Raw genomic sequence first — 47,629 nt, forward strand, 5'->3', positions numbered from 1 at the left:
GCCCCCAGGCGCCGCCCGCCCCGATCACCCATCACCAGTTCACGCCCGCGCGAAGGCCAGGTGGCCCCCGTCGGCATCCACCTTGACGGTGTCGCCGTTGCCGAACTCGCCGGACAGGATCTTCTGCGCCAGCGGGTTCTCCACCTGGGCCTGGATCGCGCGCTTGAGCGGACGGGCGCCGTAAACCGGGTCGAAGCCGACGTTGCCCAGCACTTCCAGGGCCGCGTCCGACAGCTCCAGCTTCAGGCCGCGCTCGTGCAGGCGCTTCTCCAGGCCGTGCAGCTGGATCCGGGCGATGGACTTGATCTGCGCCTTGTCCAGCGGGTGGAACACCACGATCTCGTCCAGCCGGTTGATGAACTCCGGGCGGAAGTGCGCCTGCACCACGCCCATCACCGCCGCCTTCATCTGCACGTAGGCCTCCGGCGAACCGTCGCCGGACAGTTCCTGGATCTGGTGCGAGCCGAGGTTGGAGGTCATCACGATGACCGTGTTGCGGAAGTCCACCGTGCGGCCCTGGCCGTCGGTCAGGCGGCCGTCGTCCAGCACCTGCAGCAGGATGTTGAACACGTCCGGATGCGCCTTCTCCACCTCGTCCAGCAGGATCAGCGAGTACGGCCGGCGGCGCACGGCCTCGGTCAGGTAGCCGCCCTCCTCGTAGCCGACGTAACCCGGGGGCGCGCCGATCAGGCGGGCCACCGAGTGCTTCTCCATGAACTCGCTCATGTCGATGCGGACCATGGCCTCGGGGCTGTCGAACAGGAACTCGGCCAGGCCCTTGCACAGCTCGGTCTTGCCCACGCCGGTCGGGCCCAGGAACAGGAACGAGCCGATCGGGCGGTTCGGATCGGACAGGCCGGCACGCGAGCGACGCACCGCGTCGGACACCGCGCGGATCGCCTCGTCCTGGCCGACCACGCGCTTGTGCAGCTCCTCCTCCATGCGCAGCAGCTTGTCGCGCTCGCCCTCCAGCATCTTGCTGACCGGGATGCCGGTCCAGCGGCTGACCACCTCGGCGATCTCCTCGGCGGTCACCTTGTCCTGGACCAGGCGGAACTCCTTCTTCTCGGCCTCGTCGGCCGCGGCCAGCTGCTTCTCCAGCGCCGGCAGCACGCCGTACTGGATCTCGCTCATCTTCGCGTAGTCCTGGCGGCGCTGGGCGGCCTCCAGCTCCAGCCGGGCCTGCTCGATCTGCTCCTTGATCTTCGTGGCGCCCTGCAGGGCAGCCTTCTCCGACTTCCACACCTCGTCGAGATCGGCGAACTCGCGCTCGAGCTTTCCGATGTCGCTCTCCAGGTCGGCCAGGCGCTGCTTCGAGGCCTCGTCGGTCTCCTTCTTCAGCATCTCGCGCTGGATCTTCAGCTGGATCAGGCGGCGCTCGAGGCGGTCCAGCTCCTCGGGCTTGGAGTCGATCTCCATGCGGATGCGGCTGGCGGCCTCGTCCATCAGGTCGATGGCCTTGTCCGGCAGCTGGCGGTCGGCGATGTAGCGGTTGGACAGGGTCGCCGCCGCCACGATCGCCGGGTCGGTGATCTCCACCCCGTGGTGGACCGCGTAGCGCTCCTTGAGGCCGCGCAGGATGGCGATGGTGTCCTCCACGCTCGGCTCGCCCACGAACACCTTCTGGAAGCGGCGCTCCAGCGCGGCGTCCTTCTCCACGTACTGGCGGTACTCGTCCAGGGTGGTGGCGCCGATGCAGTGCAGCTCGCCGCGGGCCAGCGCCGGCTTGAGCATGTTGCCGGCGTCCATGGCGCCCTCGGCCTTGCCGGCGCCGACCATGGTGTGCAGCTCGTCGATGAACAGGATGATCTGGCCCTCGTTCTTGGCCAGGTCGTTGAGCACGGCCTTCAGCCGCTCCTCGAATTCGCCACGGAACTTGGCACCGGCGATCAGCGCGCCCATGTCCAGGCTCAGCACGCGCTTGCCCTTGAGCTGCTCGGGCACCTCGCCCTTGACGATGCGCTGGGCCAGGCCTTCCACGATCGCGGTCTTGCCCACGCCCGGCTCGCCGATCAGCACCGGGTTGTTCTTGGTGCGGCGCTGCAGGACCTGGATGGTGCGGCGGATTTCCTCGTCGCGGCCGATCACCGGGTCCAGCTTGCCGGACTCGGCGCGCGCGGTGAGGTCGATGGTGTACTTCTCCAGCGCCTGGCGCTGGTCCTCGGCGTTCTCCGACTGCACGGTCTCGCCGCCACGCACCTTGTCGATCGCCGCCTGCAGGCGCGCCTTGTCAGCGCCGGCGGCCTTGAGCGCCTGGCCGACGGCGCCGGTGTCCTCCAGCGCGGCCAGCACGAACCACTCGCTGGCGATGAACTGGTCGCCCTTCTGCTGGGCCAGCTTGTCGGTCAGGTTGAGCAGCCGGCCCAGGTCGTTGCCGACCGACAGGCTGCCGGCCTGGCCGGCGACCTTCGGCAGCTTCTCCAGGGCCTCGCCCAGACGCTCGCGCAGCAGCGGCACGTTGACCCCGGCCTGGGCCAGCAGCGGCCGGGTGCTGCCGCCGGCCTGGTCCAGCAGGGCAACCATCACGTGCACCGGCTCGAGCAGGTTGTGGTCGCGGCCCACGGCCAGCGACTGCGCGTCCGCCAGCGCCTGCTGGAAACGCGAGGTGAGCTTGTCCATCCGCATCGGATATTCCTCGAAGAGGGGGCCGGCGAGGCCGGCGATGTCCACCAGATGCGGCTGGCCTGGCCGGTTTCAAGCCCCGGCGATACGCAGGGCCGGCCTCCGTTCGGGATAATCCGGCCATGCCCGCCCCGGCCCGCCCCTGGCTCCTGTACCTGATCGAATGCCGCAACGGCGCCTGGTACGCCGGCATCAGCCCGGACGTGGAGGCGCGCTACCAGGCCCATCTGGCCGGCAAGGGCGCGCGCTATACCCGGGCCAACCCGCCGCTGCGCCTGCTTGGCAGCCGCCCGTTCCCGGACCGCGCCAGTGCCTCGCGCGCCGAGTGGCAGATCAAGCGCCTGCCGCGTGAACGCAAGCTGGCCTTCCTGCTGCAGACCGGCCCGGCCGACCTGCCCGCCTGAGCGCGCCGCCTCAGCCGGCTTCGTCCGCAGCCGGTTCCAGCCAGCCGTGGTAGGCGATCACCGGCCCGGCCAGCGGCAGGGCGGCCTCCACGTGGAAGTGGTAGCGCCCGTCCTGCTCCCATTCGCGGCAGCGCACGCGCTGGAACAGCCGCGCCGGCAGCGGCAGCACCCCCAGCAGGCGCACGCGGGCCACGTTCCAGTAGATCGTGCCCTCGGCCGCGTGCACCGCGAAACGGAACTGCAGCGGGCCCAGGCGCTCGGCCAGCAGGCCCTTGCGGCAGCGCAGGCGGGTGGCCAGGCGGTGGCTGCCGAACTGGCGGCGCCAGGTCTCGGACCGCGGATCGGCGCTGAACTCCACCCGCAGCGGCGCCGCCTGCATCGCCGGAGGCAGGCCCGCCAGGCGGCCGCACAGGCGCGCCAGCAGGCCGCGGCCGCGCTCGATGTCCACTTCGCCGGCGAACGCATCCTGGCCGCGGATCGAATGCAGGCGGCGCAGGCTCGGCGGGAGGTTGAAGAACGGCGCGCCCAGCAGCTGCTGGAACACGGTGGGCTCGGCGGCCGTGGACAGGGAGAACGGGCGTGGGGCGGCGCCGGACATCGGGGCGAAACGGCACGGGCGGGCGGGCAGGATACTCCCGCGCCGCCCGCCCGTGGCCCTCAGGGCCGCGCCAGTGCCCGGCGCAGCGCGCGCAGCTGGGCCTTGACCTCGGCCTGCTGCGCGGCGGAAAGCCGCATCAGCGCCTTGTGCCCGACCGAGGCCGATTCCAGCGCCGGGTCGGCGTAGCGCCAGCGCCCGCGTTCGTCGCGCACCAGCTCCGCGCCGGCCGGCGGCACCGGCGCCTGCAGCAGGTGGTCGATCACCTGCACCAGGCGGTCGTTGAAGTACGCGTCCGGGCCGGCGATCTCGGCATAGGCCTGCTGGAACAGCGGATAGAAGCGGCGGTACAGCGCGGCCACGCGCTGCGCGTCGGCCGCGGCGAAGGCGGCCACGTAAGGCGCATAGCGCGCGGCATTGGCCTCGCCATCGGCCACCGTGCCGCCCTCGCCTTCCACCACCGCGTAGCCGCCGGGCACCTGGCGCAAGGCCAGCGCCGTGGCCGGCACATGCGGCTGGGTGAGGTTGTCGACCATCACCACCAGGCGCTGCACCACGTGCTCGCGCACCAGGATCGACAGGAGCGGGGCGTCGCCGGCCAGTGCCTCCAGTTCCTGCAGCACCACCGCATCGCTGTCGGCCAGGGCGGGGATGGCCGCGTCGGCGGCCTCGGCGGGCGGCTCCACCGGATGCTGGATGCCAGGCGGCCCGTCCTCGCCGGCCATGGGCGGCGGCGGCAGTTCGTCGCCGGTCGCCGGTGCGGAGGCCGCCGCCGGTGCCTGCGGTTGCGCCGGCGGCGCGGGCCGCAACAGCCACCAGGCGGCCGCGGCCACCGCGATGGCCACCAGCAGCCAGGGCCAACGGGCCGGCCGCGTGCGTGCTTGCTGCATGTCGTCTCCTTCTGTTGCGGACATGCAGGTGTGACCGGCGCCGGCGCGCGGGGTTCCCGCCGCCGGTCGGATTCAGTGCGCGCCGGGCGCCTGCGCCGGGCGCGGCGCCTGCAACGACAGCAGGCCCAGCAGCAGCGCCAGCACCGCGTAGGCCGCGGCGAACTGCCAGGCGATGGTGGCGCGCACGCCCTGCAGCGACCACGGCAGATAGATCCCGCCGCGCGGATCCACCGAGTGGACCACCCCGACCAGGGTCAGCAGCGCGGCCAGCAGCAGCACCGCTGCGGCACGGCGCGGCTGCTGCTCCACCAGCGCCACCAGCGCCGTGCCCCACAGCATCGCGGTGATGATGAAGCCGTTGCCCAGGGTCACGATTGCGGCCAGGTCGGCCAGGCCGTGGCCGTCGCCGCCCTCGTACAGCGCGGCGAAGGTCGCCGTCGGGATCCAGGCCGGATTGCCCAGCTTGATCACCAGCAGGTAGGCGATCGCCGGGAGGAACGCCAGCGCCACCGCCGGCGCGTGCCGGCGCGGGCTTTCGTGGAAGGCCTGCAGGGTGATGTCCAGGCCGACGTAGACGATGATCGGCGCCAGCACCGCCACCGGCAGCCACTGCACCAGCATCGACACGTAGCCGAACACGCCGCCCAGGCCGATGAACAGGCCGGTCAGCAGGGTGTAGCCGTGGCGCGCGCCCATGTGCTTGTACGCCGGCTGGCCGATGTAGGGCGTGGTCTGGGCCACGCCGCCGCAGAAACCGGCGACCAGGGTGGACACCGCCTCGGCCAGCAACACGTCGCGGGTGCGGTAGTCGTCGCCGGCCGCGCGCGCGCTTTCGGCCACGTTGATGCCGCCGACCACCATCAGCAGACCGAACGGCAGCAGCAGCGGCAGGTAGGGCACGGTATACGGCAGTCCGGCGATGAAGCCGGCATTGGGCAGCGGCAGCACGAAGGCCAGCGGCTGCAGCGGCGGCAGTTCGAAACCCGGCAGGCCCAGGCCGGCCAGGCCCAGCCCGTAGTACAGCGCGGTGCCGGCGACGAACGCGGCGAACACGCCCGGCACCCGCCATGGCAGCCGCCCCTTGCCGACCAGCACGTACAGCAGCAGGCCGAGGGTGGCGATGCCGACCACCGGATTGCGCAGGGTTTCGATCAGCGGCAGGAAACCCAGCAGCGCCAGCGCGGCGCCGCCGATGGAACCCAGCAGTGCCGCGCGCGGCAGCACCCGCGTGACCCAGTCGCCGGCGAAGGACAGCACCAGCTTGAGCACGCCCATCACCACCAGCGAGGCCATGCCCAGCTGCCAGGTCGCCATTGCCGCCGCATCGGTGGCCATGCCCTGCCCCGTGAAGCCGGCATAGGCAGGACCCAGCACCAGCAGGGCCATGCCGATGCTGGTCGGCGCATCCAGGCCAAGTGGCATGGCAGTGACGTCGTCGCGCCCGCTGCGCAGTGCCAGGCGCCGCGCCATCACCGTGTAGACCAGGTTGCCCACCAGCACGCCCAGCGCGGTGCCGGGAAACATGCGCCCGAACACGACCTCCGCCGGGAACTGGAAGATCCCGACCAGGGCCGCGGCGATGAAGCCGAGGATGGACAGGTTGTCGACCACCAGGCCGAAGAAGCCGTTGAGGTCGCCGGCGACGATCCAGGGCAGGGGGCGGGGCTGGGCGGGGGCATTGGACATCGGGATGGTCTTCGCTCGGGTCGCGTGGAAGCGGGGCGGCGCCGGCCGGCCCGTGAGGCTGGGAAGGCGCGACGGGGCCGGCGGCGGCGCCGGCCCCGTCCGCGGTCAGAACCGGGTGCGGAACTCCACGCCCCAGGTACGCGGCTCGTTGAGGAAGCCGGTGAGGTTGTTGAAGTCGATCGCGCCGACGATGCGCTCCTGGTCGGTGATGTTGCGGCCGAACAGTGCCACTTCCCGGTCGCCCTGGTTCCACAGGTAGCCGATGCGCAGGCCGCCTTCCAGCGAGGACTTGCCGCGGAACTCGCGCGACTCGTACAGGAAGAAGTTGACCTCGCTGCGGTAGGCCCAGTCGGTGAGGAAGTACAGCTCGCCACCGGCCAGCGGCACGCCATAGCGCGCGCTGAGGTTGTGCACCCACTCCGGCGCCTGCGGCAACGGGTTGCCGTCGATCAGGGCGCGGCCGGATGCGTCCAGCGGGTCGGTCACGGTGCAGGCGGCGCACGGCGCCACCGCCAGGGTGTCGTCCCGGATTTCGGTGTCGTTGTAGCTGGAACCGAGGGTGACCAGCAGCTGGTCGGCCAGGTACGCCTCCAGGTCCAGCTCGAAGCCCTGGCCCACGGTGCGGTCGGCGTTGAGCAGGGTGGCGATGTTGCTGCCGCCGCCGACGGCGATGATCTGCTGGTCGTCGACCGTGTAGCGGAACAGGTTGAAGCCCAGGCGCGCGCGGCGGTCCCACAGGTCGGCCTTGATGCCGGCCTCCCAGGAGATCACCTCCTCCGAATCGGCGGTGGTCACGCCGCCGTTGGGCGCGCCCGGATCGGCGAACAGCAGCCGGCCCTGGATGGAGGGCGCGCGGAAGCCCTTGGCCACGCGCGCGTACAGGTTCACGTCCTCGTCCACCGCGTACACCACGCTGGCGTCCCAGCTGACATCGTTGGCGTCGGTGTGCACCCGGTACGGGCCGCCCACCGGCGCGCCGAACGGCGCGCCTTCGACCACCTGGGCGGCGAAGTCCTTCTTGTCCCGGGTATAGCGCAGGCCGCCGCGCAGCTTCAGCCGGTCAGTGGCGTCGTACTCGCCGGAGGCGAACACGGCCCAGGCGGTGTTCTCCTGCTGCTGCACGGCGAAGCCGGCCTGCGGGTTGCCGGGGGCCAGCGAGTCGTAGTTGAAGCCATGGATGGTGATGTCCTCGCGGAACCAGAACAGGCCGGCCTGCCAGTTGAACGGGCCGTCGTTGTCCGATTCGAGGCGGAACTCCTGGGTCAGCTGCTCGTGGTCGGGCAGGCCGTCGGCCGACTCGGAGGCGAACGGGATCACGCCGGGGCCGGAATCAGGCAGGAACACCGCGCCGTAGCCGCCGTCGATGTCGCCGCGGTTGAGCGACTCGGCGGTCTCGTAGCCGCTGATCGAGTGCAGCACCAGGCCATCGAAGTCCCAGCGCAGGCGCGCATTGGCGCCCCAGGTCTCCAGGTCGGAGAAGTTCACGCCGTCCAGCGAGACCTTTTCGCGGTCGAAGCCGGGGACCAGGTCGTTCGTGCCCGGCTGGATGATGTTGGCGCGGAACAGGCGCGCGGTGCCGTTGAGGTCGCGCCGGTGCAGGTTCAGCAGCGCCTCGAAGGCGTCGCCCTCGTACAGGAACTGCACCCGCACCGCGGATTCGTCGTAGCCCTCGAAACCCTCGTTGGGCGCGCCGTCGAGGGTGTTGTCGACCCAGTCGTCGCGGCGCTGGTACAGCGCCGACAGGCGCGCCGACCAGCGCTGGCCCAGCGCGCCGCCGACCGCGCCCTCGAAGTTGACCATCTCGTCGCTGCCCAGGCCCAGCTTCGCGTAGCCGCCGAACTCCCGCGACGGCCGCACCGATTCGAACTTGACCACGCCGGCCGGGGTATTGCGCCCGAACAGCGTGCCCTGCGGGCCTCGCAGCACTTCCACACGCTCCAGGTCGAACAGCGGGAAGCCCTTCAGCAGCGGGCTCTCCTGCACCACCTCGTCGTACACCAGCGACACCGGCTGCGAGGCATTGAGGTCGAAGTCGGTGTTGCCCAGGCCGCGGATGTAGAAGCGCGGGAAGGCGCGGCCGTAGGACGACTCGATGTTGAGACTGGGCACCCGCGCGGAGAGGAAGCGGATGTCGGCGCCGCCGGAGCCATACAGCTCGAGCTTCTCCGCATCCACGCTGGTGATCGACACCGGCACGTCCTGGATGTTCTCGACCTTGCGTTGCGCGGTGACCTGCACCGCATCGAGCGTGGAGGCCTCCTGGGCGTGCAGCACCGGCACGGCCAGCAGCAGGGCGACGGCGGTGGCCAGGCGGCAGCGCCGGGCCGGGATGACGTGCGACGGGTTCATCGGGTGGCTCCTCGTGGGGTGGAGACGGGACGGTCGTGCATCGCGGGACCGGCACGCGCCGGTCAGAAGGAAACCTCGGCCGGCTGCCGCGACCACAGCACCGACTGGTGGCCGGTGGCCCGCTTCCAGGCCAGGCGGATGGCCTCGATGTCGGCGCGGCGCTGCGGCGTGTCCTCGTGCAGGACCACCAGCACCTTGCTGCGCAGCCGCTGCGGCTCGGCGTCGCCGCGGAACAGCCACTGGCCGTAGGCATCGAGCACGGTCAGGCCGTCGGGAAAGCGCGGGGTGACTTCCTCGTCCAGGAAGCGGCGCCAGCGCGCCTCGTCGATGGCGTCGGTCTGCGGCCGCGTGGAGGGGCCATCTTCGCGGCCCACGCCGAAATACAGCTCGCTGCGCACCCAGCCGGCGGCCTCGGCCGGGCGCGTAGCATCGCCCTGCAGCCGCGGCCCCACCGCCGGCGCACCGGCGCAGGCCGGGAGCATCACGGCAAGCAACAGCGCAAGGCAGGGGACACGATGCATGGCAGCTCCAGGAAACCAGGGCGCGAAGCGTGTCGGCAGCCCATCCTGCGACGGAAATAACCCGCCGTCATGTGCTGATGCCGATCCCACGCCTCGTGGCCGCGAAGGACGCGCCTATCCTATCGCTCCATCCGGATGGATATAAGGATCCCCGAGCAGGCCGCCGCATGTCCGCCCATTCCCGCACCCGCCTCGCCCTCGTCCTGACCCTCGCCCTGCCCGCGACCGCCGCCGCGCAGGCGCCCGTCGCCGCCACCACCCTGGACCAGGTCATCGTCACCGGCACCCGCGCCAGCGACCGCACCGTGCTGGAGTCCACCTCGCCGGTGGACGTGCTCACCGCCGAGGACCTGCGCCGCGCCACGGGCCCGTCCGGCGAACTGGGCAGCGCGCTGCAGGCATTGCTGCCCTCGTTCAACTTCCCGCGCCAGTCCAACTCCGGCGGCGCCGACCACGTGCGCGCGGCGCAGCTGCGCGGGCTCTCGCCGGACCAGGTGCTGGTCCTGGTCAACGGGCGCCGCCGCCACACCAGCGCCGTGGTGTCCACCGACTCCAAGATCGGCCGCGGCACCACGCCGGTCGATTTCAACGCCATCCCGGTCGGCGCGGTGGCGCGGATCGAGGTGCTGCGCGATGGCGCCGGCGCCCAGTACGGATCGGACGCGGTGGCCGGAGTGGTCAACATCATCCTCGCCGGCGGCGCCGAAGGCGGCGCCCTGGAGGCCGGCTATGGCTTGCACCACACCCGGCTGGAGCCGATCGGGCGCCGCCTGAGCGACGGCCAGACTGGCCATGCCCATGGCCAGGCCGGCATCGCCCTGGGCGACGGCGGCTTCCTGCGCCTGGGCGCCGGCTACCAGCAGCGCAATGCCACCAACCGCGCCGGCTTCGACCAGGTTCCGCCCTGGGACCAGACCCCGGCCAACCTCGCCGTGCAAGGCCGCCGCAACTACCACCTCGGCGACGGCGACTCCAGGCAGCTGGACGGCTGGTTCAACGCCGAACTGCCGCTGCCCGGCGACGCCGCGCTGTACGGCTTCGGCACCTGGCACCAGCGCGATACCGAGGGCGCCAACTACTACCGTTACCCGGAAGGCGAGGCCAACTGGCCGCAGGTGTATCCACACGGCTACCGCCCGGTTTCGGTCGGCGAGAACCTCGACGTCGGCCTGGTGGCCGGCGTGCGCGGCCGCCTCGGCGCCTGGGACTACGACGCCAGCCTCGACCATGGTGCCAACGAGTTCACCTACCGGCTGCGCGAATCGCTCAACGCCTCGCTGGGTCCGGACAGCCCCACCCGCTTCCGCGTGGCCGACTACCGCTTCGCCCAGACCCTGGCCAACCTGGACTTCAGCCGCGGCTTCGCCGGCGCCGGTGCGGACCACGTGCTGGCCCTGGGTGCCGAGTTCCGCGCCGAGCGTTACCAGACCGGCGCCGGCGACCCGGCCAGCTACGCCGCCGGCCCATACCGCGACCGCCCGGCCGGCGCCCAGGCCGGTGGCGGCCTCACCCCGCAGGACCAGGCCAACCTCCGCCGCGAGGTGGCCAGCGCCTACGCCACCGTGTCCTCGTCCTTCGGCGAGGCGTTCAGCACCGACCTCAGCGCGCGCTACGAGCACTACCAGGACTTCGGCGGCCAGTTCACCGGCAAGCTCGCCGCGCGCCACGCGTTCACCCCGCGGCTGGCACTGCGCGGCACGCTGTCCAGCAACTTCCGCGCGCCGTCGCTGGCGCAGGTCGGCTTCGAGTCCACCAGCACCGGCTACAACGCCGCCGGGCAGCTGGTGCAGGGCCGGCTGCTGGCGGTGGCCAACCCGATCGCCCGCGCCCTTGGCGCGCGCGACCTCGACCCGGAGCAGTCGCGCAACCTCGGCCTGGGCCTGGCCGCGCGCATCGGCGAACGCCTCGACCTGTCGCTGGACCTGTTCCAGATCGAGATCGACGATCGCATCGCCCTGTCCGAGGCCATCACCGGCGACGCGCTGGCCGCCTTCGTCGCCGCCAACTTCGACGTCCCCGCCCTGGAGAGCGCGCAGTTCTTCGTCAACGCCGCCGACACCCGCACCCGCGGCGCCGAGCTGGTGGCCAACTGGCGCGACCACCTGGCCGGTGGCCGCCTGCTGCTGACCGGCGCCTGGAGCTACGCGAAGACCGAACTGGAGCACATCGTCGCCACCCCGCCGCAGCTGTCGGCGCTGGATCCGTCCTACGTGCTGTTCGGGGTGGAGGAACGCAACACCCTCACCGACGCGGCACCGCGCACCCGCGCGCTCCTCAGCGCCAGCTGGGCCGGCCACCGCTGGAACCTGCTGGCGCGCGTGCAGCGCCACGGCAGCGCCAGGCGGGTGTTCGACTTCGGCGGCGGCTTCCAGCCGGAGCAGCGCTACGGCGCCGAATGGCAGCTGGACGCCGAGGTCGAGTACGCGCCCGCCCCGGGCTGGAGCCTGGCCCTCGGCGGCAGCAACCTCACCGACGCCTACCCGGACCGCTCCAACGAGGACATCCACTACTTCGGCAACCTGCCCTACGACGTGCTCTCGCCGCTCGGCAGCAACGGCCGCTACCTGTACGGCCGCGTGCGCTACGCGTTCTGAGGCGTCGCGGCGCGCGGCCGCGGCGCTGCCGACCTGCCCCTCACGGGCAGTTCGTGCACAATGGGTGCATGGTCGACGAGACGCCATCCCGTCCATCACCACCCGCGCTAGGCGACGACTGCGCGCTCTTCCTCGACGTCGACGGCACCCTGGTGGAGTTCACCGCGGACCCCGCCGCGGTGCACGTGCTGCCCGAGGTACGCGAGGCCATCGGCCGCCTGAGCCGGCGCCTGCACGGCGCGGTCGCGCTGGTCAGCGGGCGTCCGCTGGCGCAGCTGGACGCGCTGTTCGCGCCGCTGCGGCTGCCGGCCGCCGGCCTGCACGGGCACCAGTTCCGGCATGCCGCCGGCGCCGATCCGGACATTCCCGAGGACACCTCCGCCCTGCTGCACGAACTGCACCGCCAGGCGCTGGCGATGGCCGCCTCGCGCCCGGGCGTGCTGGTGGAGGACAAGGGCGTGAGCCTGGCCCTGCACTGGCGCGCCGCGCCGCATTTCGGCCCGGAGGTCGCCGCGTTCGCGCGCGAGCACCTCGCCCGCCTGCCCGGCTACCGCCTGCAGCCGGGCGACCACGTGGTCGAGTTCGTGCCCTGCGGCAGCGACAAGGGCCGGGCGCTGGAACGGATGATGGCCCAGCCCGCGTTCCGCGGGCGGGTGCCGGTGTTCGTCGGCGACGACCTCACCGACGAATACGGCTTCGCCGCGGCCAACCGCGCCGGCGGCTGGAGCGTGCTGGTCGGCCAGCGGGAACCGAGCGCGGCGACCCACGCCCTGGCCCGCACCGCCGACGTGCACGCCTGGCTCATCGCCAATGCGGCAAAAGGGGAGGTCGGCCCGCGGTAGCCCCGGTACCGCCGAATCACGGGACAGGTAATGGACATCAACGTACACGACGCCAACCTCGAGCTTGGCGTGATCGGCAACAGCAGCTTCGGCGCGCTGGTGGACAAGCGCGGACGGGTGGTGTGGAGCTGCCTGCCCTCGTTCGACGGCGACCCGGCCTTCTGCGCGCTGCTGTCGCCACGCGGGCAGGAAGGCGGCGACTTCTCCATCGAGCTGGAGGACTTCGAGCGCTCCGAGCAGCGCTACGAGCCCAATACCGCGATCCTGCGCACCGTGCTGCACGACCGCAACGGCGGCTCGCTGGAGATCGTCGACTTCGCCCCGCGCTGGCGCCAGAACGGGCGCTTCTACCGGCCGGTGTCGATCATCCGTCGGATCACCCCGCTGTCCGGCAACCCGCGCATCCGGGTGCGGGTGCGGCCGCTGGCCGACTGGGGCGCGCGCGTGCCCGAGTCGACCTGGGGCAGCAACCACATCCGCTGGCTGCTGCCGCACTTCACCCTGCGCCTGACCACCGACGTGCCGGTGCGCTTCGTGCGCGACTCGCTGCCGTTCGTGCTGACCCACCGCATGCACCTGGTGCTGGGCCCGGACGAGCCGATGGGGCGCTCGCTCACCGGCTACGTCGAGGAGGCGATCACCCGCACCCGCGAGTACTGGCGCGAGTGGGTGCGCTACCTGTCGATCCCGCTGGAGTGGCAGGATGCGGTGATCCGCCGCGCGATCACCCTCAAGCTGTGCCAGTACGAGGACAGCGGCGCGATCATCGCGGCCATGACCACCTCCATCCCGGAGGCGCCCGGCACCACCCGCAACTGGGACTACCGCTACTGCTGGCTGCGCGACGCGGCCTTCGTCGTGCGCGCGCTCAACCGCCTGGGCGCGACCCGCAGCATGGAGGAATTCCTGCGCTACATCTTCAACATCGCCAGCCACGACGGCAGCCTGCAGCCGCTGTACGGGATCGGCTTCGAGGACCGCCTGGACGAGGTCGAGGTGCCCTCGCTGGCCGGCTACCGCGGCATGGGCCCGGTGCGGCGCGGCAACCTGGCCTGGATCCAGAAGCAGCACGACGTGTACGGCAGCGTGGTCCTGGCCTCGACCCAGCTGTTCTTCGACCAGCGCCTGGCCGACCCCGGCGACGCGCACACCTTCGCCCGCCTGGAGCCGCTGGGCGAGCGCGCGTTCGCCCTGTACGACGTGCCCGACGCCGGACTGTGGGAGTTCCGCGGCCGCGCCGAGGTGCACACCTACACCGCCGCCATGTGCTGGGCCGCCTGCGACCGCCTGGCCAAGATCGCGGCGCAGCTGGGCCTGCAGGAACGGGTGGACTACTGGCGGCTGCGCGCCAACACCATCCGCAAGACCACCCTGGAGCGCGCCTGGCGCGCGGAGGCCAACCACTTCAGCGCCTCGTTCCAGAGCGACTACCTGGACGCCTCGCTGCTGCTGCTGGCCGACATCGGCTTCGTCGAGGCCGACGACCCGCGCTACGTGGCCACGGTCGAGGCCATCGGCCGCGAGCTGCGCCACGGCGACGGCGTGTTCCGCTACGTGGCGCCGGACGACTTCGGCGCGCCGGAAACCAGCTTCACCATCTGCACCTTCTGGTACATCGACGCGCTGGCCGCGACCGGGCGCATGGACGAGGCGCGCGAGCTGTTCGAGCGCGTGCTGGCGCGCCGCAACCACCTGGGCCTGCTCTCGGAGGACATGGCCTTCGACAGCGGCGAGGGCTGGGGCAACTTCCCGCAGACCTACTCGCACGTGGGCCTGATCATCGCCGCGATGCGGCTTTCGCGTTCCTGGCAGGAGGCCTCATGAGCCGTCTGGTCGTTGTTTCCAACCGCGTCGCCGTCCCCGGCGAGAACCGCGCCGGCGGCCTGGCCGTGGCCCTGCAGGCGGCGCTGTCCGAGCGCGGCGGCGTGTGGTTCGGCTGGAGCGGCAAGACCGTGCGCGGCAACAGCGGCGAGGTCCACGAGCAGGAGGCCGACGGCATCCGCTACGTGACCATGGACCTCAACCGCCCCGACCTGGACGCCTACTACAACGGCTTCGCCAACCGCACGCTGTGGCCGTTGCTGCACTTCCGCCTGGACCTGGTGGACTACGACCGCGCCACCCGCGAGGGCTACCGCCGGGTCAACGCCATGTTCGCCGACCGCCTGGCGCCGCTGCTGCGCGACGACGACACGGTGTGGGTGCACGACTACCACCTGATCCCGCTGGCGGCGCTGCTGCGCGAGCGCGGGGTGGGCGCGCGCATCGGCTTCTACCTGCACGTGCCGGTGCCCTCGGCCGACCTGCTGATGGCGGTGCCGGACCACCAGCGCCTGTTCTCGCCGCTGTATTCCTACGACCTGCTCGGCTTCCAGACCCAGCGCGACAACGACCGCTTCCAGTCCTACGTGCGCCTGTACGGCGGCGGCAAGATCATCGGCCCCGGCCTGCTGGAGGCGCCCGGCGGGCGCCGCTTCCGCACCGGGGCGTTCCCGATCAGCATCGACACCCCGCAGATCGCGCGCCAGGCCGCGGCCGCGTCGGCCAAGCCGGCGGTACGCAGCCTGCGCACCAGCCTGGAGGACCGCCTGCTGGCGATCGGCGTGGACCGGCTGGACTACTCCAAGGGCCTGCCCGAGCGCTTCCACGGCTTCGAGCGCTACCTGCAGCGGCACCCGGACCAGAAGGGCACCCTGACCTACCTGCAGATCGCGCCGCTGTCGCGCGCCGACGTCAGCGAGTACCGCACCCTGCGCAGCCAGCTGGAGCAGATCGCCGGGCACATCAACGGCGCCCACGCCGCGCCGAACTGGACCCCGCTGCGCTACGTCAACCGCAACTTCCCGCACGCCACCCTGACCGGGTTCTACCGCACCGCGCGGGTCGGCCTGGTGACGCCGCTGCGCGACGGCATGAACCTGGTGGCCAAGGAATACGTGGCCTCGCAGGACCCGGAGAACCCCGGCGTGCTGGTGCTGTCGCTGCTGGCGGGCGCGGCGCAGGAGCTGAAGGAGGCGCTGCTGGTCAACCCGCACGACCTGGACGGCGTCGCCGACGCCATCGCCACCGCCGCGACCATGCCGCTGGCGCGGCGCAAGGAACGCTGGCACGCGATGATGGAGCACCTGCTCAAGCACGACATCCACGCCTGGCGCAAGGAGTACCTGGCGGTGCTGGAGTCGACCTGACAGGCTGGCGTCAGCCGCGATCGGCATCATTGGACCTTCGCGCCGGCATGCCGGCGCGCGTCTTTCCGCTCCCCAGGAGGTCCTCCCCCATGCGTCGCGTCCCCGCCCTGCTGTTCGTTTCCCTGCTGCCGCTGGCGGCTTCCGCCCAGCAACCGGCCCAACCGGAAGGCTGGACCGGCACCGGCGAGCTCGGCCTGGCCATGGCCCGCGGCAATTCCCGCTCCGAGAGCCTCAACACGCGCCTGCGCTTCTCGCGCGAGGAGGAGCGCTGGAAGAACGGCTTCGCCCTGTCGGCGCTGCGCTCGCGCGCCGAGGTCGAGAGCGACGTGGACGGCGACGGCGTCGAGGAACGCCACTACGAGACCAGCGCCAACCGCTACGACGTCTCCGGCTCCAGTGCCTACCGCTTCAGCCCGCGCCACCATGTCTCGGCCAACGGCCGCTACGAGCGCGACGACTTCTCCTCCTACGACTACCAGGGCACCCTGGCCATCGGCTTCGGCAGCCGCTTCATCGACAGCGAGCGCACCAAACTCACCGGCGAAATCGGCCCCGGCTACCGCCGCGCCCGCACCGCGCTGGACGGCGAGGTGCAAAGCAGCCTGATCGGCCGCGGCCTGCTCGACCTGCGCCACCAGCTCACCGCCAACACCGAACTGTTCAACACCCTGCTGGTCGAGTCCGGCAAGGACAACACCTTCGCCCAGAACGACTTCGGCGTGTCGGTGGCGATGAACGAGCGCTTCGCGCTCAAGGCCGGCTTGCAGGCGCGGCACAACACCGAGGTCGAGGACCCGGCCACCCGCCGCACCGACACCCTGACCACGGTCAACCTGGTCTACAACTTCCGCTGAGCTGGCCCGCACTGCCGCCCCGGCCGGCGCGCGGGGCGGCGGCGCGGACGCGGGCCGCGAGGAAGCGCAGGTGGTTGCGGAGGCGCCCGGCCGCGACTCAGCGCGGGGCGATGTAGGCGAGCGTGGCCATGCGCCCGGTGCGCTGCTCGCGCCGGTGCGAATAGAACCGTTCCGGGTCGCTGATCGTACACAGCCCGCCGCCGTGGATCGCGCCCGGTGCCAGCCCGGCGGCGCCCAGGCGGCGCCGGGCCAGGGCGTAGAGGTCGACCTTCCAGTGGCCGGGCCGGGTGGGGACGAACGCCTCCGCGGCCTGCGGATCGGCGCCGACGAAGGCGTCGAACACCTCGGCCCCGATCTCGTAGGCCTGCGGCCCGGCCGCCGGGCCGAGCCAGGCCAGCAGCCGTCCCGGGGCGGCATGCATGGCGGCGACGGTCACCTCCAGCACCCCGGCGGCCAGCCCGCGCCAGCCGGCATGGGCCACCGCGACCTCGCTGCCGTCGGCGGCGGCCAGCACCACCGGCAGGCAGTCGGCGGTCAGCACCGCCAGCACCACGCCGGGGACCGCCGTGGTGGCCGCGTCGGCCTCCGGCTCGGCCTCGGTGGGAAGCGGCGCCTGCAGCGGCCGGTCGAAGCGCAGCACGGCGGTGCCGTGCACCTGGCGCAGCCAGTGCGGCGCCGAGGGCAGGCCACGGCGGCGGCGCAGTTCGGCGCGGTTGGCCGCGACCACGGCCGGGTCGTCGCCGTTGCGCGCGCCCAGGTCGAAGCTGGCGAACGGCGCGGCCGAGCCGCCCGCGCCATGGCGCAGGGTGGTGAAGGCATGCACGCCCGGCGGCGCCGGCCAGTCCGCTTCCAGGATGGCCGGATCGCGCGCGCCGCCGTGGCCGCCGCCGCCCGCCGTCATCGCCGCTGGTTCTCCTCCCAGCGGCGGGGGTCCTCGCGCAGCACCCGCAGCAGGTCGAGCATGTCCGCCGGCAGCGGCGCCGCCACCCGCACCGGTTCGCCGCTGACCGGGTGTTCGAACTCCAGCACCTCGGCATGCAGGGCCTGGCGGCCGAACCCGCGCAGGCGCCCGACCAGTTCGTCGCTGGCGCCGCGCGGCAGCTTCAGCGGGCCGCCGTACAGCGGATCGCCGACGATCGGGTGGCGCAGGTGCTGCATGTGCACGCGGATCTGGTGGGTGCGGCCGGTTTCCAGGCGGCATTCCAGCGCGGTATGGGCGCGGAAGCGCTCGCGCAGCCGGTAGTGGGTGACCGCCTCGCGTCCGTCCTCGCGCACGGCCATGCGCAGGCGGTCGCGCGGATGGCGGTCGATCGGCGCGTCGGCGGTGCCGCCCGACACCAGGGCGCCGACCACCACCGCCAGGTACTGCCGGTGCACCTCGCGCGCGGCCAGCTTCGCCACCAGTCCGGTGTGCGCCGGCAGGGTGCGGGCCACCACCATCACCCCGCTGGTGTCCTTGTCCAGGCGGTGGACGATGCCGGCCCGCGGCAGCGCGGCCAGGCCCGGATCGCGGTGCAGCAGGGCGTTGACCAGGGTGCCGGCCGGGTTGCCGGCGCCGGGATGGACCACCCGTCCGGCGGGCTTGTCGAGCACGAACAGGTGCTCGTCCTCGTACAGGATGTCCAGCGGGATGTCCTCGGCCACCGCCTCGGTCTGGACCTCGGCCACCGCGGCCAGGGTCACGGTCTCGCCGCCCTTGACCGGGTCGCGCGGGCGCGCGGCCTGGCCGTCCAGCAGGGCATCGCCGGACTTGATCCAGGCGGCCAGGCGGGAGCGGGAGTATTCGGGGAACAGTTCGGCCAGCACGGCGTCGAAACGGCGGCCGGCGGCCTCGTCGGGGACGATGGCCTGGCGGGGGGCGTCGGAAGTGTGGGACATCGGGGGCTTCGGTTCGGGGTCCGGGCAGGCGAAGTCAGTCGCCGGACAGGCCACTAGGCTATCATCGGCCCTTCCGATTTCCCCGGCATGCCCTCCCCGATGGCCCTAAGCCCCCGTTCCAGCCTCTCCGTCCTCCGCCTGGTGGCCCTGCTCGTGCTCGTGGCCCTGCTGGCCACCGGCTGCGGGCGCAACAAGACCAAGAAGGATGCCGACGAAGGCAGGCCGGTCGCCGAACTGTACGAGAAGGGCCACCACCACATGGAGCGCGGCAACTGGGCCAGCGCCGAGCTGGTGTTCAGGCGCCTGGTCGCGCAGTACCCCTACGGCCCGTACACCGAGCAGGCGCTGATGGAAACCGCCTACGCCCAGTACAAGGCCGGCAAGCACGACGACGCGGTCTCCACCATCGACCGCTTCATCCGCACCTACCCGACCCACCGCAACATCGCCTACTTCTACTACCTGCGCGGCCTGTCCAACTCCAACCGCGACGCGGTGTTCATGCAGCGGGTGTGGTCGCTGGACCCCAGCCGCCGCGACCTGTCCTCGCCGCAGCAGGCCTACGAGGACTTCAACACCGTCGCCCAGCGCTACCCGAACAGCCGCTACGCCGCCGACGCGCGCCAGCGCATGGTGGTCCTGCGCAACGTGTTCGCGCGCCACGAGATGGACATCGCGCTGTACTACATGCGCCGCGGCGCCTGGCTGTCGGCGATCGGCCGCGCCAAGTACATCCTCGAGACCTATCCGCAGAGCGACTACCAGTACGACGCCGTCGCCGCCCTGGCCGAGTCCTACCGCAACCTGGGGCAACCGGAACTGGCCGAGGACGCCGCGCGCGTGCTGCGCCTGAACCAGCCCTCGCACCCCTACCTGAGCGGCGACTGGCCGAAGTACCCGTGGGCCATCCGCAAGCTCAATCCGTTCGCCGGCGAGCGCTCGCCGACCACCGGCCAGCGCGACGCCTCGCGCCGCTGAACAACGGGGTCCCGCGACGAGGAAGGGCGCATCCGCGGATGCGCCCTTCTTTTTTTGCGTGTGCCGGTGGGGCCTCAGCCGGTGAAGCCGTTGCTGATCGGGTAGCGGCGCTCGCGCCCGAACGCGCGCCGCGAGACCTTCGGTCCCGGCGCGGCCTGCTGCCGCTTCCATTCGCTGGTCCGCACCAGGCGCAGGACCCGGTCCACCACCTCGGCGGCATAGCCGGCGGCAACGATCTCCTCGCGCGACTGCTCCTGGTCGACGTAGCGGTAGAGGATGCCGTCGAGCACGTCGTAGGGCGGCAGCGAGTCCTGGTCCAGCTGGTTGGCGCGCAGCTCGGCCGAGGGCGGGCGGCTGATCACCGCCGGCGGGATCACCGGCGCGCCGCCGACGGTGTTGCGCCACTTGGCCAGGCCGAACACCTCGGTCTTGTACAGGTCCTTCAGCGGCGCGTAGCCGCCGCACATGTCGCCGTAGATGGTGGCGTAGCCGACCGCGTACTCGCTCTTGTTGCCGGTGGTCAGCAACAGCCCGCCGAACTTGTTGGACAGGGCCATCAGGATCGCGCCGCGGCTGCGCGACTGCAGGTTCTCCTCGGTGGTGTCGCTCTCCTGCCCGGCGAACACCTGCTCCAGCGACTGCAGGAAGCCGGTGAAGGCCGGCTCGATCGGGATCGTCTCCAGGCGCACGCCCAGTGCCGCGCACTGCTCGGCGGCCAGGTCGTTGGACAGGCCGGCGGTGTAGCGCGAGGGCAGGCGCACCGCGGTGACGTTGTCCGGGCCCAGGGCCTCGGCCGCCAGGGCCAGCACCAGGGCCGAGTCGATGCCGCCGGACAGCCCCAGCCAGGCGCGCCGGAAGCCGTTCTTGCCGCAGTAGTCGCGGATCCCGCGCACGATCGCGCGCCAGGCCAGCGCGTCCATGCTCTCGTCGCCGTCGTCCATCCACTGCACCGGGGTGAAGCGGCGGCCGGCGGTGTCGTAGTCCACCACCAGCCACTGGTCGGTGAACGCGGCCGCGGCCGGGTGCACGGTGCCGTCGCCGTCGGCCACCACCGAGGCCCCGTCGAACACCAGCGAGTCCTGGCCGCCGACCAGGTTGAGGTAGGCCACCGCCGCGCCAGTGTCGCGGGTGCGCTCGGCCAGCAGGGCGTCGCGCTGGGCGTGCTTGCCGCGCTCGAACGGCGAGGCGTTGGGCACCAGCACCAGCTGTGCGCCGGCCTCGACCGTGGCCGCCATCGGCTCGGGGAACCACAGGTCCTCGCACACCACCACGCCCACCGGCACGCCGCCGACCTCGAACACGCAGGGGCCGCCGTCGGGGTCGACCTCGAAGTAGCGGCGCTCGTCGAACACCGCGTAGTTGGGCAGCTCGCGCTTGCGGTAGGTGGCCTCGATGCGGCCGTCGCGCAGCACGCTGGCGGCGTTGTACAGCACGCTGCCGGCAGACTCCGGCCAGCCCACCACCGCGGTGATGCCGTGCACGCCGGCGGCGATCCGTTCCAGCTCGCGGTGGCACTGGGCCAGGAACGAGGGCCGCAGCAGCAGGTCCTCCGGCGGGTAACCGCTGATCGCCAGTTCGGGGAACAGCACGATGTCCGCGCCGTATTCGTCGCGGGCCTCGGCGATCATCGCCGCGATCCGTTCGGCGTTGGCGGCGACGGCGCCGACCGGGAAGTCGAACTGGGCCAGCGCGATGCGCAGCGAATCCTTCATGGACGGGGGGCCGTGTTGGGGATGGCCCATGATACCGGCGCGGCGTGGGCATCCTGCATCGGCCGGGCCCGGTGCGCGGGAAACCCGGGGCCCGGACGCGCGAAGGCCGCCCGGAGGCGGCCTTCGCTCCACCGTCGGAAACGGTGGGGGTATTACTTGAGCAGCGAGGCGATCGCGGCGCCCAGGTCGCCCGGCGAGCGGACGGTCTTCACGCCGGCGGCCTCCATGGCCTTGAACTTGCCCTCGGCGGTGCCCGAGCCGCCCGACGCGATCGCGCCGGCATGGCCCATGCGCTTGCCCGGAGGGGCCGAGGCGCCGGCGATGAAGCCGACGACCGGCTTCTTCACGTGCTCCTTGATGTAGGCCGCACCGGCTTCCTCGGCGTCGCCACCGATCTCGCCGACCATGATGATGCCCTCGGTCTGCGGGTCCTCGTTGAACAGCTTGAGGCAGTCGACGAAGTTCAGGCCGTTGATCGGGTCGCCGCCGATGCCGATGACGGTGGACTGGCCCAGGCCCGCGGCGGTGGTCTGCTTGACCGCCTCGTAGGTCAGGGTGCCCGAGCGCGAGACGATGCCGATCTTGCCCGGCATGTGGATGTGGCCCGGCATGATGCCGATCTTGCACTCGCCCGGGGTGATGATGCCCGGGCAGTTCGGGCCGACCAGGACCACGTCGGGGTGCTGCTTGAGCACGTTCTTCACGCGCAGCATGTCCAGCACCGGGATGCCCTCGGTGATGGCGACGATGACCTTGATGCCGGCCGCGGCCGCCTCGAGGATCGCGTCGGCCGCGAACGGCGGCGGGACGGAGATGACCGAAGCATCGGCGCCGGTGGCGTCGACCGCCTCGCGCACGGTGTTGAACACCGGCAGCTCGATGTGGGTGGTGCCGCCCTTGCCGGGGGTCACGCCGCCGACGACCTGGGTGCCGTACTCCACCATCTGGGTGGCATGGAAGGTGCCCTGCTGGCCGGTGAAGCCCTGCACGATCACCTTCGTGTTCTTGTTGATCAGAACGGACATTGTCTTGAAGTCCTCGAAATTCTTGTTGGTTGCCGGCTCCCGGGGCGCGCCTCCCCGGCCTGCGCCGCGCCGCTTCGCGGCGGGCCGCCCCCTGGCTCAGGGGGCCGGCCGGGATTCACGCCGGTTCCGCGAACCGCCAGGGCGGATCAGGCGGCGGCAGCGGCGGCGACGGCCTTCTTGGCGCCGTCGTTGATGTCGTCGGCCGGGGTGATGGCCAGGCCGGACTCGGCCAGCAGCTTCTTGCCCGCCTCGACGTTGGTGCCTTCCAGCCGGACCACGACCGGGACCTTGACGTCGACTTCCTTGACCGCGGCGATGATGCCCTCGGCGATCATGTCGCAGCGGACGATGCCGCCGAAGATGTTGACGAAGATCGCCTTGACCTTGTCCGAGGACAGGATCAGCTTGAAGGCCTCGGTGACGCGCTCCTTGGTCGCGCCGCCGCCGACGTCGAGGAAGTTGGCCGGCGAACCGCCGTTGAGCGCGATCACGTCCATGGTGGCCATCGCCAGGCCGGCGCCGTTGACCATGCAGCCGATGTTGCCGTCCATGGTCACGTAGTTCAGGTCGTACTTGCTGGCCAGGACCTCGGTCTCGTCCTCCTGGCTGACGTCGCGCATCGCGGCCAGGTCCTTGTGGCGGAAGGTCGCGTTGTCGTCGGAGTTGACCTTGCCGTCCAGGGCGTACAGGTTGCCGTCGTCCAGGATCGCCAGCGGGTTCAGCTCGACCAGGGACAGGTCCTTGTCGTTGAACAGCTTGTACAGGGCGCCCATGATGTGGGCCAGCTGGTTGGCCTGCTTGGCGTTCAGGCCCATCTTGAAGCCGATCTCGCGGCCCTGGTACGGCTGCACGCCCTCGACGAAATCGACGTTGAGGGTGTGGATCTTGTCCGGGGTCTCGGCGGCCACCTGCTCGATGTCCATGCCGCCCTCGGACGAGGCGATGAAGGTGATCGACTTGGTGCCGCGGTCGACCAGCACCGACAGGTACAGCTCCTTGACGATCTCGCCGGCGGTGGTCACCAGCACCAGGTTCACCGGCAGGGCCACGCCCGCCGACTGGTAGGTCGCCATCTTCGTGCCGAGCATCTTGCCGGCGGCGGCCTTCACGTCGTCGAGGGTCTTGCAGAACTTCACGCCGCCGGCCTTGCCGCGACCGCCCGCGTGGATCTGCGCCTTCACCATCCAGGGGCCGTCGCCCAGGGACTTGGCGGCCTCGACCGCTTCATCGGCCGTGGACGCGACGCGTCCGGCCGGAACCGGGATGCCATAGTCGGCAAAAAGCTGTTTCGCCTGGTACTCGTGGAAATTCATGCTTCACCAATGGGTGGGGAACGGCCGCCGGTGGCAGGCGGGAAAGGGCCGGAAACGGCCCCGGGACGTGCCGGGCGGGGGCGATATTGTCGCCGATGGCGGGGCGGGCGTGCAAAACCGCCCCGCCAACGCACCGTTCCTATACTGACGCCGAGCCCGACCGGGGAGTCCCGCTTGCCGCACCCTTCGCTGATCGACCGGATCGAATCCATCCCGCGGCGCGAACTGCACGCCTTCGGCCTGTACCGGGTACTGGAGGCCGGACTGATCGCCGCCCTGGCCTTCAGCCCGCTGCGCGACCTGGCCGGGCCGGTGGACGCGCCCCTGGCCTACGCGGTGGCCGCCGGCTACATCGTCGCCGCGGGGGTGCTGCTGGTGCTGGGCCGCGACGAGCGCTGGCTGGCGCCGCTGGTGCTCACCGGCAGCTGCATCGACATCCTGGCCGCGGCGCTGGCCACCCATGCCCTGCCCGGGGTCGGCGCCGGCATCGCCATGATGCTGCTGTTCAACGTGGCCGCCGCGGCCATGCTGCTGCGCCTGCGCCAGGGCCTGGCGGTGGCGGTGCTGGCCTCGCTGGCGCTGGTCGGCGAATACGCCTGGTCGGTCCTGGGCAGCGACGGCCCGCCCCCACGCCCGCTGGCGGAACTGACCATGTTCGTCACCAGCTACCTGGCACTGGGCTGGCTGGGCCACCAGATCGGCCAGCGCGCCCGTGCCAGCCTGCAGCTGGCCGCCACCCGCAGCGCCCAGGTCGCCAACCTGGTGGAGATCAACGAGCTGATCATCCGGCGCATGCGCACGGGGGTACTGGTGGTCGACGGTGACAACCGCATCACCCTGGCCAACGAAGCGGCGCTGATGCTGCTGGGCGACGCCGCCCCGGACCCCGACGGCGGCCGCCTGGCCAGCGCCGCGCCGGAACTGGCGCGCCGGCTGCAGCGCTGGCGCGAGGGCGGCGAGGCCGACGCCGGCCCGCTGCAGCTGCGCCCGGACCAGCCGGAGATCCAGCCGCGCTTCGCCCGCCTGCTGGCCGACAGCGACCTGGCACTGGTGTTCCTGGACGACGCCACCGTGGTCTCGCGCCGCGCCGAATCCCTGACCCTGGCGGCGATGGGCCGCTTCTCCGCCAGCCTGGCCCACGAGATCCGCAACCCGCTGGCGGCGATCAGCTACGCGGTGCAGCTGCTGCAGGAATCGCGCGGCATGGACGAGGGCGACCGCCGCCTGCTGCAGATCATCCACCAGCAATGCCTGCGCACCAACGGCATCGTCGAGAACGTGCTGGGCCTGGCCCGGCGCGAGCGCGCCAAGCCCGAGCACGTGGACCTGCGCGCCTTCGTCCGGCGTTTCGTCGACGATTACCGCGGCACCCTGCCGCTGGAGACGGACACCGTGGAGGCGGCGCTGCCGGACACCCCGGTGCCGGCCCTGGTCGACCCGGCGCACCTGCAGCAGATCCTCACCGCGCTGGTGCAGAACGCGCTGCGCTACGGGCGCCTGCCGGACGAGCCGGCACGGGTGCGGGTGCAGGTCGCCAGCGAGGGCCGCAACGCCGTGGTCGAGGTGCTCGACCACGGTCCCGGCATCCCCGAGGCCGCGGCGGCGCAGCTGTTCCGCCCGTTCTTCACCACCTCCGAGCACGGCACCGGCCTGGGCCTGTACATCGCCGGCGAGCTGGCGCGCGCCAACCAGGCCACGCTGCACCACGTTCCCCCGCCGGGCGGCGGCGCCTGTTTCCGGATCACCCTGCCCGGCCCGATGGGCATGCTCGCCGTGTGACCGGCATCACCTACTTGGTCACGCGCGAAAGAGTCGGCTATCGTTCCCCGCCATGACCCAAACCCGCAGCGCCCTGATCGTCGACGACGAACGCGATATCCGCGAGCTGCTGGTCCTGACCCTCGGGCGGATGGGACTACGCGTGGATACGGCGGCCAACCTGGCCGAGGCGCGCGAGCTGCTGGCGTCCCGGCGCTACGACCTGTGCTTCACCGACATGCGCCTGCCCGACGGCAGCGGCATCGAGCTGGTCGGCGAGATCGCGCGCAAGTACCCGCAGACGCCGGTGGCCATGATCACCGCCTTCGGCAACATGGACCTGGCGGTGGAGGCGCTGAAGGCCGGCGCCTTCGACTTCGTCAGCAAGCCGGTGGACATCAACGTGCTGCGCGGCCTGGTGCGGCACGCGCTGGAGCTCAACAACGCCGAGCGCCCGGCCCCGCCCCCGCCGCCGGCCGAGCAGGCCAGCCGCCTGCTGGGCGATTCCCCGGCGATGCAGGCCCTGCGGGCGACCATCGCCAAGGTCGCCCGCAGCCAGGCGCCGGTGTACATCCTCGGCGAATCCGGCGTGGGCAAGGAGCTGGTGGCGCGCACGATCCACGAGCAGGGCGCGCGCGCGGCCGGGCCGTTCGTGCCGGTCAACTGCGGCGCGATCCCGGCCGAGCTGATGGAAAGCGAGTTCTTCGGCCACAAGAAGGGCAGCTTCACCGGCGCCCACGCCGACAAGCCCGGCCTGTTCCAGGCCGCCAGCGGCGGCACCCTGTTCCTGGACGAGGTGGCCGAGCTGCCGCTGGCGATGCAGGTCAAGCTGCTGCGCGCGATCCAGGAGAAGTCGGTGCGCCCGGTGGGCGCGGCCAGCGAGGTGCCGGTGGACGTGCGCATCCTCTCGGCCACCCACAAGGACCTGGCCGGGCTGGTGGCCGAGGGCCGCTTCCGCCACGACCTGTACTACCGCATCAACGTGATCGAGCTGCGGGTGCCGCCGCTGCGCGAGCGCACCGCCGACCTGCCGCAGCTGGCCAACGCGATCCTGGCGCGGCTGTCCGCGGGCCAGGGCCGGGAGGCGCCGGAGCTGGCCGAGGCCGCGCTGGCGGCGCTGGCGCGCTACCCCTTCCCGGGCAACGTGCGCGAACTGGAGAACGTGCTCGAGCGCGCCCTGGCCCTGGCCGAGGGCGACCGCATCGAGGTCGCCGACCTGCACCTGCCGCAGGCGCCGATGCGCACCGCCACGGCGCCGGCCGCGGCCGCCCCGGAACCGGCGCTGGAGCCGGCCGGCGGCGCCCTGCCCTCCTACATCGAGCAGCTGGAGCGGGCCGCGATCCAGAAGGCGCTGGAGGACAACCGCTGGAACAAGACCCGCGCCGCGGCGCAGCTGGGCATCACCTTCCGCGCCCTGCGCTACAAGCTCAAGAAGCTGGGCATGGACTGAGGCGGCCGCGCCGCCTCCCCCGCGCGCCGCGCCAGCGGCGATAATGGCGCATGACCACGAGCCACACGCCGAAGAAATCGCTGGGCCAGAACTTCCTGCACGACGCCCGCTACATCGAGCGCATCGTCCAGGCCATCGACCCGCGCCCCGGCGACCGGGTGGTCGAGATCGGTCCCGGCCAGGGCGCGCTGACCCTGCCGCTGCTGCGCCGCCACGGCGCGCTGACCGTGATCGAGTTCGACCGCGACCTGGTCGGCCCGCTGGCCGACATGGCGGCCCCGGTCGGCCAGCTGGAGATCATCCACCGCGACGTGCTGCAGGTGGACCTGACCGCCCTGGCCGGCGGCGGACGGATCAAGCTGGCCGGCAACCTGCCCTACAACATCTCCTCGCCGATCCTGTTCCATGCCCTGGACCACGCCGCTGCGATCCGGGACATGGTGTTCATGCTGCAGAAGGAAGTGGTCGACCGCATGGGTGCCGCGCCTGGCAGCAAGGTCTACGGCCGGCTGAGCGTGATGCTGCAGGCGTACTGCCAGGTGCAGCCGCTGTTCGTGGTGCCGCCGGGCGCGTTCCGCCCCGCGCCCAAGGTCGACTCGGCGGTGGTGCGGCTGGTGCCGCGCGACCCGGCCACGATCGGCATCGCCGACCGCGACCGCTTCGCCCACGTGGTGCGCGCGGCCTTCGGCCAGCGCCGCAAGACCCTGCGCAACGCCCTGCGCGACGTGTGCACGCCGGAACAGTTCGAGGCCGCGGGGGTCAGCGCCGACGACCGCGCCGAGCAGGTCGACGTCGCCGGCTTCGTGCGCCTGGCCAACGCCTGAGGCGTGCGCGTCCGCCGCGCTTGCGGCGGACGCCGGCACGCGCGATCTTGTGCCCCCGGCATCACGCGGCGTTCGCTTACACTGTCGCCATGTCCCGCTCCGATACGCCCTACGCGATCGAGGTCGAAGTCGCCCCGCGGTTCCTGGAAGACCAGTCCGAACCCGACGCCGACCGCTACGTGTTCGCCTACACCATCCGCATCCGCAACCGCGGCAGCGTGGCCGCGCGGCTGCTGGCGCGGCACTGGACCATCACCGACGGCCACGGCCGCACCGAGGAAGTGCACGGCGAGGGCGTGGTCGGCGAGCAGCCGTGGCTGGAACCGGGCGAGGACTTCGAGTACACCTCCGGCGTGGTGCTGGAGACCGGGGACGGGTCGATGCAGGGAAGCTACGACATGCTGGCCGCCGACGGCACGCGCTTCGACGCGCCGATCGCCCCGTTCCTGCTGACCGTCCCACGGACGCTGCACTGAGGCCGCCGGATGACCACTTGGGCCATCGGCGACCTGCAGGGTTGCTACGACGCCACCCAGCGCCTGCTGGAGAAGATCAACTTCGACCCGGCCGCGGACACCCTGTGGTTCTGCGGCGACCTGGTCAACCGCGGCGGGCAGTCGCTGGAGACCTTGCGGCTGGTGCATTCGCTGCGCGAGCACAGCGTGGTGGTGCTGGGCAACCACGACCTTTCGCTGCTGGCCATCGGCGAACGCCCGCTGGCGGAGAAGCGCAAGGTCAACCCGGACCTGCAGCGGGTGGTGCTGGCCGACGACGCCGGCGAACTGCTGGGCTGGCTGCGCCGGCAGAAGCTGGTGCACGTGGACCGCGAACTGGGCTGGCTGATGGTGCACGCCGGGCTGGCGCCGCAGTGGACCACGCAGATGGCCGAGCAGCTGGCCAACGAGGTGCAACGCCAGCTGCGCGGCGACGGCTACCGCGGCCTGCTGCGCAACATGTACGGCGACAAGCCGCACTGGTCGCCGGGCCTGCGCGGCCAGGACCGCTGGCGCGCGATCATCAACTGGTTCACCCGCGCCCGCTACTGCACCCCGCGCGGGCGCATCGCGATCGACGAGAAGGGCCCGCCGGGCAGCCAGGCCCCCGGCCTGTACCCGTGGTACGAGGCCCCGGGCCATGCCCCGCGCGACCTGAAGATCGTCTGCGGCCACTGGTCCACCCTGGGCCTGACCATCGCCCGCAACGTGCACGCGATCGACACCGGCGCGGTCTGGGGCGGCAAGCTCACCGCGCTGCGCCTGGACGGCGACGAACTGTGCGTCAAGCAGGTTCCCGGCCGCGACGTGTCGGCGATCCCGCCGCACCTGCGCAAGGAATGAGCCGGCCCGCTCAGCGGCGGCGGTAGTCGACGAACTGGAAGGCGTGGGCGTGGCGCGCGTCGGCCGCATGCGCCTGGCGCGCGACTTCCCGCCACTGCGCCTGGTCCCATTCCGGGAAGAAGGTGTCCGCGTCCTCGACCACGGTGTCGACCAGGGTCAGGTGCAGGTCGGTGGCCAGCGGCAGGGCCAGCGCATAGACCTCGCCACCGCCGATCACGCTGAGGGTTCCAGCGCCCTGCACGCGCGCCAGCCCAAGCGCCTGCTCCAGCGAAGCCACCGGCTGCATGCCCTCGAACGGCACCGCGCCGCTGCGGGTCAGCACCAGGTTGGTCCGGCCCGGCAGCGCGCGGCCCAGCGATTCGGCGGTACGCCGGCCCATCAGCACCGGCGTGCCCAGGGTCAGGGCCTTGAAGCGCCTGAGGTCGTCCGGCAGCCGCCACGGCAGGTCGTTGCCGCGCCCGATGGCGCGGTTGCGGTCCATCGCCACCACCAGGGCGACGCGCATGCTCACACCGCCACCGGGGCCTTGATCGCCGGATGCGGGTCGTAGCCCTCGATGGCGACGTCCTCGTAGCGGAAGGCGAACAGGTCGCGCACTTCGGGATTGAGCCGGAGCTTGGGCAGCGGCCGTGGCGCGCGCGCCAGCTGCTCGCGCGCCTGCTCGAAATGGTTGGAGTACAGGTGGGCGTCGCCCAGGGTGTGGACGAAGTCGCCGACTTCCAGCCCGGTGGCCTGGGCCACCATGTGGGTCAGCAGGGCGTAGCTGGCGATGTTGAACGGCACGCCGAGGAAGATGTCGCCGCTGCGCTGGTACAGCTGGCAGCTCAGGCGGCCATCGGCCACGTAGAACTGGAACAGGGTGTGGCAGGGCATCAGCGCCATCTTCGGCAGGTCGGCCACGTTCCAGGCGCTGACCACCAGCCGGCGCGAATCCGGGTTGCGCTTGATCTCCTCGACCACCCAGCGGACCTGGTCGATCTCGCTGCCGTCGCTGCCGGTCCAGCGCCGCCACTGCTTGCCGTACACCGGGCCGAGCTCGCCCTGTTCGTCGGCCCACTCGTCCCAGATGCTGACCTTGTTGTCCTTCAGGTAGGCGATGTTGGTCTCGCCCTTCAGGAACCACAGCAGCTCGTGGATGATCGAGCGCAGGTGCAGCTTCTTGGTGGTGACCAGCGGAAAGCCCTGGCGCAGGTCGAAGCGCATCTGCCAGCCGAATACGCTGCGGGTACCGGTGCCGGTACGGTCGGACTTGTCGGTGCCGTGCTCCAGCACGTGCGACAGCAGCTCCAGGTATTGCTTCACGCCTTGCCTCCGTCAGCGGTAGGTGCCGGCCGCAGCACCGGCGCGCCGCGCGAGCGCCACAGCAGGAACAGGCCCAGCAGCACCAGCGGCAGGCTCAGCAGCTGGCCCATGGTCAGCCAGCCGAAGGCCAGGTAGCCGATCTGGGCGTCGGGCACGCGCACGAATTCGACCAGGAAGCGGAAGCAGCCGTACAGCAGGGCGAACATGCCGGCCACCGCGTAGCGCGGGCGCGGCCGGCGCGAGAACCACCACAGCACGCAGAACATCACCAGGCCCTCGAGGAAGGCCTGGTACAGCTGCGAGGGATGGCGCGCGAACGCGTCCAGCGCGCCGGCGTCGAAGCGGGCCTTGAGCGCGGCCGGGCCCAGCCCCTGGTATTCGGCAGGCAGGCCGGACGGGAACACCACGCCCCAGTCGCCGCCGGTGTACTTGCCCCACAACTCGCCGCCGACGTAGTTGCCGATCCGGCCGAAGCCCAGCCCCGGCGGCACCAGCGGCGCGACGAAATCCATGGTGTCGAAGAAGTGCAGGCCCTGCCGGCGCGACCACAGCCAGCAGGCAACCAGCACGCCGATCAGGCCGCCGTGGAAGCTCATGCCGCCGTCCCACACCCGCACCACCATCAGCGGATCGCGCAGGGCGTCGCCCAGGGCATAGAACAGCACGTAGCCGAGGCGGCCGCCGAGCACCACCCCGAGCATCCCGTAGAAGAGCAGGTCCGAGTAGGCGTTGGCGTCGGTTCCGGGCAGGCGCCCGGCGGCGATCCGGCGCTGGCCCAGCCACCACGCGGCGGCGAAGGCCAGCAGGTACATCACCCCGTACCAGTGCACCTTGAACGGGCCGAGGCTCAGGGCGATGGGGTCGATCTGGTGCAGGACGATCATGGGGCCACACGCTGGGTTCGGAGTCGGACTGTATTACAGGGCGGGTCCGCCCGGCGCCGCCGCCGGGCACCGCGGCTCAGAACTCGCCCGCGCCCGGGACCTGCTTGGCGCGCGCCACCCGGCGCATCATCAGGTTCAGGATCTCCACCATCACCGAGAACGCCATGGCGAAGTAGATGTACGGCTTGGGCACGTGCACGTCGAAGCCGTCCAGCACCAGGACCACGCCGATCAGCAGGATGAAGGCCAGGGCCAGCATCTTGATGGTCGGGTTGGCGTCGATGAAGTTGCCCAGCGGGTTGGCCGCCAGCAGCATGATCGCCACCGCCACCAGCACCGCCACCACCATCACCGGGATGTGGTCGGCGATGCCGACCGCGGTGATCACCGAGTCCAGCGAGAACACGATGTCGATCACCGCGATCTGGGCGATCACCACCCAGAACACCTGCGAGGCCTTGGTGGTGCGCGGGTCGTCGTCGTGGCCGCCGCTGATCAGCTCGCGGATTTCCATGATGCCCTTCACCAGCAGGAACGCGCCGCCGACGATCAGGATCAGGTCGCGCACCGAGATGCCCATCTGCCCGATGTGGAACAGCTCGGTGTGCATGCGCGCCAGGAAGGCCAGCGAGACCAGCAGGCAGATGCGGGTGACGCAGGCCACGGCGATGCCGAACTTGCGGGCGAAGGCGCGCTTCTCCTGCGGCAGGCGGCCGACCGCGATCGAGATGAACACCAGGTTGTCGATGCCCAGCACGATCTCCAGCGCGCTGAGGGTCACCAGGGTCAGCCAGACGTTCGGGTCGGCCAGGAATTCAAGGTTCATGGGGGATGTTTCCAGTGGTAAGCGGGTTCACAGCAGGCGCGGGCCCAGGACCAGGCCCCAGCACGCCAGCACGTTGAGCATCAGCACGAACACCGCGGCCGAGCCCATGTCCTTGGCGCGGCCGGCCAGCTCGTGGTGTTCCGGGCCGTAGCGCTCGATCACCGCCTCGATCGCGGAGTTCAGCAGCTCGGCGGCCAGCACCAGCAGCATCGAGCCGAGCAGCAGGGCGCGCTCGATCCCGTCCCGGCCCAGCCACAGCGCCAGCGGCGCCAGCACCACGAACAGGTAGACCTCCAGGCGGAACGAAGACTCGTGGCGCCAGGCCGCGGCCAGTCCCTGCAGCGACCATTGCGCGGCCTGCAGGATCCGGCGCGGGCCACGGGGCAGGTGGCCGCTCACGTCAGCCATGGGCTTGCCCTGCGGGGAGATGCGGGTACGGCGGCAATGGAAGCCGGCCGGAGGGCCGGGCCCGGAACTGGGACGGCATCAGGCGGTGGCGGGCCAACGGAGCGCCAATTTTGCCACACCCCTCCCCGGCACGCCGCGCGGGCGCGCGGCGCCGGCCACGGACAGCCGCCACTCCGGCCGTTCGGCCGGGTCACCTGGAGGCGCGCAGCGCCTGCTGTTCGGCCAGGGTCAGGGCGACGTTGTCGCGCAGGTAGGCCGGTTCGACCCGCTCGGCCGGCACCGCCTCGCCGGCCTCGCAGGCACTCGCGGCCAGGCGCGCCAGCACCGCGGCGCGCGGCAGCGCGGCCGGGTCGACCGCGACCATTTCGCCCGCCAGGCGCTGCGCGAGCAGGCCGTCGGCGGCGGCAAAGCCGGTGCCCACGCCCTGCCAGGCTCCGGAGGCGACCGGCAGCCGCACCGCTTCCGGCGCCAGCACCTGCTCGCGGTCCAGCGCCCGCAGGCGCCCGCCTTCGCGTTCGTAGGCGCCGACGTAGACCTCGCCCATGCGCGCGTCGATCGCGGCCAGGATCCGGTCCGGGCCGTCGGCCGCGGCGCCGGCGGCCAGCACCTGCAGGGTCGAGACCGGCACCAGCGGGCGCTCCAGCGCCAGGGCGATGCCCTGGGCCAGGGCGATGGCCAGGCGCACCCCGGTGAACGCGCCGGGGCCGCGGCCCACGGCGATCGCGTCCAGCTGCGCGCGGGCAATGCCGGCCTCGGCCAGCAGTTCCTGTGCCCACGGCAGGGCCAGCTCGGCGTGCCGGCGCGGCACCACGCCGAAGCGCTCGCGGACTTCCCCGTCCAGGTACAGCGCGACCGAGCAGGCCTCGGTGGCGGTTTCGAAAGCGAGCAGTTTCATCGGGGCGGTCTTCGGCAGCGGAACGGGGAAACGGGGGTTGCAGGTTAGTCCAGCGGGGCGTCCGGCGCGGCGGTGGCGAAGAACGCCTGCACGTCCTCGATCCGGCGGGTCACCGCGAAGCGCGGCAGCGACTGCATGAACACCCGGCCATAGGGCTTGCCGGTGATGCGCGGGTCGCACAGCACCAGCACGCCGCGGTCGGTCTCGCTGCGGATCAGCCGGCCCACGCCCTGCTTGAGCGCGATCACTGCCTGCGGCAGCTGCTCGTCGCGGAACGGATTGCCGCCGCGCCGGCGCACCGCCTCCAGCCGCGCCTCGAACACCGGGTCGTCCGGGGCGGCGAACGGCAGCTTGTCGATCACCACCACGCTCAGGGCGTCGCCGGCCACGTCCACGCCCTCGCGGAAGGTGGCCGAGCCCAGCAGCACGCCGTTGCCGGATTCGCGGAAGCGGCGCAGCAGCTCCACCTTGGGCGCACTGCCCTGCACGAACAGCGGCCACGGCCCGCCCTCCAGCGCGGCGGCGGCCTCGCGCAGGGCGCGGTGCGAGGCGAACAGCAGGAACGCGCGGCCGCCGGAGGCCTCCAGCACCGGACGCACCGCGGCGAGCATGGCCGCGGTGAACTCGCGGCTGCTGGGCTCGGGCAGGTTGCGCGGCAGGTAGCACAGCGCCTGGCGCTGCCAGTCGAACGGGCTTGGCTCCAGCAGGGTCTGCGGATCGAACAGGCCCAGCTTGCGGCCGATGTGGGTGAAGCCCCCGCCCACCGCCAGGGTGGCCGAGGTGAAGATCCAGGCCGCGTGCGAGCGCTCGCGGTGCTGGCGCAGCGGCGCGGACACGTCCAGCGGCGTGCGCTGGCAGCGGAAGCCGCGCGCGCTCAGCTCGTACCAGTAGACCTCGCCGCCGCGCGCGGCCGCGGCGGCCAGGGCCTCGGCATCGGCCCCCTCCTCGCCGGCCACCGCCTCGACCATGGCCTGCTCGTCGGCCGGTTCGGCAAAGGCATCGGAAACGGCGTCGCCATCGCGCCAGCGCTGCAGCCGTTCGCCCAGGTCGCGGGCGCGGGCGACGCAGGCCTCGAAGCCGGGCGAGGTCCCGGCCAGCGGCTCCATCGCCTGTTCCAGCCCGGCCAGGGCGTCGGCCAGCACGTCGAAGCCATCGGCCACCGCAGGCAGGGCCAGGGCGCGGTAGCGCGTGCCGCGCGGCGGCAGCGCCTCCATCGCCGCGCGCAGCTCGCGCAGGGCCTGCTCCAGCGCGCGCACCGGCCCCTGCACCACCGCGGTGGCGCCGGTGGTCTGCTTGCACTCGGCCAGGCAGTCGCGGCCCAGCTCCTGGATCTGGCGCATGCCGAAGCCTTCGCCGAAGAAGCTGGCGGCCAGCTCCGGCAGCTGGTGCGCCTCGTCGATCACGAAGGCCTGGGCGCCGGGCAGGATCTCGCCGAACCCCTCCTGCTTGAGCGCCAGGTCGGCCAGCAGCAGGTGGTGGTTGACCACCACCAGGTCCGCGGCCTGGGCGCGCTGCCGCGCCTGGACCACGAAGCACTCCTCCCAGAACGGGCAGTCGCTGCCCAGGCAGTTGTCCACCGTGGAGGTGACCAGCGGCAGCAGCGGCGAATCGTCCGGCAGGGATTCCAGCTCGGCCATGTCGCCGGCGCGGGTGCGCCCGGCCCAGGCGACGATGCGCTGGAACTGGCTGGCCTGCTCGGGGCTGGAGAAGCGCGCGTCGCCCCTGGCCTGCTCCAGCCGGTAGCGGCACAGGTAGTTGGCGCGACCCTTGAGCAGGGCGCTGCGGACGCCCTTGCCGAGGGCGTCGCGCACCCGCGGCAGGTCGCGGTGGTAGAGCTGGTCCTGCAGCGCGCGGGTACCGGTGCTGACGATGGTCTTCAGCCCCGACAACAGCGCCGGCACCAGGTAGGCGTAGGTCTTGCCGGTGCCGGTGCCGGCCTCGGCCAGCAGCACGTCGCGGTGCTCGATCGCCTCGGCCACCGCCGCGGTCACGCGCTGCTGCGCCGGGCGCGCGGTGAAGCCGTCCAGGCGCGCGGCGAGCGCGCCTCCTTCGCTGAGCGCCTCGCGGCTGGCCTGGGCAAGAAGGGACATGGTCGATGCAGGATGCACGGTCCGGCGCGGCAGGCGGCGGGGTACGCCGCGGCCGCCGCCGTCAGAACCGCTGCACGCCCGGGACGGTGCAGGCGGCCAGCTGCGCCCTGGCCGAGGCGGCATTCTCCGCCTGGCCGCGCGCCAGCCGCGACTGCTCGATGGTGGCCCAGTGCCGCCGGCACATCGGCCCGACCCGCGAGCCGAGGTCATAGGCGCGCCGGGCCAGGGTCTCGGCGCGGTCGTACTGGCCCTGCAACAGCGCCACCTCCGCCCGCTCCTGCAGCACCGCCGGGTCGTCGGGGGCGGCCAGCAGGGCCTGGTTGAGGGCCTCGGCGGCGGCTTCGGCCTGGCCGGCGGCCAGCGCCGCGGCGGCGCGCTCGCGCAGGTCGGCGACCTGCGGGTCGCGCAGCGGCTGCACGTCCAGTTCGGTGTCGGCGGCGCCGGCGGCGGCCTGGACCGCGGCCAGGCGCTGCGCCGGGGTCACCTCGGGCACGGCCGGGGCCGGCGGCGCGGGCGTGGTACCGCAGGCGGCCAGCAGCAGGCAGGCGGCCGCTGCGGCGGGGGAACGGGGGAAGGCTTGCATGCCGGCCATTATGGCGCAGGCGGCTGCGCCGGGGCCGGCGCCTGTTGCGGATCGGCGGCGCGGCCGCCGCCGAACAGGCGCCGCCAGAAACCCGGCTGGCGCTCCCGCGCCTGCGCCGGCGGCGGCGCGGTGCCATCCAGCGGCAGCGGCAGGTAGTCCGGGGTGCACGGCGCGTAGTCCGGCGCGGTGCCGGCCACGAACGGCAGCCGGCGCGCGCCGGGGCAATCGGCGTCGGTGACGTAGGAGCCCTCGGCCTGCACCCAGTGCCATTCCACGCCCTTGCCATCGACCTGCAGCGGCGAGCTGGGCAGGCGCGAGAACAGGCCCGACCAGATCCGCATCGCGCCGGTGGCGCCGTACAGGCCGGTCTGCTGGTTCTGGTCGTTGCCGACCCAGACCACTGCCAGGTGGTCGCCGGTGTAGCCGGCGAACCAGCTGTCGCGGCCGTCGTTGCTGGTGCCGGTCTTGCCGGCCGGGGACAGGCGGCCGAGGCCGTCGCGCTGCAGCTGGCGCGCGGTGCCGCTGGTGACCACCTGCTGCAGGGCGATGGTCACCAGGCGGGCGGCGATCGAGTCGCCCTCCTGGGCCGGCGCCGGCGCGGTGTCGTAGCGCTTGAGCAGCCGGCCTTCCGGGTCGAGCACGCCGCGCACCGCGCGCAACGGCTGCACCTGCCCGCCGGAGGCGAGGAACTGGTACAGCTGGGTCATCGCGTACGGGCTCTGGTCGGTGGAACCGAGGATCAGCGAGGGATTGGGTTCGGCCTCGATCCCCGCCAGCACCTTCAGCAGCTGCGCCAGGCGGTCCGGACCGACCTGCATGCCCACCCGCACCGTGGCCTGGTTGTAGGAATGCGCCAGCGCGTCCACCAGCCGCACCGTGCCGTGGCTGCGGTTGTCGGAATTGCCCGGCGACCAGCGCCGGCCGCGTCCCAGCTCGACCGTGACCGGGGCGTCCTCGACGAAGCTGGCCAGCGAGAAGCGCTGCGGCTGCGCCAGCGCCAGCAGGTACACGAACGGCTTGAGCAGCGAGCCGACCGGCCGCTGCGCCTCGACCGCGCGGTTGAAGCCGTGCAGCTCGGCGTTGCGGCCGCCAACCACCGCCAGCACGTCGCCGCCGCGCACGTCGGTCACCACCACCGCCGCCTCCAGCGGCGGGGGCTTGCCGGGCTGCAGCGCCTCCAGGGTGCGCGCCACCGCGCCCTCGGCATAGGCCTGGGCCGAGGGCGACATGCCGGTGAGCACGGTCAGGCCGGCGCCCTGCAGCGCGCTTTCCGGGTAGTCGCTGGCCAGCTGCCGGCGCACCAGGTCGATGTAGCCGGGGAAGCGGTTGGCCGCGGCCACGCCCGGGCGCGCGGTCACGCCCAGCGGCGCCTTGCGCGCGCGCTCGTATTCGGCGTCGTCGATCAGGCCGGTGGCGTGCATCATCGACAGGGCGACGTTGCGACGCTCCAGCGCGCGCTGCGGGTGGCGGCGCGGGTCGTAGTAGGACGGGCCCTTGACCAGGCCGATCAGCAGCGCGGTCTGCTCGGTGGTCAGGTCGTCCAGGTCGCGGCCGAACCAGAACTCGGCGCCGGAAGCCACGCCGTGGATCGCCTGCCCGCCGCGCTGGCCCAGGTAGACCTGGTTGAGGTAGGTCTCCAGGATCGTGCGCTTGTCGTAGCGCGCCTCCAGGATCAGCGCGTACAGGATCTCGTTGAACTTGCGGCTCCAGGTCTGCTCCTTGCCGATGCCCAGCAGGCCGCTGCGGGCCAGCTGCTGGGTCAGGGTGGAGGCGCCCTGCTTCTTCTCGCCCGAGCGCAGGTTGACCAGCAGTGCGCGCAGCATGCCGGACACGTCGATGCCGTGGTGGCGGGCGAAGTCGCGGTCCTCCACCGCCTGCAGGCCGGGGGTCAGCAGTTCCGGCACTTCCTCGATCCGCACCAGGCGCCGTTCTTCCTGGCGCTGGCCGTAGAGGGTGGCGATCCGCGCCGGGTCCAGGCGCGCGGCCTTGATCGCCTGGCCGCTTCCGGCATCGCGCAGGCGCGAGACCTTGCCGCCGGACAGGCTGACCTCGATCCGCCGCGGCGGCACCACGCCGTCGATGTCGGCGTAGCCGCGGCTGGAGATCGTGAAGCGGGCGCCGTCGACGTGGTAGCTGCCCTGGCGCCGGCCCTCGCCGTCCTCCTGGTAGCCGGCCGCGTCCAGCTCGGTGCGCAGGGTGCGCTCGTCCAGCGCCAGGCCCGGCCGCAGGTGCAGCGGGCGCGCGTACACGCGGGTGGGGATCTGCCACTGCAGGGCGCCGAAGCGCTCGGTCACCTGGTTGTTGAGGTGGACCGTGTACGGGACCAGGAACCCGGCCGCCAGGGCGGCGGCCGCGAGCACCACGGTCAGCAGGCGGCCGCGCCAGGCGGACGCCCCGGGGGACTTCGCGCGGGCGGTATCTCCGGCGGTAGAACGTCGAGGCACAGGAATACCAGGATCAGGAACGGGCGGAGTCTAACCCGAGATCGGCGCGCGCCCGGTCGGGGGGCTGAACGGCCGCCGGGTGCGCGCCGGCGCCGCCACGGCTCATACCCGCAGCCCCAGCAGGTCGCCGGCGGCCGAGCGCAGGCCGAAGGAAAACCGCGCGTAGCGGCCGCTGCCCAGTTCCTCGCGCACCGAGGCCAGCCGGCGCAGCGGCGAACGCGGCAGGCGCGCGCGCGCCAGCGCGTGCCGCAGGCGCTGCGCCACCGCCTCGCGCACTTCCGGTTCCACCGCCAGCCCACCCTCGTCGATGCGCTGCAGGAACGAGCGGTACAGCACGCACAGCCGCTCCAGCGAGACCCGCCGCGCCACCCAGCCGTAGGCCAGGCGCTCGACCAGGCGGCGCGGGCGCGCGCCGATCTGGTTGCTGCCATGCTGGCGGTAGTCGATCGAGGCCCAGGGCATGCAGTCGACCCGGGCCTGGGTGGCCGCCGCGATCGCCAGCCACTCGTCGTGCACCCAGCCCTCCGGCACCGGCAGCAGGCGCCCGAGCAGCGCGCCGCGCAGCGCGGTGGTGGCGCCGGTGACCAGGTTGCGCCGCATCAGCAGGTCGAAGGCGCGGCCGGAGTGCTCCATCTCCAGTTCCGCCGGGGACACCTCCAGCGCCTGCAGCAGGTCCACGCCCAGCCAGGCGCCATCGGCGTCGACCAGGCGCGCGTCGGTGTGCAGCAGGCCCAGTTCCGGTTCGGCGAGGAAGCGCGCGGCCATGCGCGCGATCTTCTCCGGGTGCCAGACGTCGTCCTGGTCGCAGAGGAACACCAGGTCGCCGCGGGCGCGCTGCAGCGCGCGCTCGAAGTTGCGCACGTAGCCGAGGTTGGCCGGGTTGCGCTGCAGCTCCACCGCCACCCCGCGCACCCGCGCGCGCGCGGCGAAGGCCTGCAGCCGCTCCCAGGTGCCGTCGGACGAGGCATCGTCCTGGACCACGATCTCGTCGGGCAGGCGCAGCTGCGCCAGCAGGCTCTCCAGCTGCGGACCGAGGAAGCGCTCGCCGTTGTAGGTGCACAGCACCACCGACACGCGCACCGCTCAGCCCTCCGCGTCCATGCGCCACATCGAGGCGTCGACCCGGAACGGGCGCGGCGCCACGCCCAGCAGGGCGCTGGCCTCGGCGTTGTCGGCGACCAGGTCGCGGTCCAGCCGCGACACCGGCCCACGCGCGCCCGGCAGCAGCGCCGCCAGCAGGCGCAGCAGCGGCCGCCCCAGCGGCAGCGGCATGGTGGCGAACGGCAGGCTGGCGCGCACCCGCGCGAACATCTCCGCCGCCGGCAGGCGCTCGCCGCCACCCAGGGCAAGGATGCGGCCGTCGGCGGCGCCGGTATCGATGCAGGCGAGGACCGCCGTGGCGAGATCGTCGGCATGCACCGGCTGGCGCAGGCCGCGGCCGGCCGGCAGCGGGAACAGGCGGGTGCGCGCGGCGCGCCGCGCGATCGGGGGCAGGCTGCGGGCCAGTCCGGCGCCGTAGATCAGGGTCGGGCGCAGCACGGTCCAGGCCATGCCCAGGCGCCGGCACTGCCGTTCCAGCTCGGCCTCGCCGGCGGCCAGGCGGCCGATCAGCTCGCGCTCGGCCGGCACCGCGGAGTCGCGCTTGGTCAGCACGCTCATCGAACTGGTGGCGACCACCCGCGGCGCGGGCGCGGACTGCAGGCCGGACAGCCACTGCGCCAGCGTGTCCAGCGGGGCGAAGCTGGCCACCGCGCGCAGCGGCGGCAGTTCCGGCATCGGTCCCGGCAGCTGGCCCTGCAGCCACTGCACCCCGGCCCGTGCCGGCCGTGGATGGCGGCTGAGCGCGAGCACGCCATCGCCGCCGGCGGCGAGGCGCGGCAGCAGGAAGTGGCCGATCTGGCTGGTGGCGCCGATGACGAGGACGGGCATGGCGGCTGCGGACTGGGTGGCGGGCGCCGGCGCGGCGGCGTCGGACTATAGCGTGCGGCCCCGCCGGCCGGTCCTCCGGCGCATGAACGGCCGCAACGAAGACGGCCCGCGCGAGGCGGGCCGTCGGGTGTGGCGATGCAGGCGGGCGCGGCTCAGTCGTCGCCCTTGGACAGGTCGTCGTCGGCGACGACCTCGGCGGCGGCCCACTCCAGCGCCTCGCGCTCGGCGCGCTCGCGCTCGGCCTTCTCCACTTCGTCGATCAGGTTGGCGTCGACGGTGCGGGCGGCGATCTCGCGCAGCGCCAGCACGGTCGGCTTGTCGTCGCCGTCCTCGTTCTCGATCGTGGCCGGCACGCCATTGGCCAGCTGGCGGGCGCGCTTGGCGGCCATCATGACCAGTTCGAAGCGGTTGTTGACCACTTCCAGGCAATCTTCAACGGTGATACGGGCCATAGGGGTTCCAGGCGACTGCGGTCGCCACTCGTGTCTGGGGAAATGGAGGCGGAGTTTACCCGCGCCGCCGCCTCCGCGGCAAGGCCCGGCGCCGGTTCTTCCTTTCCGTTCAGGGACTTGCGTTCAGGCAGCGGGGCCGGCGCCGGGGTCCTGCCCGAGCAGGGCGCGGATCAGGCCGGCATGGCGCTGCTGCTGCTGGCCGCGGCGCAGGCGGCTGGCGACGAAGATCGCGCACATCTCGTCCACCGCGGTCTCGAACACCTCATTGACGATCACGTAGTCGAACTCGCCGTAGTGCGACATCTCCTCGCGCGCGGCCGCCAGGCGGCGGGCGATGACCTCGTCGCTGTCCTGGCCGCGCTTGCGCATGCGCTGCTCCAGCGCCTCCCGCGACGGCGGCAGGATGAACACGCTGACCGCGTCGGGGACCTTGGCCCGCACCTGGGCCGCGCCCTGCCAGTCGATCTCCAGCAGCACGTCGTGGCCGGCCGCCAGCTGCGGCTCCACCGACTGCCGCGCCGTGCCCTTCCAGTCGCCGTGCACGCGGGCGTACTCGAAGAAGTCGCCGGCGTCGATCATGCGCTGGAACTCTTCCTCGCTGACGAAGTGGTAGTGCTCGGCATGGCGCTCGCCCGGGCGCGGCGCGCGCGAGGTGAAGGAGATCGACAGCCGGATGGCCGGATCGCGCGACAGCACCGCGTTGACGATGCTGGACTTGCCGGCGCCGGAAGGCGCCGCAACGATGAAGAGGGTTCCGCGCATGCTCATCGGCTGTCCTGCACCGGCCCGGCGGCGCGAACTCGGGCCTGGGGACCGGTGCCACTTCTCCAGGCCCCGGGCGGGTCTGGCGCCATTGCCGCGCCTGGGACCCGGGGCCGCGTGTATGGGGTAACGGGGCGCGAATGGTAGCAGACCCCCCGCCCCGGCCGGCCCCCGGCGCCGCCACGCTTTGCGCGCAGCCCCTGTCGTTGGTTGGGTTTACCGCGTTTGCGGCCGCTTGGCATGCTCGCCGCCAACGCCCCGACGCCGGCGTGCGCTGGACCACGGCTTGCGGCGGGCAGCCAGGAGCCCACGCCCCATGCCAAGTGCAGCGATCGAACTGCAGGCCGTCGACAAGTCCTACGGCCCACGGCGGATACTGAAGGACCTGCAGCTGGTGGTCCCCGAGCGCAGCGTGTTCGCCTTCCTCGGCAACAACGAGGCATGGCAAGTCCACCACCATCCGCCTGCTTGCCGGCCTGGCCGCGCCGGACCGCGGCAGCATCCGCGTGCTGGGGAAGGACATCCGCCAGCACCGGCGCGAGGTGCTGGCGCAGATGGGCTGCCTGATCGAGGCGCCCAGCAGCTACCCCAACCTCACCGCGCGCGAGTTCCTGTCCATCGGCCCGTGCCTGAAGCAGCTGCCGCGCAGCGAGATCGACCGCGCGCTGGAACTGGTCGGACTGCGCCCCGACCGCCGGCAGCGGATCGAGCACTATTCGCTGGGCATGCGGCAACGGCTGGCGCTGGCCCATGCCCTGCTGGGGCGTCCGCGCCTGCTGGTCCTGGACGAGCCCACCAACGGCCTGGACCCGGACGGCATCCGCGACATCCGCGCCCTGCTCTCCGGCCTCCCCGAAGCCGCCGGTTGCACCATCTTCTTCGCCAGCCACTACCTGGACGAGGTGGAGAAGACCGCCACCCACCTGGCCGTGCTGCACGAAGGCACGATCCGGCTGCAGGCCTCGGCCGGCGAACTGGAACGCCAGCTCGCCGGGGTCCTGGCCCTGGACGTGGACGACGCCGAACGCGGCTCGCGCACGCTGCAGGCGCTGGGCTACGCCGCCCGCGCCGAAAGCCCCAACCGGGTGCTGGTGGCCGACGTCGACCGCGACCGCGCCGGCCTGCTCAACTCGCAGCTGGTGCAGGCCGGGGTCGTGCTCTACCAGTCGGTGTTGCGCAAGCCGACGCTGGAGCAGTGGTTCCTGCAGATGACCGCCTCCGGGGGAGCCGTCGCATGCTGATCCGCCTTTGCCTGGTCGAACTGCTCAAGCTGCGCCGCTCGCTGGTGCTGCTGACCACCGTGGCCTGCCCGGCGGCGGTGGTGGCGCTGATGTTCGGGATGGCCCTGCGCCGGATCACCCCGGACGGCATGACCGCCGCGCAGTGGTCGATGCTGTGGGGCAGCGCGTCGGCGCTGTGGAGCCTGCTCATGCTGCCGCTTTACATCGGCCTGTGCACCGCGCTGGTCAACGGCAACGAGCACCGCAACCAGACCTGGCGGCTGATGCTCAGCCTGCCGGTCGGCCGGCTGGAGCTGTACGCGGCCAAGGCCATGGTCTCGGTGCTGCTGCTGGCGGCCGCGCAGCTGGCGTTGTTGCTCGCCCTCGCGCTGGGCACCGGCATCCTCGGCCTGGCCGGATTCCCGCTGGAAACGGCGCTGCAGGCCCAGCTGCCGCGGCTGTGGGCGGCGCCGCTGGCGGCGCTGCCGGTGGTGGCGCTGCAGCATGCGCTGAGCTGGCGCCTGCGCTCGGTGGTCACCCCGCTGGCGGTGTCGGTGGTGGCCACCCTGGCGGCGATGCAGCTCGGCGCCTCGCAATACTGGTACTGGCTGCCCTGGGCCTATCCGGTGGCGGCCAGCAACGGCGGCCATGAGGCCATGCGCGACGCGGCGGTGCTGCTCGGACCCATGCTGGCGGCGGTGCTGTTCCCGCTGACCGCCTGGTGGCTGTCGCGGCGCGAGATCGCCTGAGCGCCATCCGGCGCGCGGCCCCCCGCGCGGCTCACTCGATGTTCTGCACCTGCTCGCGGATCTGGTCGATCAGCACCTTCAGCTCGACCGCGGCGGCCGAGGTGCGGGCGTCGACCGACTTGGAACCGAGGGTGTTGGCCTCGCGGTTGAACTCCTGCAGCAGGAAGTCCAAGCGGCGGCCCACGGCCTGCGCCTTGCCGGAGAGGATCCGGCGGATCTCGGCGACGTGGCTGGCGAGGCGGTCCAGCTCCTCGTCCACGTCCAGCTTCTGCAGCCACAGCACCAGCTCCTGCTCGGCGCGGCCCGGGTCCACCGGGTGCGGCAGGTCGGCCAGGCGCGCGGCCAGCTTGGCGCGCTGGCCCTCGCGGATGTCCGGCACCAGCGCGCGCACTTCGCCGGCGATGCGCTCCACCGCGTCGACCCGCTCGCGGATCGCGGCGGCCAGCGCCGCGCCCTCGCGCTCGCGCGCGGCGATGAACTCGTCCAGCACCTGGTCCAGCAGCTCCAGCGCCTGCGCCTGCAGCGCCTCGCCGTCGGCCACCGGGGTCTGCAGCACGCCCGGCAGCTGCAGCAGGTCGGTGAACTGCACCTGCAGGTTGGGGAAGCGCGCGTCCAGGCGCTGGGCCAGCTCGCCCAGCTGCGCCAGCAGGGCCTCGTTGACCGCCAGCCCGGCGGCGCCTTCCGGCGCGCGCAGGCGCATCACCAGGTCCAGCTTGCCGCGCTGCACGCGCGCGGCCACGCGCTCGCGCAGCACCGGTTCCAGCGCGCGCAGCTCGTCGGCCAGGCGCAGGCCGGTCTCCAGGAAGCGGTGGTTGACCGAGCGCAACTCGCAGGAGAGCACGCCCCAGGAGGTACCACGTTCGCCGCTGGCGAAGGCGGTCATGCTGCGGATCATGCGGGAATCCGTCTTTGGCAGGGGGCGAATGTTAATCTAGCCGGCCCGCCGCGGCACCCTGCCGCCTTCGCCGGCCCCGCCGGCGGACCGCCGGGGCCCCGCCTACGGAAACCACACATGACCGTCGTCCGCCCCAGTGGCCGCGCCCCCGACCAGCTGCGCCCCGTGCGCATCGAACGCGGCTTCACCCGCCACGCCGAAGGCTCCGTGCTCGTCAGCTTCGGCGACACCCGCGTGCTGTGCACCGCCAGCATCGACAACAAGGTGCCGGCATTCCTGCGCGGCAAGGGCGAGGGCTGGGTGACGGCCGAGTACGGCATGTTGCCACGCTCCACCCACACCCGCTCCGAGCGCGAGGCCGCGCGCGGCAAGCAGGGCGGCCGCACCCTGGAGATCCAGCGCCTGATCGGCCGCGCCCTGCGCGCCTGCGTCGACCGCGGCGCCCTGGGCGAGCGCACCATCACCCTGGACTGCGACGTGCTGCAGGCCGACGGCGGCACCCGCACCGCCGCCATCACCGGGGCCTACGTGGCGCTGGCGGACGCGGTGCGCTGGCTGCTGGCGCGCGGCGAGATTTCCCGCGACCCGATCCACGGCGCGGTCGCCGCGATCTCGGTCGGCGTATACCGCGGCGTGCCGGTGCTGGACCTGGACTACGCCGAGGACAGCGACTGCGACACCGACATGAACGTGGTGATGAACGACGGCGGCGGCTTCATCGAGCTGCAGGGCACGGCCGAGGGCCATGCCTTCCGCCGCGACGAACTGGACGCGCTGCTGGGCCTGGCCGAGCGCGGCATCGGCCAGCTGCTGGAACTGCAGCGCCAGGCCCTGGCCGGCTGAGGCGGGAGCATGCGATGAAGCTGGTCCTGGCCTCCTCCAACCGCGGCAAGCTCGACGAACTGCACCACCTGCTGGCCGACAGCGGGATCGAGCTGGTCGCGCAGTCCGACCTGGGCGTCGAGGACGCCAAGGAGACCGGGCTGACCTTCGTCGAGAACGCGCTGATCAAGGCGCGCCACGCGGCCCGCGTCACCGGCCTGCCGGCGCTGGCCGACGACTCCGGGCTGTGCGTGGACGCCCTCGGCGGCGCGCCGGGCCTGTACTCGGCGCGCTATGCCGGCGAGCCGGCCAACCCGCAACGCAACATCGACAAGCTGCTGGCCGCGCTCGACGGGGTCGACGACCCGCGCCGCGGCGCCCACTTCCAGTGCGTGCTGGTGGTGCTGCGCCATGCCGAAGACCCGCAGCCGCTGCTGGTCGAGGGGCAGTGGCGCGGGCGCATCATCCGCGAACGCCGCGGCAGCGGCGGCCACGGCTACGACCCGGTGTTCCTGGACCCCGCGCACGGGCTGACCGCGGCGGAAATGCCGATGGAGCTGAAGAACCGCATCAGCCACCGCGGCAAGGCGCTGGAACTGCTGCGCGCGCGCCTGCCCGAAGTGCTTGGCTGAGCGCGCCGGCGCGAGCCTGCCATGCCCGACCTGATCCCGCCGCCGCTGTCGCTGTACGTGCACCTGCCCTGGTGCGTGCGCAAGTGCCCGTATTGCGACTTCAACTCGCACGGAGCCAGGGGCGGACTGCCGTTCGACGAGTATGTGGCCGCGCTGGTACGCGACCTGGAACACGACCTGCCCCTGGTCTGGGGCCGCACCGTGCACAGCGTGTTCTTCGGCGGAGGCACGCCCAGCCTGTTCCCGGCCGCGGCGATCGAGGCCATCCTCTCGGCCGCCGCCGCGCGCCTGCGCTTCGCCCCGGACGCGGAAATCACCCTGGAGGCCAATCCCGGCACCGCCGAGCACGACCGCTTCGAGGGCTACCGCGCCGCCGGGGTGAACCGGATCAGCTTCGGGATCCAGAGCTTCGACGACGGCTGCCTGCAGCGCCTGGGCCGGATCCACGACAGCGCCGAGGCCGAGGCCGCGGTGAAGCTGGCCCAGGACGCCGGTTTCGACAACCTCAACCTGGACCTGATGTACGCCCTGCCCGGCCAGGACCTGGCCATGGCCGAGCGCGACCTGGAGCGTGCCTTCGCCCTGCAGCCGGCGCACATCAGCCACTACCAGCTGACGCTGGAACCCAACACCGTGTTCTTCGCCCGGCCGCCGCAAGGCATCCCGGACGACGACCTGGCCTGGGACATGCAGGAGCGCTGCCAGGCCCTGCTGGCCGACGCCGGCTACGTCCACTACGAGACCAGCGCCTACGCCCGCCCGGGCCGGCAGTGCGCGCACAACCTCAACTACTGGCGCTACGGCGACTACCTGGGCATCGGCGCCGGCGCCCACGGCAAGATCACCCTCGGCGCCGAACAGGCCATCCTGCGCCGCTGGAAGCACAAGCACCCGGCCACCTGGATGGCCGCCGCCGGCACCGCCCAGGCGATCGGCGGCGACGACCGCATCGCCCCGGAGCAGCGCCCGTTCGAGTACATGCTCAACGCCCTGCGCCTGCACGAGGGTTTCGCCCTGGCCGACTTCGAGGTGCGCACCGGACTGCCGCGCGCGCATCTGGCGCCGGCGCTGGAACAGGCCCGCGGCCGCGGCTGGCTGCAGCTCGAGGGCGAGCGGGTGGCGCCCACCGCACTGGGGCGGCGCTTCGCCAACGACGTGATTTCCCTGTTCCTCTGAGACCATCCCCGGCCCCGCCGGGACCGCGGTGCGGCGCGCCATGCCGCCCCGCATGGAAACGTGCTAAATACCGCCCAAGGGGGAACGCGGTCACAGAATGCAAGCCACCAACCGACCAACGCCGGGCCACCCGGCATTCCCGGCGCTGGCCGACGCCGCCCTGCCGGCGCGCGTGCGCGCCATCCTCCTGCAGGTGCGCGAGCTGGCCGCCACGCAGCTGGGGCCGTGGCTGGAGGCCACTCTGGACGGGCTGGAAAACCAGCTCTTCAGCCTGGCCGAGGGCGCGCGCAGCAGCAGCGAGCAGGCCGAGCGCCTGGATGCGATGCGCCTGCTGCGCCAGCACCGCGCCGCCTTCCAGCCGCGCTTCCTCGCCGCACTTGAAGGCAGCCTGGCCGGCCTGCGCGCACCGCCGCCGGCCGAGCCCGCCGAACCGGCCGAACCCGCGCCCGGGCCGGCACTGGCCCTGGTCGAGGACACCGAACTGGACCGCGCCATCGTCCTGCGCGAGATCGCCCGCCGCCAGGTGCAGCGCGGCGGCAGCGAGCTGTTGCTGCTGGCGCAGCGCTTCGCCGTGCTGGCCGCCACGCCGGCGTTCGAGCTGGAGCAGCTGCCGCTGGGACCGCATGCGCTGTGCCAGTGCCTGCGCACGGCTGGCGACGCGCTGCAGCTGCCGCCGGAGGCGCAGCTGCTGCTGTACCGCCAGTTCGAACGCCAGGTGATGGACCTGCACGGCGAGTTCG

At 72.4% G+C, this 47,629-nt stretch carries 42 protein-coding genes and 1 pseudogene; 18 read left to right on the forward strand and 25 right to left on the reverse strand.

Translation table 11 applies throughout. From position 1 onward, the window contains the following. Positions 1–39 precede the first annotated feature (39 nt). Positions 40–2,625 (reverse strand): ATP-dependent chaperone ClpB, encoded by a 2,586-nt coding sequence (gene clpB, locus B351_RS0107305; RefSeq protein WP_026010474.1) that lies wholly within the window; start codon positions 2,623–2,625, stop codon positions 40–42. A 119-nt stretch (positions 2,626–2,744) separates the two neighbouring features. On the opposite strand from clpB, the gene B351_RS0107310 reads away from it, so the two are divergent. Continuing rightward, positions 2,745–3,026: a GIY-YIG nuclease family protein gene (locus tag B351_RS0107310; RefSeq protein ID WP_019398396.1), complete on the forward strand. Its 282-nt coding sequence runs from the start codon at positions 2,745–2,747 to the stop codon at positions 3,024–3,026. Positions 3,027–3,036: 10 nt separating this feature from the next. Here B351_RS0107310 and B351_RS0107315 read toward each other — a convergent pair whose 3' ends face one another. The 5 genes from B351_RS0107315 to B351_RS0107335 all read right to left on the reverse strand — a co-directional run bounded on the left by B351_RS0107315 (position 3,037) and on the right by B351_RS0107335 (position 9,067). Further along, positions 3,037–3,624, reverse strand: coding sequence for a DUF4166 domain-containing protein (locus B351_RS0107315; protein ID WP_019398397.1), 588 nt, complete (start codon positions 3,622–3,624; stop codon positions 3,037–3,039). A 59-nt stretch (positions 3,625–3,683) separates the two neighbouring features. After that, positions 3,684–4,511: a DUF3014 domain-containing protein gene (locus tag B351_RS0107320; RefSeq protein WP_019398398.1), complete on the reverse strand. Its 828-nt coding sequence runs from the start codon at positions 4,509–4,511 to the stop codon at positions 3,684–3,686. A 72-nt stretch (positions 4,512–4,583) separates the two neighbouring features. Next, the gene (locus tag B351_RS0107325) at positions 4,584–6,197 is read right to left on the reverse strand and encodes a hypothetical protein (RefSeq protein ID WP_019398399.1); all 1,614 of its coding nucleotides are present in this window, start codon (positions 6,195–6,197) and stop codon (positions 4,584–4,586) included. Positions 6,198–6,302: 105 nt separating this feature from the next. Then, entirely contained in the window at positions 6,303–8,546 is a 2,244-nt protein-coding gene (locus tag B351_RS0107330) for a TonB-dependent receptor (RefSeq protein WP_019398400.1), read from the reverse strand. A gap of 62 nt (positions 8,547–8,608) precedes the next feature. After that, positions 8,609–9,067 carry a DUF3574 domain-containing protein gene (locus B351_RS0107335; RefSeq protein ID WP_037034312.1) on the reverse strand — a complete coding sequence of 153 codons (459 nt, stop codon included), beginning with the start codon at positions 9,065–9,067 and terminating at the stop codon, positions 8,609–8,611. Between the two features lie 167 nt (positions 9,068–9,234). On the opposite strand from B351_RS0107335, the gene B351_RS0107340 reads away from it, so the two are divergent. The 5 genes from B351_RS0107340 to B351_RS0107360 all read left to right on the forward strand — a co-directional run bounded on the left by B351_RS0107340 (position 9,235) and on the right by B351_RS0107360 (position 16,545). Next, positions 9,235–11,661: a TonB-dependent siderophore receptor gene (locus tag B351_RS0107340; RefSeq protein ID WP_019398402.1), complete on the forward strand. Its 2,427-nt coding sequence runs from the start codon at positions 9,235–9,237 to the stop codon at positions 11,659–11,661. Between the two features lie 68 nt (positions 11,662–11,729). Next, positions 11,730–12,503, forward strand: a complete 774-nt coding sequence (otsB, locus tag B351_RS0107345; protein ID WP_026010477.1) for a trehalose-phosphatase — start codon at positions 11,730–11,732, stop codon at positions 12,501–12,503. 30 nt (positions 12,504–12,533) lie between these two features. Then, the gene (locus B351_RS0107350) at positions 12,534–14,327 is read left to right on the forward strand and encodes a glycoside hydrolase family 15 protein (protein ID WP_019398404.1); all 1,794 of its coding nucleotides are present in this window, start codon (positions 12,534–12,536) and stop codon (positions 14,325–14,327) included. Then, the gene (otsA, locus tag B351_RS0107355) at positions 14,324–15,691 is read left to right on the forward strand and encodes an alpha,alpha-trehalose-phosphate synthase (UDP-forming) (protein ID WP_019398405.1); all 1,368 of its coding nucleotides are present in this window, start codon (positions 14,324–14,326) and stop codon (positions 15,689–15,691) included. Before B351_RS0107350 ends, otsA begins: the two co-directional genes overlap by 4 nt. Before the next feature lie 89 nt (positions 15,692–15,780). Continuing rightward, entirely contained in the window at positions 15,781–16,545 is a 765-nt protein-coding gene (locus B351_RS0107360) for a YdiY family protein (protein WP_019398406.1), read from the forward strand. Positions 16,546–16,642: 97 nt separating this feature from the next. Here B351_RS0107360 and pgeF read toward each other — a convergent pair whose 3' ends face one another. Continuing rightward, on the reverse strand, positions 16,643–17,446 hold the full coding sequence (pgeF, locus tag B351_RS0107365) for a peptidoglycan editing factor PgeF (protein WP_019398407.1): 804 nt from the start codon (positions 17,444–17,446) through the stop codon (positions 16,643–16,645). Continuing rightward, on the reverse strand, positions 17,443–18,423 hold the full coding sequence (gene rluD / locus B351_RS0107370) for a 23S rRNA pseudouridine(1911/1915/1917) synthase RluD (protein WP_019398408.1): 981 nt from the start codon (positions 18,421–18,423) through the stop codon (positions 17,443–17,445). The genes pgeF and rluD overlap by 4 nt, the downstream gene beginning before the upstream one ends. 99 nt (positions 18,424–18,522) lie before the next feature. Here rluD and B351_RS0107375 point away from each other — a divergent pair, with 99 nt between their 5' ends. Further along, entirely contained in the window at positions 18,523–19,401 is an 879-nt protein-coding gene (locus tag B351_RS0107375) for an outer membrane protein assembly factor BamD (protein ID WP_037034306.1), read from the forward strand. A 74-nt stretch (positions 19,402–19,475) separates the two neighbouring features. Here the strand turns inward: B351_RS0107375 and B351_RS0107380 are convergent, their stop codons facing one another. From B351_RS0107380 to sucC, 3 genes are all read right to left on the reverse strand, one after another. Then, positions 19,476–21,113, reverse strand: a complete 1,638-nt coding sequence (locus B351_RS0107380) for an NAD+ synthase (RefSeq protein ID WP_019398410.1) — start codon at positions 21,111–21,113, stop codon at positions 19,476–19,478. 152 nt (positions 21,114–21,265) lie between these two features. Continuing rightward, positions 21,266–22,138, reverse strand: coding sequence for a succinate--CoA ligase subunit alpha (sucD, locus tag B351_RS0107385; protein WP_019398411.1), 873 nt, complete (start codon positions 22,136–22,138; stop codon positions 21,266–21,268). A 146-nt stretch (positions 22,139–22,284) separates the two neighbouring features. Beyond that, positions 22,285–23,451: an ADP-forming succinate--CoA ligase subunit beta gene (gene sucC, locus B351_RS0107390; RefSeq protein ID WP_019398412.1), complete on the reverse strand. Its 1,167-nt coding sequence runs from the start codon at positions 23,449–23,451 to the stop codon at positions 22,285–22,287. Between the two features lie 174 nt (positions 23,452–23,625). Between sucC and B351_RS0107395 the strand changes: the two genes are divergently transcribed. From B351_RS0107395 to B351_RS0107415, 5 genes are all read left to right on the forward strand, one after another. Continuing rightward, positions 23,626–25,230: a PAS domain-containing sensor histidine kinase gene (locus tag B351_RS0107395; RefSeq protein WP_019398413.1), complete on the forward strand. Its 1,605-nt coding sequence runs from the start codon at positions 23,626–23,628 to the stop codon at positions 25,228–25,230. Between the two features lie 52 nt (positions 25,231–25,282). Beyond that, positions 25,283–26,659 carry a sigma-54 dependent transcriptional regulator gene (locus tag B351_RS0107400; protein WP_019398414.1) on the forward strand — a complete coding sequence of 459 codons (1,377 nt, stop codon included), beginning with the start codon at positions 25,283–25,285 and terminating at the stop codon, positions 26,657–26,659. A 50-nt stretch (positions 26,660–26,709) separates the two neighbouring features. Continuing rightward, positions 26,710–27,483: a 16S rRNA (adenine(1518)-N(6)/adenine(1519)-N(6))-dimethyltransferase RsmA gene (rsmA, locus tag B351_RS0107405; RefSeq protein ID WP_019398415.1), complete on the forward strand. Its 774-nt coding sequence runs from the start codon at positions 26,710–26,712 to the stop codon at positions 27,481–27,483. Positions 27,484–27,572: 89 nt separating this feature from the next. Continuing rightward, positions 27,573–27,959, forward strand: coding sequence for a Co2+/Mg2+ efflux protein ApaG (gene apaG, locus B351_RS0107410; RefSeq protein ID WP_019398416.1), 387 nt, complete (start codon positions 27,573–27,575; stop codon positions 27,957–27,959). A gap of 9 nt (positions 27,960–27,968) precedes the next feature. Then, positions 27,969–28,820, forward strand: coding sequence for a symmetrical bis(5'-nucleosyl)-tetraphosphatase (locus tag B351_RS0107415; RefSeq protein WP_019398417.1), 852 nt, complete (start codon positions 27,969–27,971; stop codon positions 28,818–28,820). A gap of 10 nt (positions 28,821–28,830) precedes the next feature. On the opposite strand, the gene B351_RS0107420 is transcribed toward B351_RS0107415, so the two are convergent. From B351_RS0107420 to gmk, 13 genes are all read right to left on the reverse strand, one after another. Next, a complete protein-coding gene (locus tag B351_RS0107420; RefSeq protein ID WP_026010480.1) occupies positions 28,831–29,325 on the reverse strand; it encodes a dihydrofolate reductase in 495 nt (164 codons plus the stop codon). Positions 29,326–29,327: 2 nt separating this feature from the next. Continuing rightward, the gene (locus B351_RS0107425; RefSeq protein ID WP_019398419.1) at positions 29,328–30,122 is read right to left on the reverse strand and encodes a thymidylate synthase; all 795 of its coding nucleotides are present in this window, start codon (positions 30,120–30,122) and stop codon (positions 29,328–29,330) included. Further along, complete coding sequence (gene lgt / locus B351_RS0107430; RefSeq protein WP_019398420.1) at positions 30,119–31,006, reverse strand: prolipoprotein diacylglyceryl transferase; 888 nt, start codon at positions 31,004–31,006, stop codon at positions 30,119–30,121. Before lgt ends, B351_RS0107425 begins: the two co-directional genes overlap by 4 nt. 76 nt (positions 31,007–31,082) lie before the next feature. Beyond that, positions 31,083–31,832 carry a TerC family protein gene (locus B351_RS0107435; protein ID WP_019398421.1) on the reverse strand — a complete coding sequence of 250 codons (750 nt, stop codon included), beginning with the start codon at positions 31,830–31,832 and terminating at the stop codon, positions 31,083–31,085. Positions 31,833–31,859: 27 nt separating this feature from the next. Then, positions 31,860–32,240 (reverse strand): diacylglycerol kinase, encoded by a 381-nt coding sequence (locus tag B351_RS0107440; RefSeq protein WP_019398422.1) that lies wholly within the window; start codon positions 32,238–32,240, stop codon positions 31,860–31,862. A gap of 190 nt (positions 32,241–32,430) precedes the next feature. Further along, on the reverse strand, positions 32,431–33,135 hold the full coding sequence (tsaB, locus tag B351_RS0107445; RefSeq protein WP_019398423.1) for a tRNA (adenosine(37)-N6)-threonylcarbamoyltransferase complex dimerization subunit type 1 TsaB: 705 nt from the start codon (positions 33,133–33,135) through the stop codon (positions 32,431–32,433). Positions 33,136–33,179: 44 nt separating this feature from the next. After that, complete coding sequence (locus B351_RS0107450) at positions 33,180–35,225, reverse strand: ATP-dependent DNA helicase (protein ID WP_019398424.1); 2,046 nt, start codon at positions 35,223–35,225, stop codon at positions 33,180–33,182. Between the two features lie 61 nt (positions 35,226–35,286). Next, positions 35,287–35,817, reverse strand: a complete 531-nt coding sequence (locus B351_RS0107455; RefSeq protein WP_019398425.1) for a tetratricopeptide repeat protein — start codon at positions 35,815–35,817, stop codon at positions 35,287–35,289. Next, positions 35,817–38,252: a penicillin-binding protein 1B gene (gene mrcB, locus B351_RS0107460; protein ID WP_039731163.1), complete on the reverse strand. Its 2,436-nt coding sequence runs from the start codon at positions 38,250–38,252 to the stop codon at positions 35,817–35,819. Before mrcB ends, B351_RS0107455 begins: the two co-directional genes overlap by 1 nt. A gap of 102 nt (positions 38,253–38,354) precedes the next feature. Then, positions 38,355–39,332: a glycosyltransferase family 2 protein gene (locus B351_RS17075; RefSeq protein ID WP_019398427.1), complete on the reverse strand. Its 978-nt coding sequence runs from the start codon at positions 39,330–39,332 to the stop codon at positions 38,355–38,357. 3 nt (positions 39,333–39,335) lie between these two features. Next, positions 39,336–40,181 (reverse strand): SDR family oxidoreductase, encoded by an 846-nt coding sequence (locus tag B351_RS0107470; protein ID WP_019398428.1) that lies wholly within the window; start codon positions 40,179–40,181, stop codon positions 39,336–39,338. A 152-nt stretch (positions 40,182–40,333) separates the two neighbouring features. Then, complete coding sequence (gene rpoZ / locus B351_RS0107475) at positions 40,334–40,633, reverse strand: DNA-directed RNA polymerase subunit omega (RefSeq protein ID WP_026010482.1); 300 nt, start codon at positions 40,631–40,633, stop codon at positions 40,334–40,336. Between the two features lie 123 nt (positions 40,634–40,756). Then, positions 40,757–41,395: a guanylate kinase gene (gene gmk / locus B351_RS0107480; RefSeq protein ID WP_026010483.1), complete on the reverse strand. Its 639-nt coding sequence runs from the start codon at positions 41,393–41,395 to the stop codon at positions 40,757–40,759. A 455-nt stretch (positions 41,396–41,850) separates the two neighbouring features. Here gmk and B351_RS16405 point away from each other — a divergent pair. Beyond that, positions 41,851–42,636, forward strand: a pseudogene (locus B351_RS16405) (ATP-binding cassette domain-containing protein); the annotation flags it as partial. Next, positions 42,630–43,364, forward strand: coding sequence for an ABC transporter permease (locus tag B351_RS0107490; protein ID WP_019398432.1), 735 nt, complete (start codon positions 42,630–42,632; stop codon positions 43,362–43,364). The pseudogene B351_RS16405 and the gene B351_RS0107490, both read left to right, overlap by 7 nt. A 31-nt stretch (positions 43,365–43,395) precedes the next feature. Here B351_RS0107490 and B351_RS0107495 read toward each other — a convergent pair whose 3' ends face one another. Then, positions 43,396–44,259: a YicC/YloC family endoribonuclease gene (locus B351_RS0107495; RefSeq protein ID WP_019398433.1), complete on the reverse strand. Its 864-nt coding sequence runs from the start codon at positions 44,257–44,259 to the stop codon at positions 43,396–43,398. 117 nt (positions 44,260–44,376) lie between these two features. Here B351_RS0107495 and rph point away from each other — a divergent pair, with 117 nt between their 5' ends. The 4 genes from rph to B351_RS16410 all read left to right on the forward strand — a co-directional run. Further along, on the forward strand, positions 44,377–45,102 hold the full coding sequence (gene rph, locus B351_RS0107500) for a ribonuclease PH (RefSeq protein ID WP_019398434.1): 726 nt from the start codon (positions 44,377–44,379) through the stop codon (positions 45,100–45,102). Between the two features lie 14 nt (positions 45,103–45,116). Next, positions 45,117–45,713, forward strand: coding sequence for an RdgB/HAM1 family non-canonical purine NTP pyrophosphatase (gene rdgB, locus B351_RS0107505; RefSeq protein ID WP_019398435.1), 597 nt, complete (start codon positions 45,117–45,119; stop codon positions 45,711–45,713). A 21-nt stretch (positions 45,714–45,734) separates the two neighbouring features. Continuing rightward, positions 45,735–46,889 carry a radical SAM family heme chaperone HemW gene (hemW, locus tag B351_RS0107510; RefSeq protein ID WP_019398436.1) on the forward strand — a complete coding sequence of 385 codons (1,155 nt, stop codon included), beginning with the start codon at positions 45,735–45,737 and terminating at the stop codon, positions 46,887–46,889. Positions 46,890–46,986: 97 nt separating this feature from the next. Beyond that, on the forward strand, positions 46,987–47,629 hold a 643-nt coding region (locus tag B351_RS16410; protein ID WP_039731165.1), incomplete at its 3' end, for a DUF1631 family protein.

It is taken from the genome of Pseudoxanthomonas sp. GW2, assembly GCF_000283075.1.
Lineage (GTDB): Bacteria > Pseudomonadota > Gammaproteobacteria > Xanthomonadales > Xanthomonadaceae > Pseudoxanthomonas.

Bases quoted from the DNA above. Each gene is read 5' to 3' on its own strand.
- clpB (WP_026010474.1), bottom strand. From the start codon at position 2,625: ATGCGGATGGACAAGCTCACCTCGCGTTTCCAGCAGGCGCTGGCGGAC.
- B351_RS0107310 (WP_019398396.1), top strand. From the start codon at position 2,745: ATGCCCGCCCCGGCCCGCCCCTGGCTCCTGTACCTGATCGAATGCCGC.
- B351_RS0107315 (WP_019398397.1), bottom strand. From the start codon at position 3,624: ATGTCCGGCGCCGCCCCACGCCCGTTCTCCCTGTCCACGGCCGCCGAG.
- B351_RS0107320 (WP_019398398.1), bottom strand. From the start codon at position 4,511: ATGCAGCAAGCACGCACGCGGCCGGCCCGTTGGCCCTGGCTGCTGGTG.
- B351_RS0107325 (WP_019398399.1), bottom strand. From the start codon at position 6,197: ATGTCCAATGCCCCCGCCCAGCCCCGCCCCCTGCCCTGGATCGTCGCC.
- B351_RS0107330 (WP_019398400.1), bottom strand. From the start codon at position 8,546: ATGAACCCGTCGCACGTCATCCCGGCCCGGCGCTGCCGCCTGGCCACC.
- B351_RS0107335 (WP_037034312.1), bottom strand. From the start codon at position 9,067: ATGCATCGTGTCCCCTGCCTTGCGCTGTTGCTTGCCGTGATGCTCCCG.
- B351_RS0107340 (WP_019398402.1), top strand. From the start codon at position 9,235: ATGTCCGCCCATTCCCGCACCCGCCTCGCCCTCGTCCTGACCCTCGCC.
- otsB (WP_026010477.1), top strand. From the start codon at position 11,730: ATGGTCGACGAGACGCCATCCCGTCCATCACCACCCGCGCTAGGCGAC.
- B351_RS0107350 (WP_019398404.1), top strand. From the start codon at position 12,534: ATGGACATCAACGTACACGACGCCAACCTCGAGCTTGGCGTGATCGGC.
- otsA (WP_019398405.1), top strand. From the start codon at position 14,324: ATGAGCCGTCTGGTCGTTGTTTCCAACCGCGTCGCCGTCCCCGGCGAG.
- B351_RS0107360 (WP_019398406.1), top strand. From the start codon at position 15,781: ATGCGTCGCGTCCCCGCCCTGCTGTTCGTTTCCCTGCTGCCGCTGGCG.
- pgeF (WP_019398407.1), bottom strand. From the start codon at position 17,446: ATGACGGCGGGCGGCGGCGGCCACGGCGGCGCGCGCGATCCGGCCATC.
- rluD (WP_019398408.1), bottom strand. From the start codon at position 18,423: ATGTCCCACACTTCCGACGCCCCCCGCCAGGCCATCGTCCCCGACGAG.
- B351_RS0107375 (WP_037034306.1), top strand. From the start codon at position 18,523: ATGGCCCTAAGCCCCCGTTCCAGCCTCTCCGTCCTCCGCCTGGTGGCC.
- B351_RS0107380 (WP_019398410.1), bottom strand. From the start codon at position 21,113: ATGAAGGATTCGCTGCGCATCGCGCTGGCCCAGTTCGACTTCCCGGTC.
- sucD (WP_019398411.1), bottom strand. From the start codon at position 22,138: ATGTCCGTTCTGATCAACAAGAACACGAAGGTGATCGTGCAGGGCTTC.
- sucC (WP_019398412.1), bottom strand. From the start codon at position 23,451: ATGAATTTCCACGAGTACCAGGCGAAACAGCTTTTTGCCGACTATGGC.
- B351_RS0107400 (WP_019398414.1), top strand. From the start codon at position 25,283: ATGACCCAAACCCGCAGCGCCCTGATCGTCGACGACGAACGCGATATC.
- rsmA (WP_019398415.1), top strand. From the start codon at position 26,710: ATGACCACGAGCCACACGCCGAAGAAATCGCTGGGCCAGAACTTCCTG.
- apaG (WP_019398416.1), top strand. From the start codon at position 27,573: ATGTCCCGCTCCGATACGCCCTACGCGATCGAGGTCGAAGTCGCCCCG.
- B351_RS0107415 (WP_019398417.1), top strand. From the start codon at position 27,969: ATGACCACTTGGGCCATCGGCGACCTGCAGGGTTGCTACGACGCCACC.
- B351_RS0107420 (WP_026010480.1), bottom strand. From the start codon at position 29,325: ATGCGCGTCGCCCTGGTGGTGGCGATGGACCGCAACCGCGCCATCGGG.
- lgt (WP_019398420.1), bottom strand. From the start codon at position 31,006: ATGATCGTCCTGCACCAGATCGACCCCATCGCCCTGAGCCTCGGCCCG.
- B351_RS0107435 (WP_019398421.1), bottom strand. From the start codon at position 31,832: ATGAACCTTGAATTCCTGGCCGACCCGAACGTCTGGCTGACCCTGGTG.
- B351_RS0107440 (WP_019398422.1), bottom strand. From the start codon at position 32,240: ATGGCTGACGTGAGCGGCCACCTGCCCCGTGGCCCGCGCCGGATCCTG.
- tsaB (WP_019398423.1), bottom strand. From the start codon at position 33,135: ATGAAACTGCTCGCTTTCGAAACCGCCACCGAGGCCTGCTCGGTCGCG.
- B351_RS0107450 (WP_019398424.1), bottom strand. From the start codon at position 35,225: ATGTCCCTTCTTGCCCAGGCCAGCCGCGAGGCGCTCAGCGAAGGAGGC.
- B351_RS0107455 (WP_019398425.1), bottom strand. From the start codon at position 35,817: ATGGCCGGCATGCAAGCCTTCCCCCGTTCCCCCGCCGCAGCGGCCGCC.
- B351_RS0107470 (WP_019398428.1), bottom strand. From the start codon at position 40,181: ATGCCCGTCCTCGTCATCGGCGCCACCAGCCAGATCGGCCACTTCCTG.
- rpoZ (WP_026010482.1), bottom strand. From the start codon at position 40,633: ATGGCCCGTATCACCGTTGAAGATTGCCTGGAAGTGGTCAACAACCGC.
- gmk (WP_026010483.1), bottom strand. From the start codon at position 41,395: ATGCGCGGAACCCTCTTCATCGTTGCGGCGCCTTCCGGCGCCGGCAAG.
- B351_RS0107490 (WP_019398432.1), top strand. From the start codon at position 42,630: ATGCTGATCCGCCTTTGCCTGGTCGAACTGCTCAAGCTGCGCCGCTCG.
- B351_RS0107495 (WP_019398433.1), bottom strand. From the start codon at position 44,259: ATGATCCGCAGCATGACCGCCTTCGCCAGCGGCGAACGTGGTACCTCC.
- rph (WP_019398434.1), top strand. From the start codon at position 44,377: ATGACCGTCGTCCGCCCCAGTGGCCGCGCCCCCGACCAGCTGCGCCCC.
- rdgB (WP_019398435.1), top strand. From the start codon at position 45,117: ATGAAGCTGGTCCTGGCCTCCTCCAACCGCGGCAAGCTCGACGAACTG.
- hemW (WP_019398436.1), top strand. From the start codon at position 45,735: ATGCCCGACCTGATCCCGCCGCCGCTGTCGCTGTACGTGCACCTGCCC.